The organism is Alkalitalea saponilacus (genome assembly GCF_900168165.1).
GTDB lineage: Bacteria > Bacteroidota > Bacteroidia > Bacteroidales > Marinilabiliaceae > Natronoflexus > Natronoflexus saponilacus.
Window position 1 is genome coordinate 57672 of sequence record NZ_FUYV01000015.1, and the last position, 57671, is coordinate 115342.

A 57671-nucleotide genomic window follows, 5' to 3' on the forward strand; every position below is an offset into this window, starting at 1 on the left:
GAGTTCCCTGTGCGCAAATGAATGTCAAACACCCCGGAGCTGGCGTTGCCATATTCAGCAGGAAAAGCACCGGTATAAAAATCACTGTTGCCCATTATTTGATTGCTGATGGCAGTTAGCATGCCTCCACCGGCTACAGAAAGATTGGCAAAATGATTTGGGTTGGGCACCTCAACACCCTCTATTTGCCACAATAACCCGTTGGGGTTATTGCCACGTACCGAAATGCCGTTGCTGCCTACCGAAGGTGTAGCCACACCGGCAAAAGATGAAGCCAATCGTGCAGGGTCGTTTAATCCTCCCGCATAACGTTCGGTCTCCTCAACTGTAAATTGCCGTCCACTCAAGGTCACCATTGAGTTTTGCGGATTGTCCTTTCTTGTGGAGACTACTACCTCATCCAATTCAGAGGATGAGGGTCTGAGATCTATTTGGAGATTAATCTCCCGGCCTGAACTTACAATTATTTCATTAACAATGTAACTCTCATACCCTACCATACTAACCCTTAATACCCTGCGGCCAACGGGCACATTCAACAGTTCAAAAAATCCACTGTCGTTGGTGGTAGTGCCCAAAACCGGATCGGAATCCTCAATAAAAACAGTGCAAAATGGCAAGGGCTCCTGTGTAGATTGATCAAGCACCTGTCCTCTGATGGTTTGTTTGATGGTTTGAGATAATGTATTCGCAGATACAACTGCGAAGAAAATTAAAAAAAGGGCTTTATTCATGATTGCTTTTAAAAGTTTGCAAACAATTAATTTGTAAAGTCCACAAAGGAATAGCAAAAAACGATTGGCATCGTCCAAACGTGTACGTTTGCACCTGCTTTTCTTAAAAAATTACACCTGCTTTTTACTATTCAGAAACTGCGATGGAGTTAAACCTTTGTGCTTCTTAAAAACAGAATTAAAGGATGATTTGGAATTGAACCCAGAATCCAATGCCAATCCAAATAAGTGAATGCCAATTGCAAACACCCATACTGTCAGCGTTTTATCCGGCAGTGTTTTCCCTTTTTTAGTAAATAGCAACAGAGCTATAAAAAAGGACATAAAAATGCCGATTACAAATATTACATTCATTTAGGAGTATCTATACCATTTTTTTAGTTCTTCTCGCTTTAACTTTCCCTGATGGTAGATAACCGCCGGGAAACAAGCGACCAATCTTCATCTGCAACTTTTCAGGAAAATCGTCAATAGAATTAACACCGGCAAATTCAAATGCTTGAATAACCAATTCGGCTGTGGCGCGGCTATCAGGCCCGGCGCGGTGATGCCGCAAATCGATGTCGTGGTAATTACATAAGGCCTCTAATCCGTATCCAGACAACCCCTGCCAAACATTTTTTGAAAATAAATAGCTGCAACTGTACATTAATTCTGGATATTCCAGACCATAATAATCCAGAGTTGTTCTCAGCACACTTAAATCGAAGGATGCATTGTGTGCAATCAGCAATTGGTTTTCGATCAATGGATGAATTTCAGGCCACAGTTCACAAAAATTTGGTGCATTGGCTACTTCTGATGGCTTAATTTTGTGAACATGTATGTTATATGGGTCAAAAATTGGGTAACATCCCGGTTTTATCAACCACGATTTGGTTTCTGTGATATTAAAATTTTCTACAAAAGTGAGTCCTATTTCGCAAGCACTATCACGAAATCTATCAGCTGTTTCAAAATCGATGGTGATAAAGTCCACTGGTTAATTATAATTTTTATATGAGGCTGTCTAAAAAGTCTGTTAATAATATTCAATACTTACAATTTGTAAAACAACCTTGCTTTCACCCCTACAAACCTCCCCCAAGTGGGAGGCTTAAAGTCCCCCTTGGGGGATTTAGGGGTGAATTATTAACGTGTAATTTACGATTTGAAAGATAAGGAAAATTTAAATTTACTTTTTGGACAGCCTCTAAATATTTTAAGAGACTGTTTAAACTTCGTCCATAATCCATAATAAATATGGCTAAATATTTTAGAGACTATTTAAATTCTTGTCGATCTTTCTAACCCAGGTGCGAAAACTAAACAGTCTTTCAATAATTTTTCTACCTATAATTAATGATGATGATGCCCATGCGCCTCTATGGCCTCTTCATATGTTTTATTGGAAGTTCCCATTGGATGCTCCGGGGGTCCATACAGAGTATAAAGCTTCAAATCCACATCGCCTGTATTTTCAACTTTATGCCAGTAACCGGCCGGAATCATAATTGCCCAATCATCTTCTACCTCTTGTCTGTATGTTAAATCGTTTTCAGATTTTCCCATCCAAACCACAGCCTCACCCTGCTCAATGCGAATAAACTGATCATGATCTTCATGGATTTCCAGGTCAATCACTTCTCCGGGTTTTAACGACATAAACACCAGCTGCATATACTTCCCGGTCCAGTTGGCTGAACGGTAACTATCATTTACCAAAGTGGCAGCCTCTATATCAAAAGCCCATGGCTGTCCTCCAAGGTCAACATCAAAATCAACATCGGAAAGAGGGATTTCAGCTACTACAGGGGTTGTGATTCCTGTTGTTTCCGAACTTCCCGATCCGGAATAACAGGAAAACAACATCACCAACAGCGGTAATGTTAAAAGCAAAATTAATTTCTTTTTCATAACTGTCAGGTATTTGATTTACAAACCGAAAGTTAATGAAAATCAGGTGCCTATCAACATATTACCCAAATAAAAATTATCATCACGTGAATTTACGTGTTATACGATAAAAATAAAAGAAAGATTAAAATGACAAGTTGTTGATTTTTACTATCAAAACTTTTAGTTCAGACTTGTAATTTTAAAAATCCATGATTAAAACTTGCTTTTACATCCCGGTTGATTGCAAATTTTTTGTTTTAACACCATCATTTTCATTCATTATACTCTCACCAGGAATGTGTTTGTAATGATTTGAATCTTAAACACTGCATCTGCAAAATGGTTAAAAAGGAGTCCATTCAGTCTATGATGACCTCTATTTCTTCTCTGCTTAAAACGCAAAATCCCGCAGAATAAATATCTTTGCCGGATGTTTACTGAATTGGGATATCTCGCACTCTTTGCAGCCAGTTTTCTGGCTGCCACTATTTTGCCGTTTAGCTCCGAGGCTGTATTATCAGGGATGTTGGTGGCAGGATTTGATCCATATGTAAGTTTGGTTGTGGCATCCGTTGGAAATTGGTTGGGCGGCATGTCGTCCTATTGGATTGGATGGCTTGGAAAGTGGCATTGGATTGAGAAGTACCTTAAAATTCCTGCTAGTCAAATTGAAAAAGTACACAAAAAAATAAAAGGCAAAGAAGGCTGGGTGGCCTTCTTTACCTGGTTGCCTGGAATTGGTGATCCAATAGCCGTTGTCTTAGGACTTGTAAAAAGTCGCGTCATCCCCACTGCAATCTGGATGTTTATAGGAAAAGCATTGCGCTACGCAGTTTGGGGATATCTCACATTAAAAGCTATGGAACTTTTTTAATCCGGTTACTCTTTTTTCTTGCCGGACACCACTTTGAAAACAATTAAACCTGCTACTACAGCAATTACAATAATACCAATTACCAAACCGGTATTGTTGCTTTTTTCAGCAGCCACATAATCATCATCAGAGTAGAGAATGGGATCCATGTCATCAATTGACAATGTGTCAGGCGCTACAGTTTCATATTCATAGTCATATTGCGCCATTACGTTGTTCACTGTTCCGGCACCCATGGCCAGAATAATTGCCATTGCGATAATCATCCAAAATTTTCTCATAATCGTATCGTTTTATTGTTGCAAATATATTAATATTCAGTTAGTTCAAAAAATATTTTTCTTGCCGGCTGCCAGGAAGGCTGGATATCTAAACACCTTTGAATTTCTGCCAGAGCTTCATTCTTACGGTTTAGGGTAATCAGGTATTCGGCTTTTAATGTATACGCAGGCAGGTACTTCTTATTATAACCAGTTAATCGGTTCAACAAATTTAAAGCCATTTCGGGGTTTCCAAGGGTAAAACTAATCCTTGCGTATTCCATCAAAGCCGGTTCAAAAGTTGGATGAATTTCCAATGCCATGTCCAGAGCATTTATAGCTGAATAGTGATCACCCAACTGATATCTGGATCTCGCCAGATTCAGCCAGGCTCCTTCCAATCCGTAATGAACCGTGGTTGCCAAATTTAATAGTGAGTCAGCCAGAAAATAGTCCCGCTCTCTTAAAGCTTTCCAACCAAGATAATCATACAAAGTTTCTCTTTTCAGTACCACACAAACCGGCTTTCCTTCCACAGATATTGTGTGAATGGTTTCAAGTGGAGGCCATTGTTTGGGATTTAAATTAAAAGCGTGCAAATAAGTTGCTGAAAAAATGGCATAATCCCAATTTTCAAAGCTGCGGTTATGCCAACTGGTTTGACGATGTTCTTTAACTCTGTCGTTATGTCTGAAAAACCAGGCCGTTTCAAAGTTGGATGCAATAATCAGGTCTTCTTCCCCGGTTTCGTTTAAGTAGTCGTTTAGCCATTCTGCAGCCGGTCTGATGGTATGAAAATAATAATCCGCTTCATATTTCCCGAAAGCTCCTTTATAGCCACCCGTAATCTGATTAAAATAAAGGTATTGAAATGGATGATTTATAATCATGAATTTTATGGGATGGATTATTGATATTAATAAAAGAACTGCCAGAACAGCTCTGGCTGTTATGGCTTTCCTAACCTTAAGGAATTGCCACAAGCGGCTTATGCCGATGGCCGATAGAACAACCATAGGGGGGTAGATAAACAATACATGCCTCCAGCCTCCGTAAACATTCGATTCTTTAAAGATGATATACAGAAGGGGGAAGAAGATTGTAAATACAATGAATCCAAAAAACAATCGTTTTTTGGATGATTTCCAAAAACCTGTGAAAAAGAATAATAAAAAACCTACTAAAACCGGCAGAGCGATGGTTATCATCATCATCCATGGAAGATAGAACCAGGGCAGCATATCAGACCACATCAGTTCTCCCATAAAAAGTTGCCGGATGGTAACCGGATAAGCTTCCATCAGCTGATGTGAAATAATCGGGTGCTTAATTGGATTCAGCAAAGCAAAAGGCCAAAAAACTAATCCCAGTAAATACCCTGATATGGCAACCCATAGTGTTTTAAGCCAGATTGGATGGCGAAAGTCAGGCGTTGTTCGGTTTAATAAATAGTCATTGATCAACAACAGCACTGTAATGATAAAAAGCCAACCAATCAGAATCAGGCCGGGAGGTCTGATGCTGATGGTAAATGCAATGACGAGGGTCATTGCGATCATGGTTTTCCTCGAAATTAAAGGCCATTCCCTCATCCATTTTACCAAAAACCAGATGCCGGCTATATAACCCAACGCAAATGGAATATCTTTCAGGTTATTAAAACTGTGCCCAATTAACCTGGGAGATAATATGCAGAGGATGATAGAGAAAAATGCAGCACGCCACCCGCCAAGATTAAAAGCCAAAAGAACTATAAAAAGAAAAATCAGCCAACCAGCCAAAGCGTTCATTAAGTGCCTGAGAGTGAAAATATCTTCAATATTAAATACTCTGGCGATAAGAGATGCCGCATTATCAAATCCCTGCCCGTAGTATTTCAGATTTGTTTGCGGCGTATGAAGGGCAGAGGTGTCGCTCCCAAAAGAGTAATACCAATTTACCACAGCTTCGGCTTGATTGAGATGGAAATATTCATCGCCGGATATGCCCGCATCCATTGCCATAACAAGCATTACAGGCAATGTAATTGCCAGCAATGCTTTGGTAAGGTACTTGAATATTTTATCCTCATTTATCATTCTTTTCTCAATCAGAAATACTTTTTACGGATGAAATATATGGGCCTGTCCTGACTCTCTTTATAGGTTCTGTAAATATATTCGCCTAAAACGCCTAAGAACGTTAGTTGTATGGATCCTAAAAAATAGATGCTTATCATGGTGGAAGACCATCCCAATGGCGCCCATCCGGTTATTTTTGATACCAGAACATGAATTCCTGCCAACAGAAAAATAAAAACACCGGTTAAACCCAACCATAAACAGGCCCTTAATGGAAATTTTGAGAAAGAAAAGACTGCATCAGCTGCCAGTCCGAACAGGTCTGTTAGCGACATTTTTGATTCTCCTGAAGCCCGCTCCTGTCGTTCATAACTGATGCTGGTTTGCCTGAAACCAATGTAGCTTCTGAGACCCGGTATATATCGGGTTTTCTCTTTCATGGTGAGCAGGGCATCTAATGCCTGCCGGTTTATCATTGAAAAATGACCCGTGTTTTCAATTTGGCTTAATCCGCTTGCTTCAGTAAAAATACGGTGGAATAATTTGGTCATCCATCGTCTTCTTTTATCATCTTTTCTGGCATCGCGAAAGCCGTTAACCACATCAAACCGACCATCTTTTAACTTTTCATACATCAAAGGAAGCAACTCGGGAGGATCCTGCAAATCAGAGTCCATCAACGCTATAAACTCACCTGAGGCATGCTCCAGCCCTGCTGTTATGGCTGCCTGATGACCAAAATTACGTGAAAATTCTATGATTTTTATTCTGGTTTCAGCAGTTCTTTGCTCATGAAGTATCTCCAAAGTTCTGTCCCTGCTGCCATCATCCACGAATATAATTTCATATGCCTGATCCATCTCCTGCATAGAAGATTTAATTCTGTCGAGTAGTTTCGGCAGAATCAGTTCTTCATTGTAAACCGGAATAACTATTGAAATCATAGCAGTAAATTATATGTTATACTTTTGCGTTGGTCTTTAACTCTGAATTAATATCAGGATTGAGTATCAGTTTCAGGGTTTTTTAATTCTCAATATTTACCCATGTATTATTGGTTCGGTTCGATTTTATAACAGCATGGATAAACTGCATCCCTCTTACACCATCATGCACAGTTGGGAACTCTCCATGTGCAAATTGCTCTTTTCTTATGCTTTTTGCAATTCCTTTATAAATATTAGCAAGAGCTTCATAAATTCCTTCCGGGTGTCCGGCAGGCATGGTTTGTCCCAGTTCACACAAATCAGAATTATAGCTGTTCCCGGGTTTGTAAATTCTGGCAGGTTCGTTATCTGTCAGCAGATAAAGATGGTTAGGATTTTCCTGACTCCACTTAAGTGAGGCTTTTGAGCCATATATTCCAATATTAAGATCGTTTTCTACTCCGCCTGCTACCTGAGTTGCCCGAATGACACCTTTTAGTTTCTCTGTAAAACGCAGCAAAACGGTACCGTCTAAATCCAGAGAAATATCTTCACGAATTGTATTAAGGTCGGCCAAGACTTCTTGAACATTTAAACCAGTAATATATTCAATCAGGTTAAAGGCATGTACGCCAATATCTCCCATACAGCAACTTGCTCCGGCAACTTCCGGGTTCAGTCGCCACACGCCTTTTATGCGTGTTTCGTTACCATGAATTATGCTGTTTATCCATCCCTGGTAATATTGTGCATCTATTCGTTGTATTTCTCCAAGTAATCCCTTCTCCACCAAAGCTCGCATTTGCCTTACCATGGGGTAACCGGTATAGGTATGTGCGAGTGCAAAGGTTATGTCATTATCTCTAACTAAATCCTCAATAACTTTGGCTTCATCAACGTTAAGAGTCATTGGCTTTTCACACATCACATGAAACTGATGAGCAATGAGTTCTTTGATTATGGGGAAATGTGATGCATTAGGAGTCACCACCGCAATGAGTTGCATTCTTTCCTCCTCGGATAAGGCTGTTTCACCAGCGATTAACTCCTCAACATTTTTATAGCACCTTTTTAAGTCGAACCCTTCTTTTCGGGCAAATTCCAGACTTCTGCTGTTGTCAGAACTGAAAATCCCTCCAATTAACTCAAATTGACCTGACGACAATGCTGATTTTCGGTGAGTATCACCAATAAAGGCTCCTGTACCACCGCCAATCATGCCCATTTTTATCTTTTGATTTGCCATTTTTCAATACGATGAAAGTGAAGTAAATCCGTGTTTATAAAATTGAGATGTCGCCCTGTTTCCTGAATTGTGATAGAACGATATTAACCAATACAAATTATGAATTGTAATAGACCCGGTTAAAACAGGGGCGACATCTCATTTGAAACAGTCCAGGTTTCAAATACTTGTTTATATATTAGCTTTGAAATAGTCCCATTGCTAAAGATCTCTCGATATTTCTCTTAAATGTTCGATGGATTTGGCAACTTTTGGTGCCGGATTTTCCCAGTCCCATTCATGCTCAATGGTAATAACCCCCTTAAAACCGGTCTCTTTAAGCACCTGAAGAGCTTCTCTCATATTAAAAACGCCAGTGCCAAAAGGAACAGTGTATGCTTCCATATCATCAAATGCTGTCATGTCTTTGAGATGCAGATATTTGATACGACCTTCCAACATTTTATATACATCAATTGGATTTAGTCCCGAACGCATCCAGTGTCCGTTGTCTGCACTCACACCAATTCTGGAATCCCTTCCCTCTATAACATCCAGAACTGTTTGAGGATTCCAATAACGAGTGGGAGGGGGGTGATTATGAATCGCCAGTTGAACATCATATTTCTTCACGAGGCTTTCTATTAAATCCATCCAGATTGGATCTGGCTCGCTTCCTATGGTTTTGATTCCCATATCGGCTGCAAAGGCGAACAACTGTTCCCACTCTTCTTCTGAACCTGCAGCCACAATTCCGTAATTGATAATTTTTATATCATGTTTATTTGTCAATTCGCGCATCAGGTTTTTGGTCTCCGCGTTCATGCTGAAATGAGTGGTTGCATCGCTTTCTTCAGTGATTTTCTGTCCGGGATACGCTTCAATATACTTAAGCCCCAGATTGCTTGCTGTTTCCAGCGCTTCTTCAAAGGTGAATCGATTAAAGGTCCACGCTTGTACAGCCAGTTTCCAGCCGTGATCCTCCCAAGGATGGAGATTTTCTTCGGCTTCTTTGCACGAAATGTTCATGAGCATGAGTAGCGCTAAAAACAATGATGTTGGTTTCATAGATGTGATTTAAGGTTATTATTTGTAGTCCTCCGATTGAGCCCTGGATTTTTAATGCTTAAACCTTTGGGAGTTCCCAAGGTTTTCTGTAAACCGGCCAAATAAGATCATTCGCTTTATTATTGTTGACAAACTCCTTCTTATTGTCGTCCCAGTAAAGTTTTTCTCCAACGCGGTGTGCAATGTTCCCCATATGAGAAACAATGGCAATCTCCTTACCAACGTCAATTGAGCCCCTTGGGGTTTTCCTGGTTCTCATGCAGTCCAGAAAATCTCTGACATGATTGGCAGCATCTTTTCCGTCTCCAGTTTGTCTTGGAACCTCAGCAATGGAACCTTCTTGTCCGGGTTTCTCAGGAAGGACTTCCCATCCACCTCGATCAACCACCAAAGTCCCATTGTCGCCAATAAATGCAACTCCATGTCCGCGATTATATGGCCCCCGATCAATTCCAATGGCATGTTCCCATTGTAAAATGAAATCATCAAATTCGTATATGGCAGTTTGCGTGTCCGGAGTTTCCATGGCAGCTTTATCGATGCTGAAATTCCCACCTACAGACATAATGCTATTCGGCATAGAAGCTTTCATTCCATACAGGGCAAAATCAATAAGATGCGCTCCCCAATCGGTCATCAAACCTCCTCCGTAATCCCAGAACCATCTGAAATGGAAATGAAATCTGTTTCCATTAAAAGGGCGTTTTGGTGCGGGACCGAGCCAAAAATCATAATCCACTCCGGCCGGGGGATTTCCGTCAGGTCTTGGAACTGGTTTTAACCATGAAAGATAGGCCCAGGTTTTAACTTTGCGAATGTTTCCAAGTTTACCTGAATGAACGTAGGCCATGGCATCCTGCCAGTGGTCTCCGCTACGCTGCCATTGTCCAACCTGCACCACCCGGTTGTATTGTTTGGCGTACTTTTCCATTATCAGGCATTCGCCAATGGTGTTGGCCAATGGCTTTTCCACATAAATGTCTTTTCCCGCTTTGCAGGCATCAATAAATGGTAAACAGTGCCAATGATCAGGTGTTGCGATAATAACGGCGTCAATATCATCACGTGCAATAAGATCTCGATAGTCGTTATACTCTGCTATTTCGGGTGGCTGAACTTCTCCCTGCCCAGTTTTTTCTCTGGTTTTTAGGTAGTAGTCGCGGGCATCATGTACCCGTCTGGTCAGTATGTTTTGATCTACATCACACATGGCTACCAACTCAGTGTCGGGCTGCTCCATAAAACGCATGATGTTTGTTAGTCCCATTCCGTTAACCCCAATGACTCCATACCTGATTTTTGGCCCTTTACTGGAACAACCTGTCATGCCGGGCAAGGCTGAAGCCAGACTTGCCCCCGCTATTACTGCGGCACTGTTTTTGCAAAATGATCTTCTTGTTTGTGTCATATTCCCCTGATTATTATTCTTTTATTTACGACCTCACTGGGGTTCCCGGTATGGGAACCTCGAATTTCATATCAACATTACCCTTTGTTATGTCTTCCGGCCCCAGTTTTAGATTGGAGTTATATATTTCATCCCACGTTATTCTTCTCCCCGTATAGGCTGATTCTCTTCCCATGATAGCTGCAAGATTGGACAATGCCGTACGCTCTCCTTCATTGATGTAATAACCGGTTCTGATGGCTGTTACCAGATGGATATGTTCCTGTATATAGGGTGAAATTTTTGGTGTATTCATTGGATTACCCTGTTCATCATTTGGGTATTGATATTGCCATTTGATGCTGCCATCTAAGTTGTAAATGGTATTGAGACAGTTGGTGTATCCTTTTGTTCCCATTACAATTTCGCCAACCCCGTTGGCGCAATTGTCAATCTGTCGGCACATACTGTGAGAAGAAACCCCGTTTCCAAAAGAAAAGTCAATGCTGAAAAAGTCAAACTGATCACCCGTTACTCTTCGATGACGACCTCCGTAACCAATTGCTGCCACCGGATACTTTTCCATAAACCAGTTAACCACATCAATATTATGAATGTGTGTGTCCAGAATGTGGTCACCACTGAGCCATGTGTAGTTATTCCAGTTTCGCAACATGTATTCCATGTCAGTCCAGCCTTCCTGGCGGCGTCTGAACCATACGTGTTCCTGATTCCAGAAAGCTTTGGCAGCCACAGGTTGCCCAATGGCGCCGTTGGCTACTCGTTCGAATGTTGCCAGATAGTCGTGCTGGTGTCTTCTCTGTGTCCCTGTTACTACATTTAATCCCAAGGTTTTTGCCATTCGTGAGGTGGCAATAACCGAACGAATCCCTACCGGATCAACGGCAACAGGTTTCTCCATGAAAACATGTTTTTTTGCTTCAATAGCAGTTCTGAAATGATCAGGCCTGAAGAATGGTGGAGTAACAAGTAGAACCACATCAACATCTGTCTGCATTACTTTTTTGTAAGCATCAAGCCCTGAGAAGCATCTGTCGTCAGGTACTTCGATGTTAAATCTGCCCAAACGTTCTCTAACTTCTGTTATTTTATCGGGAAATACATCTGCTAATGCTCCCACTTCAACCCCCGGGCCTGTACTCAAAAAGTTAAGCAAAGCTCCAGTACCTCTGTGTCCGCAGCCAATCAGTCCGGCCTTCAATCTTTTTCCGGCAGGAGCCCTCTCATTTAAAGGCGGGATTCCCAGCTCTTCAGATCTTCTTTTTTTTGAACAACCTGCCAGCATTGATACTCCCATTATTCCAATGGTGCCAGCCAATGCGGTGTTTTCAAGAAATTTTCGCCTGTTCATATTTTTGTTTTTCTGCATCTTGTTTCTCATTAATTGTTTGTATCTGACTGAGGCACGTGAACAACTCTGAAGCCCACATGGTTTGCATCGGAATACCACCATCTGCTTTTGGGTATTTGCGGGTCTGTTCTCAGCCATAAATCGGTGCGTGTATGGTCTCGTGCAGCCACGCGCAAATCTGCTGCGTCGCTCCTGAAAGAACCTCCTCGAATGACTCTTTCCTGTCCGGTTGCAGGGCCTCTGGGATTTCGGACAACTCCTTCCGGATAGGATGAATATGTGTTTGGTGCGTACCAGTCAAGACAGAATTCAGCCACATTCCCCAGCATGTTAACCAATCCAAAAGGATTTTCAAATACATTACCCGGTTCGGAAGTCCTGTTGCTGCTGTTTTGATTGTAAATTGCATAATTTGAAATGACATCAGTGGATGGGCCAAAGATTCTGTTCCACCATGTTTGTGACGAGAACCTTCTGGGGTTGCCTTCAAAAAAATATGGTGTTTGCGTGTCGCCACGGGCAGCATATTCCCATTCGGCTTCGGTTGGTAGCCGATAATGTTTTCCGGTTACAGCAGATAACCATCTGCAATACTCCATGGCTGCATGATGTGTCATGGTAATGGCCGGTCTCTGTCCTGTTCCCCATCCCTGGTCGGGTGCTCCCCAGGGTGGTGTGGCTCCTGAAAAGCCGTCCACTTGTGCTTGTTCTTCAGCAGTGAGCCGGCCTTCTGAGGATGTGGCATTAAACCAGGCAAGGAATTCATTCCATGTAACCTCTATTTTGGCCATGAAAAAGTCATCTAAATACACTTCTCTCTGAGGTCCTTCATCTTCCCGGCGGAATGGCTCATTTTTTGGACTTCCCATTAGGAATGTACCACCGGGTATTGCTACCATTTCAAACGAAACGGTCGTCCCGGGTATGAATTCAGTATAGTTTTCAAATGCTTTTATTTTTGCAGGTGCGGTAAATGTCTCACCCTCCTCCTCTTCTTTTTGTCCAAATGCCAAATTTTGTGCATGCACATAATCCGGGTTGTAGTGGCCTGTATGTATGTGGCAGTTTAGGCAACTCAGATCATCTTTGTTTCTTTCGTAGTGAAGATGACTGTCAACACCTTCTGTACTTAATCCTACAGGAAAAAGATTGTCGTGACATCTGATGCAAGATGATTCGTAAGTGAAATTAATAGCAACCTCCGGCGAGCGCTTTGCTTCCCAGTTATAATCGGCGGAGTCTTTGAACAAAAAACCGTAAATATCATTGGCTCCATGTTTTATTTTGGACCACAAACGGTTCTCTCCATGAGGGGGGAGGTGACAATCGACACAATTTACTGTAATTCCTGCTTTATTGTTAACGTGAGGCGATAAGCGCCAGGCATCTTCTGCATGGCCATGCACATGACATGAAAAACAATATTCGTTCGTTTCTGTGAAACGAACAGCCTTGTTGAATGGATAGATCAAAAGAAGAACGGTCACTACTCCGGCTGCAAACAACAGAAAGTTTTTTCGTCGATAAATAAAATTCCGGAAGGAATTTTTTATTTGACCCAAATTCATAATACTAACGTGTTAATCAAATTATTTTACACTGCCAGTTACAAATTTATTTTTGTTCGCATGCTTTTTTGTTAAAAAATGCTTACAGATCCCTTATGGTGATATTAATGAGATATTAATATTAGAAAGTCACACACTATAACAATCAGGTATTCAGCCAAAAACACACAGACAACCTTGCTGTTTAGATTTTATCTAAATTAAGTAGTTAAAATGATTAGTATTATGAATAGATGAACTGTTCCGCTTTCAAACAAGGGATGCTGGTTTTATCTTTTGCCTCAAACTAAGCTCTAAACATATAAATTGATTTGAATTATTTATAGTTGGTCTTTTTTCTCAACAAATGATTCAAATGTATGACAAAATGGTTCCCCAAAGCTTTTTTCATAATTATCAGAAAACCATTGATAGGTATACTTCGCCTGATTAAAATGACGCTGTTTAATCAGTGCATTAATCTTAAGTTTAAGGGCTTCCTCACTATACGGATCTCCAATAAACACACGGTCGCAAATCTTAATAATCATGTCATGGTTTCCGGTGAGGAATGGTTGTTGAGCACATTTTAAAAGAGTATCTACTATTTCTGATGCTGTATGACCTTTGAATTCATCCAGCCACTCTTCTTCCATGTCAATTAGCAGAGCGCCAGTTTCCACAGTTGAAAAGAATTCGATAAATCCTTCAGGGTTATCAATCAGGGATCGATTGCGCAACATGGCCTGAACCTCAACATAATCGCAAAACAACTGTTCTCTGTTAATATTTATCATCCAGTTTTCCATCTGGCTATCAATGCGAATACCATCAAGGAACGTCAAAACCTGGCGCAGTTTACTCATATTAACACCCCTGTTGTTGGTCGCATTCTTTCGGCTTAGTCCATACCATAAAATTTGGTTGATGTCATCAGAAGAGATTCCTCTTCGTGGCTTTTGACTGTATAGCAGAAGTAGCACAAGTAATTGCCTTATTTTTGGTGTGAATTGCAAGGAGATATCGTTGCCTTCACGATCTATTACCTGAAATTCACCAAATAAACATATTGAATTTGGTCTGGATTTCTCCAATGCAGGCATATTGATAACCGGAACATCCTGCGCTTCACCATTCAGAGATGTTTTTTGACGATTCCTTCGCGTATAGAGTAGAATAATTAGATAAACCACCAGTAAAATTCCTGCAGCAAGGAAAACAATCAGATTCCAGTTTGTTTTTTTAGATTGGTAAAGAGGAACCACATCCTGATAGAGCTTCCATATCTCCTCGTTACCTAGCGGTCTGTCCCAGATTGCCAAATCGTCGATATAACCATTCATGTAATTATACATTTGTATGGCACGGCCAATATTTACCGTTCCGCGCCCCATAAAGGAGGGGTGCTTTTGAGATATTCCATCAGGTCGTCCATTAACAAAAATGGCTTGTTCTCCAGTTCGTTTCGTGTATCTCCAAACAACATGCACCCATTCATTGGGTCGTATTTCGCTGTTCCCTGTGATGTCATTTGCAAAAAAGCCAAAATAGGGTCGCGCATTTCGGAGTTGAAGATGAAGTCCCTGGCGGTAAGTCGCCTCTTCAGTTCCAAGTATTGTGATATCCCTTCTCTCCTCTTGCAATGGAGATATCCTTAACCATGCACTAACGGTGAAATCATTGTTGTGCAACCCCAAAGTTTCGGCATCGGGTAGTTCTATAAAGGTGTCATCGGTTAAATATGCAACAGAACCTCGTATGGGATCTTCCGCAAAACGAACACCGTGATTTTTACCATGATTTCTATTTGCCGAGGCGTCACGTGTGCTGTTCTCAAAAGGGAAATATGCCTTTAACCGATGATGCAGGTCAAGCGGACTGGCTAAAAAGTTTTGTGTTATATCTTCCCGCACATTGCTCAGATTTACTCTCTCAGGAGTAAAGCTGTAACCGGGCCTAAATGGTTGTAAAAAAACATCCTCACCGGCAAGAAATGGAAAGGAGTAGTGACCGCTGGTAAGCGCCTGAGTTGAACCTTCCCAACTGACATCCGTGAGTGGCTGGAGGTTGTAGGTTATATTTCCGCTTATGGTGTTATGTGAATTTAAATTTTCAATAACGCCCAAAATGACATAATGATACCTGTTACGAACAATAAAATTAGGCCTTTTGCCGGTTTTCTTCCATAAATTTATTAAATGGGAAATGAGAAAAGGATTCTCGTTAATGTTCATCATAAGAAAGGGGATCTCAATTCCTGTTGTATCCCGGGGAAGATTGTAGCCGGTGAAAAACATGAATGGATTACTGGGTCTTCCCCTTGCAAAACTACCATGAAACTCAGGCTCCAAAACGGTAGAAAAATTAGGCTCAACAGCGTAGTCCCATAGATGATAAAATCCGGGAGGCGTATCTTGATTCCGTTGAAGGGTAAAACAGACCAACTGATGCCCCCTCTCTGCCATTATTTTGGTTGAAGGCCATAAATCATCAGTCTCTGATACAAATATTTTATTGTATAGATGATGTGATTTTAAAGCTGTTTCGAGATAGAAAAACGGAAAATTATAATCAATAAAAAGAGTTAGAACTTCACCGGGGTTCTGATTTAAAAAGATGCTTATTTCATCAAGAAAATATGAAAAAGGTTCCTCATTCTTCTGAGGAGTTATCATTCGGATGATGGCCGAATCGGCATCTACTTCAAGGCGGATTTGAAAACCTCTCACATTTGCCTGAAGCAATTCCCTGATGGTCATTGTTTCAGGCTCCAGATGGTTGTTTAAATCAGAATAATTTGAAACAAGAAAAAACTGATCAACAAAAGCGTTTGAGGCAGCACGTCGTCTTTGTGCATCGGAATGATGCACAAAGAGGAACAGAAAGAAGATCATGAGCACAAATTGCAACGATGAATGCCCAACACTATTGATTTTACAGTAATTCATACCCTGAATGTAGTGATTCGTGCTTTATTTTCCAACCCCACTAAAAAGAAAACAAATTACGTTGTTAAGCTTTCCTTTTCAATGTCTTTAAAATATTTATAAGTCCCAACCCGCAATTCGCTGGTTGCATCTTCGTCACACACAATGATCCCTTTCGGATGAAGTTGCAATGCACTAATGGTCCACATATGATTTACCCCCTCCTCAACCGCATGTCGTAAGGCTCTGGCTTTATTATGTCCATTTACAATAATCACAACTTCCCTGGCATCCATAACTGTTCCCACGCCAACGGTGATAGCTGTTTTTGGAACTTTGGACAAGTTGTTCCCAAAAAATCTGGAGTTCGCAATGATGGTATCTTGTGTTAGAGTTTTCACACGCGTGCGCGAATGCAAGGATGATCCGGGTTCATTAAAAGCAATGTGTCCATCAGGCCCGATTCCTCCCAAAAAAAGATCGATGCCGCCTGCCTCTTTAATGCGCTCCTCATAATTCGAGCACTCTGCATCGATATCTTGTGCTGAGCCGTTTGGAATATTTACATTCTCAGGGTTTACATCAATATGTTTAAAGAAATTGTCCCACATAAAAGAATGATAACTCTGGGAATTTTCTTTTGGAATACCTATATACTCATCCATATTAAATGTAATCACATTTTTAAATGAGACCTCTCCATTTCGGCACATTTCAATCAGAGCCTTATAAGTACCCAAAGGTGAAGATCCTGTTGGTAACCCTAACACAAATGGGCGTTTGCTTTGATGTTCTTTAATTTTTGAAGCAATATATCTGGCAGTCCAGATTGAAGCTGCCTCATAATCTGAATGAATCAATAATCGCATAGTTTACCTGGTTTTTAAAAAATTGAATAAATATACTTAAACAATTTATTTTAACAATCAATTTTTCGAATGCGATTAGGTAGAAACAGCACTAAAATTTGCCTCCGGTAAATTTTAGCAATTTGGAGCAATTAACATGAATGTGATTTATATTGACCTTAAACAAAATCATGTCAAACAAAAAGGGCAAAAGCATTCTTGTAAAAATGCTTGTGCCCTTTAAACTTTTCGTTACTTAATGACTGTCCCTATAGCAATGCTCTTGTTTAGCAGATCAATAACCAATAACGGTTATTTATATTTTATATATCGAACTTTCATTTGCGGTGCAAACTCATCATGCTGATTGAATAGAACCGTTCTTCTGAAATTGAATTGTGGAGATGGGATTGTGAGAAATAATGACTCCAATTCTGCATCGCCTCTTGCCACATCCATAAAGAAATCAGGATGCATTCTGAACCTGAAATGATTCTGGGTGCTGTTATAATCTGACACACTCCTGGTAAAAGCCTCTACGGTTTGCCCTCGTTTATCTGTAAATAATAAAGGGACAAACCTTCCATTGGCATCTTTCGCAACCAATGAAACAAGTTGATTCATGGGCATATACAAATTATCCCAACCATTCATCAGCGCAGTATCGGGATAAAAGAAGAAATCCACACCACTGATGCTGTAATTGACATCTCTCATTGAACTAACAGAAAGAGAGTCGCTCCATTGCTTGATGATATCTGAAAACGAAACTTCGGGATATAATCCGGCCATTCCTTGCAGATACAAATGATCTGTTCCTATATCATTCTTTATTACATCCTCATTATAATCATGCTGATACCTGTTGAAAAATCTTGTCTCCGTTGTAATCGGAAAAATATAGTTTTTCCTGTCGATCTGAAGTATTTCATCGTTATTCTCTGCATCATATATGATATGCCTGTACAACATTTCAAGATTTGTTTTCTCGTTCCAGATGTCAAATTTCATGAGGGAACCAATGGCCTCCGGGTTATCTGGCTGCTTTACTGTGACATATAACCCATTTAACACCTCTTTGAAAGCATCTCGGTTCTCCATCTCAGCAGCAGTCAAATTAATCAATCGGTTAGCCAGCTCATCGCTCAACCTGATACTGATCTGATGTACGTAATTTTGTTGCTGCCAAACAGAGTCAGAAACATTACCTTTAATTGTAAACGTAGCTTCTCCAATCGGATCGGGATAGATAATACTTTCAATATCCTCATCGTTATAATAGACTTGCAAAGGCGCCGGTAAAAGGGTTTCACTCAATTCATACACCTGTATTGTGAATGGCTCATTCACATTTCCATACCAGTTTTGATATCTGTAGGCAATATTTAAAACAACAGAATCGACAAAAACATCTCCAACCAGCATATAAAAACTGTCCATTTGAGTCGAATAAGTAACCTCAGTCACTACATCAGCCCTTGTGACTCCCAGAACAGGATCGTTAAAATAACCTAATATTCCGGCTGCATTGGCAAAACTTGACTGCCCATCTGTTCTGATTCTTTCAGGCTGAATATTTTTCCCACTAAAACTTTGGGCAACTGTCCCGGCATTCAATAAGTCAGACTCGGGTAAAGTTTCAACACCAATTGTCAGGGGATCATTGTCACAACTTAACAAAAGTCCGGAAAGTAAAACCGCTGCTGTAAAAAAAAGTGATGCTTTCGTTTTAAATAAATGCATATTGCAATATTGATTGAATGATTGATTTCTTAATATTTATGGCATGACTCGCTGCAAAAACCCTGCCGCCTTTTAATTTTCCCATCTGGTATTACAACGATTCATAAAACTCGTTATAAGCATCAATGTATTCATCCTCGTTTTTGTAGTCAAGGAAAGGTTTTCCTGAATCCTGCGAATATTTCTTAACCTCATCATTAATGGTTGGACTTCCTTGAATAACGGCATCAGACATGTTTATTGCCAATTTGGTTAGGCTTACCCATGTTGGATCTTCAAGAATTTTTATTTCCTTCTCACTTACACCCAATGCCTTTATTTTTTGTATTACTTTCGGATCAAGTGGGTTCTGAAACTCGTCATCGTATATGGTATATACGACCTTTGCATTGGCGAAAAATGGATCATCGTTCATGATTTTTTTAATCAGCAATGGAGCCAAAGCTGTAAACCATCCCTGACAATGAACCACATCCGGAGCCCATCGCAGTTTTTTTGTGGTTTCTAAAACACCTCTTGCAAAGAAAATGGCACGCTCATCATTATCCGGGAATTCTGTTCCATCATCATCGGCAACAGTCGCTTTCCTTGAAAAATAATCCTCGTTGTCAATAAAATAAACCTGCATACGAGCAGCCTGGATAGAAGCCACTTTAATGATTAACGGGTGATCGGTATCATTAATGATTAAATTCATCCCTGATAAACGAATGACTTCGTGCAACTGATTACGACGTTCGTTTATGGTTCCAAACCTCGGCATAAAAGTTCTGATTTCCCTGCCACGTTCCTGAATTCCCTGGGGTAAGTTCCGGGCAATTACCGACATTTCACTTTCGGGAAGATAAGGTGTTATTTCCTGAGAGATAAACAAGACTTTGGTATTTTCCATTTTTCTTGAAAAATTTGAAATTAATTTACAACCAAGCGATGATATACGCTTGGCTGAAATGTACGTGAGCCTATTGCTCACAAAATTGAATATATTCTTAGCTCATTCAAATCACATCCTGCCAAAGGCTTAATATGTATAAAGATGAATATGAAGAGTAGTTTATTTTGATATATCCTGATTGCTTTAGTGTGATACATTTCCTGACATTGCAAATCAGGACTTGTAAACGCCATGCAAAATTACAAAAAATATGGTTCTAAAGCAAAGTTACTTAACAGTCAAAAACCAAGAAGCATGGGATAATGATCGTAAACATCATAACTTCTTAACAAGGAACCCGTAATAAATTAAAAACATTGACACAATTTGCATTTAACGTGTCAATAAGTTTTTTTATGAAATTCTTTTTTATTGTTTGATTTTATTTCCTTTAATTTGCCGCGTTTTTTATTTTTAAACAATGATGGAAATTGTTGAATCGTCGGAGCAGCTGTCCGGAATTATTAACAATGTGAAAGCTCAGGGTAAAACTGTAGGCTTTGTGCCAACTATGGGAGCCTTGCATCAGGGACACATATCGTTGGTGAATAAAGCCGCTGAAACTTGCGACTTTGTATTGGTGAGCGTATTTGTTAATCCAACGCAGTTCAATAATCCGGATGATTTGGAACGCTATCCGCGTGATTTGGCAAAGGATTTGCACTTACTTAAAGATACTGGTTGTGAACTTGTTTTCGCACCAACTGTTAAAGAGATATATCCCAAACCCGATACCAGGATTTTTGATTTTGGGAATCTTGATAAAGTCATGGAAGGGGAACATCGACCCGGCCATTTTAACGGAGTGGCCCAGGTTGTAAGCCGATTGTTTGATATTACGCAACCGGATTATGCATTTTTTGGAGAAAAAGATTTTCAACAACTGGCGGTAATAAGAGCAATGGTTCGTCAGGAGAATTTTGATGTAAAAATTGTGCCATGCCCCACCATCCGTGAGGAAGACGGACTTGCAATGAGCTCAAGAAACCTGCTGTTAACCCCGCAACAACGAAAAAAAGCACCAATTATAGCACGTACATTGTTTGAATCTTGTAATTTTGTCAACGCAAAGAGTATTGACAAAACCATAGAATATGTCATAAATTCCATTAACAGAGAAGAAGAGCTGAAGGTGGAATATTTCGAAATAGCCGATGCAGATACGCTGCTACCCATAAAAAACTGGAAGGAGAGTGAACACATCGTTGGATGCATTGCAGTTTTTGCCGGTGAAATACGATTGATTGATAATGTGATTTACAAAAAAGGTATATCATGAACATTCATGTTGTGAAGTCGAAGTTACACAACGTAACGGTTACAGAAGCCAACCTGAACTATGTGGGAAGCATCACCATTGACGAAGAGTTAATGGAAGCGGCCAATATAATGGAGAACGAGAAAGTTCAGGTGGTTAACAACAACAACGGAGAGCGAATTGAAACCTATGTTATTACTGGTGAAAGAGGCTCCGGTGTTATTTGTCTGAATGGCGCAGCTGCCCGAAAAGTAGCCGTTGGTGATGTGGTTATCATCATCACTTACGCCATCATGTCCCAGGAAGAGGCAAAAAGTTTTAAACCGATTTTTATTTTTCCGGATACCGAAACAAACAAGTTGGTATAGGAAATTTAAAATCATAAACCGAAACAAAACCAGACTTTGTGATTACAAAGTCTGGTTTTTTCTTATCCATTTTCCCATTTTTGTATTCTCAGCAGTTAATTTCGAAATATGGCCAAAACCAAATCAGTTTTTGTTTGCCAGAATTGTGGCAGCGAATCACCCAAGTGGATTGGGAAATGCTATTCGTGTGGCGAATGGAACACTTTCGTGGAAGAGAAAGTGATGACTGGCAAACCCAAAGGGGAATCGGCTGTTTTCGTTTCCGAAAACAGCATGAGACAAAAACCTCAGCCGGTAAATTCGGTAAACGTAGAACAACTTCCCCGCATCAATACAAATATTGATGAGTTTAACCGTGTGCTGGGAGGTGGCATGGTTCCGGGCTCCATTGTTCTCCTGGGAGGCGAGCCGGGAATTGGAAAATCCACCTTGGTGCTTCAAATGGCTTTAAAGCTCACAAGTCAAAAAATACTTTATGTTTCGGGTGAAGAGAGTCCCCAACAGATAAAACTCCGTGCCGACCGTCTTGCCCCGGGTGAGGGTGAGCATTGCCTGGTGGTAAACGAAACGGCACTGGAAAGAATCGTAAACCACATTGATAACACTGCACCCGAGTTGGTGATTATTGATTCGGTACAAACCATGGAACGCGAAGATATAGAATCTGCCCCGGGGAGTGTTTCGCAAATTCGGGAATGTACCGCGACCATACTGCGTATTGCCAAGGAACGTTCATTGCCTGTTCTATTAATTGGGCACATTAACAAAGAGGGCAGTCTGGCCGGGCCAAAAGTACTGGAACACATGGTGGATGTAGTTCTTCAGTTTGAAGGTGATCGCCATTATATGTATCGGATTCTTCGCTCCATAAAAAACCGGTTTGGTTCTACTTCCGAAATCGGGATTTTTGAAATGCTTTCAAACGGTCTTCGGGAGGTTTCCAACCCCAGCGAATTGCTTCTTTCTCACCAAAACGAAGAGATGAGTGGCATTTCCATTGCCGCTGCCATTGAAGGAATGCGACCATTTCTGATTGAAGTGCAGGCACTGGCCAGCACGGCAGCCTACGGCACACCTCAACGCTCATCCACAGGATTCGATTTGCGAAGACTTAACATGTTACTGGCCGTTTTGGAAAAACGAGCCGGTTTCAAACTGGCCGCAAAAGATGTCTTTCTCAACATTGCAGGAGGACTCAAAGTGAGTGATCCGGCCATTGATTTGGCTGTGGTGAGTGCAGTTTTGTCATCCAATACCGATCTGGCCATTCCAAAAACCATCTGCTTAACCGGTGAAGTAGGGTTGTCAGGCGAAATTCGTCCGGTAACAAGAATCGAGCAACGCATCAGCGAAGCAGAAAAGCTGGGGTTTAAAACCATTGTAGTACCCCGGTACAACAAAGGCATTGACTTTTCAAAATTTAACATTAATGTATTCCAGGCAGGGAAAATCGAAGAGGCTTTCAGGCAACTGTTTTCATGACACTAAAACAATTCATCCCGTTGCCATCTTCCCCAGCCCACTTCAATTTCATCGGCCGAATCAGGAGTAACCTCATCGGGACATGTCAGATCCAAATCAAAATTCAATGGCTTCTCAAACACATCCTCTTCAGTAACACCTGTCTCTGGGTGATCATAAACACCTTGCATATAGAGTGCCCAGATGGGCAATCCAGTATTTGCCCCCTGACCGTGATACAGATTATCAAAGTGAATATCCCTCACTTCTCCTCCAACCCAAACACCAGAAACCAAATTTGGAGTCACTCCAATATACCACCCATCAGAATTATTCTGGGTTGTTCCAGTTTTGCCTCCCATTTGTCCTTTAAACCCATACCTAAAACGCAACCGGTATCCACTTCCGGTATTTACGACTCCCTCCAGTAGGTTCAACATTAAATATGCACTCTCTTCATTGATGGCTTCATTGCGTCGTGGACTAAAGGTAGATATAACGTTACCATACCTGTCTTCAATTCTTGTGACAAATAAAGGCTTTGTATGCACACCCTTATTGGCATAAGTTGAATATGCAGCAACCATCTCACTGAGCGAAAAATCCGGAGTCCCCAATGACAAAGCCGGAACCGGATCCATGGGACTTCGGATACCCAGGGTGCGAATCATTCTTGCAACTGCTTCCGGATTGAACTGTCGCATAATCCACGCGGTTATGTTGTTGTTTGATTGTGCCAGGCCCCACTTTAATGAGACCATTTCTCCTGCTCTTCTTTCACTTGTGGTACGAGGTGTCCAGGTTTGTCCAGTTGGCAGGTAAAATGTTTGTGGGATATTGGGCACCATATCACAGGGAGTGAGCCCTTCCTGCATGGCAAGAGTATAGACAAATGGTTTTATAGTTGATCCCACCTGACGTTTTCCTTGCACAGCCATGTCATATTTAAAGTGGCGGTAACTCGGTCCCCCAACGTAGGCCTTAACATGGCCTGATTGCGGATCCATTGAAAAGAGACTGGCTCGTAAAATCGATTTATAATAATGGATAGAATCCATTGGTGTCATAATGGTATCCACATCACCCTGATAAGTGAAAACCCTCATTGAAACGGGCTGATTAAATATTTGTCTGATGCTGTCTGCAGAAACACCAGCAGAGCTTAAGGTGCGGTATCTTTCCGTTTGACGCATAGCTCGATGGATAATCGACTCATACTGTTCCTGGGTAATGTTTCTTGAGAATGGCGACCTCGGACGACCTCTTTTTTCTCTCCAGAATTGAGGTTGCAGGGTTTCTCCAAGATGCTTTGTTAAAGCAGCTTCAGCCGAGCGTTGCATTCGTGAATCGATGGTTGTATATATTTTTAATCCATCGTTGTAAATGCTGTAGCGACTTCCATCTGCCTTCAGGTTTTTATGTACCCATCCATACAATGGATTGGTATTCCATTCAATGCTATCTTCAATAAATCGCGGAGTATCCCAGGAGGCATAATTCTCCCTTAGAGGCTGGCGTGCTGTTAATGTTGTTCTTAAATACTCTCTGAAATATGGAGCCAGTCCACCAATGTGATCAGTCCTATTGAATTCCAAATATAACGGCAAATGACGTAAAGAGTCAAATTCCTCCCTGGTAATGTATTTTGCTTTTAGCATCTGCCCCAATACCACGTTCCGGCGAGACGTTACCAATTCCGGACGACGAACCGGATTAAATAATGAGGGATTCTTAAGCATACCAACAAGAACGGCTGCCTCTTCAACTTTTAAAGAATCCTGAGTCGTACTAAAAAAAGTAGCGGCAGCAGATCTGATTCCATAAGCATCGTAAATAAACGGTGCTTTATTCAAGTACATGGTTAGAATTTCTTCTTTTGTATAGCTTCTCTCAAGCTTTACGGCAATGATCCACTCCTTTAATTTCTGTGCACTTCTGTCCCAGATATTTCTTGCAGGATCATGAAAAAGAAGTTTGGCCAACTGTTGGGTAATGGTACTTCCCCCACCTGCTCCCTGATCGCGCATCAGGATGGTGCGCACTAAAACCCGGGCCAAACCCCGCGCATCAATTCCGGAGTGATCATAAAAACGGACATCTTCGGTTGCTACCAAAGCGTTTATTACATTTGGAGATATCTCATGAAATTCAACAGGTGTTCGGTTCTCAAGAAAGAAAGTGCTTAACAATACATTGTCTGCTGAATATATTTCTGTAGCAAGGTTGCTGTGTGGATTCTCCAACTCCTCGAACCCGGGCATAAACCCAAGAGCTCCGGAAGAAAGCAAAGAAAACAAAAGTACTATAAGCAATATTGCTCCGGCGAAGATGCCGTACATCCACAATACAATTTTTTTTATCGTTGTTTTTTGTTCCATTTCTTAAAATATCAAGATCTCATTACCGGGTAAAATTAGAAAAAAAATACCGCTCTACCTTCAAAATAGACACAATATCAAAAAACATTCCATTAAATAGAAAACTTCAATTATTCTAAACTCCATGATTACCCTATAATGTTGATTATTTATAGCATAGATACAGATATTAATCACCAGAAAACTTTATCAAAATTAAATCTGATTGATGCAATATAGTCCATCCTATTCGTAAAAGGAGAATTCTATAGTTTAGCTAATTCATGAATAATAAACAAAACAGGAAATCCTGTTTTGTTTATCCTACTGCGAATGTGTTTTATCAACTTTTTTAATCATATCATCAAAAAAACGCAACATTGATTAATGCTCTCATCCAAAGAATTACTAATTTTAAACTTTAGACAAAACAGATATAGTCGTTAAACCCTTAAAATGTTGCCTATTACATCAATAACAAATCAAGGTTAATGTAAACCTAAAGAGCTTATAACCACCCAAAACAGCCTAATGAATTTAAAGGAGATAGTAAATAGATTCCTTCCCGGTCAAACTTCTGCAATCAGTGGAAATTTGTCAGAAACAACGAATACTGTATGTGCCTACAAAACTGCTCATTCTGCAATATCGGGCAATTCAGTACCAGGTCACCTACCTCTTACCATCTCAAATATTCTCTCTTCTTCAGGCTCTTTTGATGCAAAATTACAGAAGGTTGTTAATTATCTTGGGTTATACACAAACGTATGCCGGGTGTATATATTTGAGAATTCATCCGATGGTGAAACCTGTAGCAACCGTTATGAATGGTGCAACGAAGATGTGATTTCGCAAAAGGAGAACTTACAAAACATCTCATTCAAATCCGTTCCTTCATGGATGAAGTTACTTAAAGAAGAAGGTCAGATTGAAGCGGTAAGCGTTGAAAGAGAGTTGCCAGCAGACATTTCGTCTGTTTTAACTCAACAGGATATTAAATCGATATTGGTTTTCCCAATTCAAATTGGGAAAAAAATCACTGGCTTTGCTGGTTACGATGAGTGCAAACAACATCGCCATTGGAGCGATTTAGACAAATCACTCTTAGCAACCGTTTCAAAACTTCTGAGTAACGCCTACCAACAAGAGCACTCCATCAGATTCATCAGAAAGAGTCTACAGAAACAGCAATTCCTTTTTGATATTGCGTCTTTGATAAATCAAGCTAAAACCCTTGATGAACCTCTTGGAAAAATTGCTGAGAAAATTTCTACAACATGGGGGCTTTCCGGCTTTGCTTTATATTCAGTTAATGAGCAGTATTCTAAACAATTTCGACTGGCTACCGCGTACTCTGATACAAGCCAGGATGTCAGTTTTCCGGAACAGGTATTGCTTCCTGACTCAGGTTCTATTATCACAATCCCGAGCCACAGGGATGAATCACAAAACAAACAGGAATACTCCACAATAACGAAGGAATTAGGGTTTACCACTTCTCTGAACACATTTATTCGGGGCATCAGAACTTTTAATGGGGCAAATGGACTTATCTTTTTATGCTGGACTGAAGCTAACAAGGAATGCCCTATTGAGTACTCAGTACTTGAAACTCTTGCAGGGATGCTGGCAAGGCAAATTGATCATATTAAAACAGAAGAAAAGATTCTTCAAAATCATCAACACATCATCCGGATAAACGAACGGTTGCAAGAAAAGGAGTCGTTTTTGAACAACATCATTTTGGCAGCACCTGTTGGCGTAATCATTGTTAAAGATTATCTTATAAAATATGTAAATCAGCAGGTTTGCGAATCGTTGGGATACAGTAGAGAGGAATTGCTGGAAAAATCAATTGCCGACTTCTACACAAACAATGAAGAGGTTGAAAAATTAACCAAAAAATTCTTCCGGGAAATTGAGGTTAAGGGAATTTCTTCAATGGATTTGCATTTAAGAAAGAAAGACGGAACTCCACTTTTCTATCAAATTACAGGAACACCTGGCCCTGAAACCAAAAACGAAGATCTTTTCCTGTTAATAGGGCAAGACCTTACAGAGATAAAAACCATCGAAAACAGCCTAATCGAAAGCGAACAACGCAACAGTAGAATTATTGAGGCTAATATTGATGGCATTTTTATAATGAGTGAACCCGGAAAACTCGTATATGTCAACAAATCTGCGTGCGATCAAACTGGATATAACAAGGAAGAACTGACAAAACTAAGTCTTAGCGAATTGTTCCCAGATAAAAACGGAATCAGGGATTATCTTAAAATCATCAATCAGTTACGCCAAGGTTTTGACTACCGTGGAGACAGTCAAATCAGACATAAAAATGGCTCAACTCTATACGTAGAAATACATGGCACCAGTATCATCCTTGCAGGAGAACCACATTTCTATTTTAGCATACACGATATTACCAAACGAAAACAAAACGAGGCAGCTTTAAGACTGAGCGAGAAAAAATTTCGGAGCCTCTCTGAAAACATTCCTGATTGTGTTGTAAGAATTAACAAAAACGGCCTAATTCTTTTTGGAAACACCTTATTTCTTGATTTATATAAATTGTCGGAGAAATTTACAAAGGAGTCCTTATTCCTTTCGGAAGCCCTTCCTGAAGATTTTTCTGACTATTTTACGCCTGCTGTTAATTATGTTTTCAAACAAAAAAAGATCGTTCAACTGGAAATTGATCTTTCACGAAATGGAGAGAAGCAAACATTTGAATGGTCATTGTCTCCCGAGATGGATGATCATGGAAATTGCATTTCTGTATTAGGGATTGGCCGGAATATTACCCCCCGAAAGAAAGTAGAAAAGGAACTACTTCTGGCAAAAGAGAAAGCGGAAGCAGCAGACAAATTAAAATCGGCATTTTTGGCAAATATGAGCCATGAAATACGCACCCCGTTAAATGCCATTGTCGGGTTTTCCAATTTGCTTGAACAAACAGACCCTGAAAGCAGTGACAGAGACGAGTTCATTAAATTAATAAATGATAATGCAGACCAACTCATGTCTCTGATCACAGATATTGTTGACATTTCCAAACTGGAAAGTGGTCATCTGGAGATAAAACGCGAACCGGTTGAAGTTGATCAATATCTTGAATCAATTTATCGTACTTATTTAAAACGAATTTCACTTCAGTTTAAAGAAAAGGTGAATCTGAAATATTCACCTCCTGTTCAACCAAAAGTTAAAACTGCTATAATAGCCGATCCAAACCGGTTTATTCAAACCGTTAATAATCTGCTTGACAATGCCATAAAATTCACTCACCAAGGGACTATTGAGTTTGGATACAACATAGAAGATAAAAAAGTTCGTTTTTTTATCAGAGATACCGGAATAGGCATATCCAAAGAGCACCAACATGTTGTTTTCGATGCTTTTAGGCAAGAGGACGAAACCAATGCCCGAAAATATGGGGGAACGGGTCTAGGCCTAACGTTATGCCGAAAATTAATTGAGGCCATGAATGGACAAATAGGGCTCATCTCTGAGAAAGGAAAAGGATCTGAATTCTATTTCTACCTCGACAGATTTAAAGAGGAAAAGCAAAAAGCAAAAAGCATAAATGATTTCCAAATAGAACAATTTAGAAACGAGCCACCTTATTGGGAAGGCAAAATAGTGCTTTTGGTTAGCTTTAACAGCAATACACACATCCGAGCCAAGAACATCCTGAATAAAACGGGAATAACAATCCTTTCAGCCCGTTCGCTAGCTGCACTCTACAAACTTATGGATATAAGAGAGGATATAGACCTTGTTCTTATTGATGAAGAGTTTGAACGAAATAAGGACATTGTGAAGCCACATGATGATTTCAGTCTCCTCCTGCTAAGACATGGTAACAAACACCACTCCAGCCCTGTTCCTGAGAAGTTTGATGGGAGTGTTATTTTAAACGGAAATGAAGCAGAATTTATTAATCGCTTGAAGATTTTTCTTAACCCGGTAATTACTCCCTGATACAACGTAAAGTACACTGTTCATTCAGCAAATCAGCTTGTCTGCGCATATTATCCATATCGAGTCCAATCTCACGATACAGTTCCATTTGCGAGCCATGTTCGACAAATCGATCTGGCACACCAAGTCGCTTAACAAGGATGTTATCATAACCTTTCTCTGCCATAAACTCCAAAACAGCACTCCCTAATCCTCCAATTATGGTACCGTCCTCTACTGTTATTAAACCTTTATATTTTTGACAGACGGATTTCAACAGTTCTTCATCAATTGGTTTTATGAAGCGCATATCGTAATGCCCTACTAACAGCCCTTCTTTTTCAAGCTGATTGCAAACTCGTGCCACTTTAGCTCCAATGGGACCGACAGAAATAAATGCGATCTGGTTGCCTTCTTTCAGTTTACGACCACTTCCAATCTTTATCTCTTCAAATGGTTTTTGCCACTCAACAATAGAACCAATCCCCCTTGGATAGCGGATGGCAAATGGCCCCTGATTTGGCAACTGAGCTGTATACATCAGATTTCTTAATTCCAATTCATCCATGGGTGATGCGAGGATAAGGTTTGGTACAGACCTTAGAAAGGACAAATCATAAACACCATGATGAGTCGCTCCGTCGGCACCCACAAGACCTCCTCTATCCAGGCAAAATACCACATTCAGATTTTGAAGTGCTACATCATGAATCACCTGATCAAATGCCCTTTGCATGAATGATGAGTAGATATTACAAAATGGTACCATACCGGAAATGGCCAGGCCTGCAGAGAAAGTAACGGCGTGCTGTTCGGCAATTCCCACATCGAAAGCGCGGTCGGGCATCTCTTCCATCATGATATTCAGACTGCAACCGGTTGGCATTGCAGGTGTGATACCAACAATTTTTTCATTGAGGCGTGCAAGTTCCACGATGGTATGCCCAAACACATCCTGAAACCTGGGCGGTTTTGGATGAAGTGAAGGAATGTCGATCATCTGACCTGTAGTTTTGTCAAACTTGCCTCCAGGAGCATGCCAGGCTGTTTGATTTTCTTCAGCCAACTTAAAACCTTTACCCTTTTTTGTGATCACATGAAGCACTTTTGGTCCCGGCAGTGCTTTAAGGTCCGACAGAATTGAAGTGAGGTGCATCACATCATGTCCATCCACCGGACCAAAATAACGTACATTAAGACCTTCAAAAATATTGGTTTGTCGTGTAAGGAGTGCTTTAATGCTGTTGTTAATCTTAACAATCATCTCCCGCGAGCGGGGGCCGGTAATCTTGAGTTTACCTAATCCTTTAAGCAATTCCCGACGCACTCTATTGTATGTTTTGCTCGTGGCAATATCCACCAGATATTCACTTAATCCACCCACATTTGGATCGATGGCCATGTTGTTATCGTTAAGAATGACCAACACATTGGCCTGCGAAGCTGCCAGATTATTTAATCCTTCAAAAGCCAGACCGGCTGTCATAGCGCCGTCACCAATTACAGCAACCGCGTGACGATTCGTAAAACCTTGCTTTTTAAAAGCAATGGCCATTCCTAAAGCTGCGGAAATAGAAGTGGATGAGTGCCCTACAGTAAAGGCATCGTATTCACTTTCAAAAATATTGGGAAACCCACTGATGCCTTTGTATTTTCGATTGGTATGAAAACTGTCCCTGCGTCCGGTCAATATTTTGTGCCCATAGGCCTGATGGCCTACATCCCACACCAGTTTGTCATCAGGTGTATTAAAGATATAATGAAGAGCTACGGTAAGTTCAACAACCCCCAAACTGGCACCAAAATGCGCAGGATTACATGACACTGCGTCAATAATAAAATCACGCAACTCCTGACATACCTGCGTCAGTTCGTTTTCACTTAACCGGCGCAAATCATGCGGTGAATTTATTTTACTCAAAAGGGGGTATGCGGCCTCTTCCATTCCTGATTGTTAACTTATGCTGCAAAGATAACACTTTGTTAATATTTATCTTAACTTTCAGTGCAATTGAGAATGATTTTAACTTTATTAGAATGTGGCTGAATATCAATCGTAAAATATCACACGGGTTATATTTTTTGAATCTGCTTTCCATTAAACGAATTGTTAACTTATTAAAGCTAACAACCTCATTTTTTCTGTCAAGATTAATTAGGAAACCTATGGTTAAAGGAAAACCATGGACGATTTCTGTGGAACCTTCGGGACAATGTAATCTACAATGTCCCGAATGTCCGGTAGGAGCAGCTGTCTTAAACCGAAAAGGAGGATTTATGACTACTGAACTGTTTCAAAAAACAGTTCAGCAAGCCGGAAAATCTTTGTTCTATATCAATTTTTTCTTTCAGGGCGAACCAACTCTAAATCCACATATAGCACAGATGTTAACGATAGCCACAGAAAACCGAATCTATTCAAACATGAGTACCAATGGGCATTTACTTACCCCGGAAAGGAGTCGTGCATTGGTTCAATCCGGTCTGAGTCGGGTTATTGTTTCCGTTGATGGATTAACAAGTGAAACCTACGCCATATACAGGCGAGGGGGCTCCCTTTTTAAAACAGACACAGGTATTCGCAACCTGATTTCTGCCCGAAACAGCTTGAAATCAAAAACACCATTTATTACCGTTCAGTTTTTGGTCTTCAGACACAATGAACATGAAATACCTTTGCTTAAAAATTGGTGCAAAACCGTTGGTGCCGACCAGCTGGAAATTAAAACAGCTCAGTTTAACGATTATGGTGATGGCAGTGTAAAACCTCCGGTGAACTCAAAATACTCTCGCTACAATTTAGCCAAAGATGGCTCCTTGCAACATAAAGGACGTATCTATAACCACTGTTTTAAACAGTGGGGAGGAATGGTGGTTTCCTGGGACGGACAAAGTGCTCCCTGCTGTTATGATAAAAACCTGGATTTTTCGGCGGGAAACATCAAGGATATTTCATTTAACGGAATATGGGACAGCGATAAAATGAAAGATTTCCGCAACCAAATACTAAACAACAAGAAAGCGATTGATATGTGCAGAAACTGCCCCGAAGGAAGAAACCCATTGCTTTAATTAGGCTCAGTAGATGGAAAAGGACAAACCAGCTCCAATGCCTTGGAAAGGCTGTCAGAAGTCTCGGCCAACACCATGAGTTTATCTCCGGGGTAGATAAACGTGTTTCCGTTGGGCGTTAGAAACTTATTGTGTCTTTTAATCATCACAATAAGTGCTGTCTTAGGAAATCCAAGGTCAACAATCTTTTTACCGGCTGCCGGACTGTCTTCTTCTATATCCACTTCGATTAATTCTGATTTAACCGTGTCGGATAATTCAATATCGGCAGGCGTTCTGCGTCTGAGTTTGTGCGGCAATGCCACACGAAGTAGTTTTGAGACCAATGGTAAGGAGGTTCCCTGAACTATAACCGATATAATGGTAATGAAGAATACCAGATTAAAAATAATTTGTGCCTTTTCCAACCCGATAAGGGTTGGATAGGTGGCAAATACAATGGGAACAGCTCCACGTAATCCAACCCATGAGATAAAAAGACGGTCACGCATGTGCATTTTAAACACACTGAGAGATAACATGACGGCCACAGGTCTTGCAAAAAAGATTAAGAACAACGAGATTAAAACACCTGGAATTATCAATGGTATCATTTGCGATGGATAAACCAATAATCCCAAGGTGAGAAATAGAATTATCTGCATAAGCCAAGCAATTCCATCGAAGAACTTGATGAGTGACTTTTTGTGTATCAGTTCCCGGTTTCCTAAAAATACACCACAAATATAAACAGCCAGAAATCCGTTTCCGTTAAGAAACTGTGTGGCCGAAAATGTCAGAATGACCAAAGCCAAAGCCAATACAGGATAGAGTCCTTCGTAGTCGAGTTTTATTCGGTTTATGACGAGTTGCCCTAACTTCCCCAATCCAAATCCCATCACTGCACCAATGGAAAACTGTAGAAAAAATAGAGGGATAATACTCAATAAAGTTTTATCAGGTGCCTGAATAATAGAAATAAGAGATACGGTGAGGAAATATGCCATGGGGTCGTTACTCCCACTTTCGAGTTCCAGGGTAGGACGTAATTGGCCTTTTAAACTCACGCTTTTAGAACGCAAGATGGAGAATACCGCGGCGGCATCGGTTGAGGAGACTATTGCCCCCAATAATAGTGACTCCAGGAATGAGAATGAAGTAAAATGCCATACAGGCAAAGCCACCAACAAAGCTGTAAATACAACGCCAAAAGTTGAAAGCATCACTCCTTTTCCGATTACCGGCCGAATACTTTTCCAACTTGTATCAAAACCTCCGGAAAAAAGAATATAATTCAGTGCTATAATTCCGATGGCCTTTGCTGTTCCCGGGTCGTCAAATGGGATTCTTCCGAGCCCCTCTGACCCTGCCAGCATTCCTATCAATAAAAACAACAAAAGTGTGGGTATTCCTAATCGGTAAGATGTTTTACCGGCCAGAATACTGATAAATAGAAGTAACGATATTACCAATAAAAGTTGTTCAATGGGAATGCTCATAGGTACAAGATGGCATGAATCTAAGAAACAAATATAATGATAATACTTGTGAGAGGAACAATCAAATTTGACAGTGGTTCAAAAAAATTGCCGGCCTTCGGCCGGCAATAAATATGCTACAAATTCTTAAAGAGTTCGGTCATACTAACTTTCTCGGAAATTATTCCTTTTAATTCGGAAATGCTGACCCGCTCTTGTTTCATGGTATCGCGATGACGGATGGTCACTGTTTTGTCCTCCAACGACTGATGGTCGATGGTGATACAGAACGGTGTTCCAATGGCATCTTGTCGACGGTAACGTTTTCCAATGGAGTCTTTCTCATCGTACTGGCAATTGAAATGGAATTTGAGGTCGTTTACAATTTCTTTGGCCATTTCAGGAAGCCCGTCTTTTTTCACCAGTGGTAAAACGGCCAGTTTTACCGGTGCAATGACCGGTGGCAGTTTTAATACCACGCGAGACTCTTTTTTCCCGTCTTTTCCTTCTACCTCTTCCTCGCAATAAGCTCCTGCCAGCATACTCAGGAACATTCTGTCAACACCTATTGAAGTCTCTACCACATAAGGTACGTAACTTTCACCTTTTTCAGGATCATAATAAGTTATTTTTCGACCGGAATACTCCTGGTGCTGCGTTAGGTCAAAATCTGTGCGGGAGTGAATTCCTTCCACCTCTTTGAAACCGAAAGGCATTTCAAACTCAATATCGGTGGCGGCGTTGGCATAGTGAGCCAGTTTGTCGTGGTCGTGGAAGCGATATTTATGCTCACCCATGCCGAGCGACTGGTGCCATTTCATTCGTACTTCCTTCCACTTTTCAAACCACTTTAGTTCTTCGCCAGGCGCAACAAAGAATTGCATCTCCATCTGCTCAAATTCACGCATGCGGAAAATGAATTGGCGAGCCACGATCTCATTTCGGAAGGCTTTTCCGATTTGAGCTATCCCGAATGGGATTTTCATACGTCCGGTTTTCTGAACATTCAGGAAATTAACAAAAATCCCCTGAGCAGTTTCCGGACGCAGAAAAACTTTTAAAGCGCCATCTGCAGTAGAGCCCATTTCGGTAGAAAACATCAGGTTGAACTGACGAACATCGGTCCAGTTTTTTGTGCCTGAAATGGGGCAAACCACATCGTAATCTTCTATGATTTTTTTCAGCTCAGCAAGGTCATTGTCGTGAAGAGCTTTTACAAAACGGCTGTGTATTTCTTCTTTCTTTTTGAGGTTTTCCTGCACCCGTGGGTTGGTTTCACGAAACATGGCCTCGTCGAAACTATCGCCAAACCTTTTGGCAGCTTTTTCAACCTCTTTATCCATTTTCGCGTCAAATTTGGCCATTAAATCCTCAATCAACACATCGGCACGGTAACGCTTTTTGCTGTCTTTATTATCAATCAGCGGATCGTTAAATGCATCCACATGGCCTGATGCTTTCCAGACTGTGGGGTGCATGAAAATGGCAGAATCCAGTCCTACCACGTTGTCGTTCAACAACACCATGGAGTCCCACCAATATTTTTTTATATTGTTCTTTAGTTCAACTCCGTACTGCCCGTAATCATAAACCGCAGCCAATCCATCGTATATTTCGCTGCTTTGAAATACAAATCCATACTCTTTACAGTGTGCAACCAGTTTCTTAAACACATCTTCCTGAGCCATAATAAAAACTTTAAGCTGTTATTTTTATAATTTATTGTTTGCAAAACATAGAAAATTCCGCGTGACGGAATTTTAAGGCTATAGCCTGCCATTTTAAACCACAAAAATAACTCAAAATTTGAGTTTTACAGCATTTTAGGGAGAATTAACTAATTGGGTCTATTAATAAAACATCAATTTATAAGTATTTTATTGAATTGAAAAAACAATATAACTCACAAAGCCTTTCAGACAGTTTTGCTTAAATGAATTCAGGCAAATTAAAATAAATTACAAACACACCTTCCAGATTACCTTCTGATATTGTTAACTTAAACTAAATGACTGTTTCGTCCTTTTAAAACAAGTAACTTTGCATAATCATGAATAAAGTTAGTTTCAACATCATAAATCCTTCGCGATTTCCGTTTTTCTATGGCTATGTGGTAATGGTGATGGGCACACTTGGCGTTTGGGCAAGTTTGCCGGGGCAAACGGTGGGGGTTTCAATTTTTACCGATCCGGGAAAGGAGGCCGTTGGCTTAAGTCGCGACCAGTTCAGCACAGCTTATATGATTGGGACGCTTATGAGTTCATTCTTCATAAGCGCAGCTGGAAGGTGGTTCGACAGATACGGGGCACGAATTGTGGCTGCGGCATCGGCATTGGTGCTTGCTGCATCCCTTTTACTGGCATCCATCGCGCATAAGTTGACTGCAGGAATAGAGTCCCTTTTTTCTTTTAACCATTGGGTTATTCCCTTTGTTGTAATGGTTTTGCTTTTTTTTATGTTTCGATTCTCGGGGCAAGGTGTTCTTACCATGTCATCCAGAAACATGGTAATGAAGTGGTTTGAGCGTTACCGTGGAAGAGTTAACGCGTTTAGCGCGTTGAGTATTTCACTGGGTTTTTCAATAGCTCCTGTAATACTGGATCGATTAATTACAACCTTCCAATGGGATGGAGCCTGGCGTGTAATGGGCTTTTCCTTGTTGCTGATGACCATCCTTATAATTCTCACTTTTCGGGATAATCCCGAAAAATATGGACTTATTCCCGATGGGAGAAAGGCCAAAAAAGGTAGCAAGGCCATTGAGAGCAAACCACTACGCAGTTTTGAGCCGAAAGAAGCATTCCAAACAAGGGCATTCTGGATGTATGCATTGATGCTCTCCTTCAACTCTTTTTTTATTACCGGTTTTACATTTCACGTCATCTCAATTTTTGAAACTTCGGGCTACGCGCGAAGTGAAGCCGTTGCTATTTTTATTCCCATAGCCGTGGTTTCGGTGGCAATATCTCTCATATTTAACTTTATTTCGGACTGGATACGATTAAAAGTTCTGTTATACATTATGATTGGCGGAGGACTGCTGGCTTCTCTGGGCATGGGGATGATTTCATCAACAACAGGAGTTTATCTGATTGTTGCAGGTCAGGGCATTATGGGCGGAATGTTTTCTGTATTGAATGCGGTAACATGGCCGCGACTTTTTGGGAGGAAATACATCGGTACCATTTCAGGAAAAGCTATGGCTATGATTGTTTTTGCCAGTGCATTGGCTCCGGTTCTATTCAGCCTCTCGCATACTCGGTTGGGAAATTACGAGTACATTGCCATTCCCTCAGTTCTGTTCGTTATTTTTGTCGCTCTGGCATCAATAAAAGCGAATAACCCAAGATTGCCTGCCTAATTTTTGGCACTGAAATTGATTAAAAAAATCAAACGCAGAGACACAAAGACGCAAAGCAATTTATTATTATGCATAGGAGACCAACGTCCTTTATGCCAACTCAATTTCACATTATCCCAATTTACCCCCCCCTGGCCACCAAGGTTAACGAGTCTTTGCATGGCTAGCCTGACAGCAAGCTTTAAAAACAATTTATTTTCAAACATTAAACAACATATCGAAAAATTATACATGATGACGAGGATACTATTTTTAGTGGGGTTCGCGATGATGGGATTATCCGTGACTGCCCAAGGAAGAATGGATAGTGAAGAGATGTTGAAACACGTAAATGAAGCAAGAGCGAATGACTGTTTATGTGGTGATGAAGAAATGAGTGCTGTTGGACCACTCCAATGGGATGATAAACTGGCAAGAGCGGCACAAAGACATGCAAACGATATGGCTCGTCGTAATTTTTTCAGCCACACCGGATCTGACAGGTCGTCGGTAAGTGACCGTGTGGAACGTCAAAGGTTTGACTGGCAAAGGGTGGGTGAAAATCTGGCAGAGGGTTTTCATGATGTAGCAACTGTTGTTCAAGGTTGGATCAATAGTCCGGGTCATTGTAAAAATATTATGAACGGAAATTTCACCCATATAGGAGCCGCTGTTAGCCGTGATGGTAAATACTGGGTACAGGTGTTTGCTACACCAATGCCGGGGACAGAATAATAAAACCCCTGAATTAAACCATATGGTTTAATTCAGGGGTTTTTTATAAAGATTATGATTTCTTACGGCAATATAACACCGTCAATCACATGAATTACTCCATTTGACGTTTGAACATCCGCCAAAACTACATTTATACTACCATCAATAGTTACTGCTCCATCCACAACAATCTCAAGTGACTTTTCCTCGTTTAAAGTTGGAACGCTACCACTTGACAGGTCGCCGGAACCTACGTTTCCACTAACCACATGAGCCAGGAGAACAGAAGTGAGCAACTCAACATCCAAATCATCAATTCCATCAACTTCAAGAACTTCAAACAGGGCTTCAAACGCGGCATTGGTAGGGGCAAAAACAGTCAGTGGCCCATCACCGGATAATGCTTCAACCAATTCTGCTTTTACAACTGCTTCAACTAAAATAGAAAAGAGTGGATTGCCCAAAGCTGCATCAACAATGTTTGGTTGAGTTAGCACCTCGTCAATGGCATGAATGACACCGTTGGTGGCAACAACATCAACCACCACCACATTGGATGAACCATTCAACACAACGCCGTTATCAACAGAAATTCCAAGTGAAACATTATTGTCAAAAGCAGTGGCCAGAGTTGGGAAATAACCACTCGTTACAGCACTTGAAGGTACTACGCCATCAAGAACATGATATAAGAGAATTGGGGTTAAATCTTCGGCAGTTAAATCATCCAGAGTAACGCCTAAATCACTTAGCAATTGACCAAAAGCTGCATTTACAGGAGCAAAAACAGTTAATGAAACATCATCAGAATCCAGTGTTCCGGCCAGTTCTGCCTTTTCTACGGCCGCGACCAATGAGCTAAATGCATCATTCGCCACAGCATGTCCTGTAATGGAAAGGGGCAAAATCACCTTATTAATTACATGAATGATCCCATTATCGGCCATAACATCTGTAGCAGTGATATTTGCGCGGTTATTTAATTTTGTCCCACTCTTATAAAGAGAAAGATTCAGATTCTCAGCCGGGCCGGCAGAAAGAGTGCTGTAATAACCATCGGTTAATTGAGCTGCTGTCTTTTGTTCACCTAACACATGGTATAGCAGAACCGAAGTAAGTAAGTCATTAGGAATATCTTCAAGAGAGGAAGCACCAAGTTCCTCTAAAAGAGATGCAAAAGCTGCATTTGTAGGGGCAAATACTGTTAGTGAGGCATTTCTATCTGCTAATGCATTAGCCAGGCCTGCTTTGGTAACAGCGTCCACCAAAATAGAAAAATCATCGTTTTCTAAGGCAACATCAACAATGGTTTTTGATGTGGCCATTTTTTCATCTTTGTCGTCATCACTACAGGCATAAAATAAAAAGCCTGACAACAGAATTGCAAGAACCGGAAATCTCAAATACTTTTTCATAATTGTAAGTTTTAAATAAATTTTTAGTTAATTCTTTTTTAATTTTAGTAATACATTATTTTTTATAAATTTCTCATAAACATATACTATCAATGTATTCAATATTTACAGGTTAAACAGACGACAATCTTTTTTGTTTAATCTTTATCATTTTTTGTTGCACACTAATTTATTCCTAATTCGTCACAATTAGTCTTTACAACTGTTCTCACAATTAGAAAAAAGAGATTTTTTAACAGCTAATCAATTGAGAAATTTTTCAACTTATTATCATAAGCGAACATGACTTGCTTGCTTTAAGCAATAGTAAAAAGGATACGGGTCTTCATAATTTTAAAGAGAGCTAATAATGAAAACCAGCACAAAGGAGAATTTTGATAGAGTTTTTAAAACGAAAAGGGGGGAATGCAAAAAAGCCCGGGAGCTATGCTTCCGGGCTTCTATCTTTTTAGGCAATTACCACTTTTACAGGGGTTATATTCTGGATATTATCACTTACCGGACAACGAGCCTCTACTTCGTGGAGCCATTTATCAAGAGTATCTTTATCTGCATCGCAATCGGGTTGCATTGAAACCGTAATTTCTTTATATCCGGCACGTTCGGCATTGCTTTTTCCAAAAAGCTTATCTGGATTCAGCGTACCTTCAATATCAATTTTGAGTCCTCGCAATTCAAAACCCATCTCTTTTGCAATCAGATGACCCATTACATTCAGACATCCGGAAAAAGCAGCCAAGACATACTCTACAGGATTTGCTGCCTGATTGCTTCCCCCAAGCTCCTGAGGTTCATCAACTATAATCTCAAAATTTCTGGCTTGAACTTTTGTTCTGGCCGCAGTTTCACTTTGCGCGCTAATCTTAAATTTTAAGTCTGCCATTTCTATATAATTTTTAAATGTTTAAAATCATATAGTAACACTCAAAAAGCAGGCCACAAAGAGATATCTGGACAAAACCAAGAGAAGAGAAACTACGAACAGGAAAAGTTTCCAATCCAAACATCAAAATAATGGATTCAAACGTTATGCTTCTTTTAAAGCCATCATCTTGCTGATATACTTTCCAATAATATCAAACTCCAAATTGACTATGGTTCCCGGCTTTATCTGGTGAAAATTGGTATATTCGTATGTATAAGGTATAATGGCCACTGAAAATCGGTCGTCACGGCTGTTCACTACTGTCAGACTTACTCCGTTGACACAAACTGAGCCTTTTTCCACAGTCATATATCCCTGTGCCGCCATTTTTTTGTCAATGTCGTAACGGAATGTAAAATACCAGCTGCCATCGGACTCTTTCACCTCAACACATTCTGCTGTCTGGTCAACATGTCCCTGCACAATGTGGCCGTCCAAACGGCCATTCATCAACATGCTGCGCTCCAGGTTGACCTTGTCGCCAACCTTTAGCAAACCCAAGTTTGATTTTTCAAGCGTTTCCTGAATGGCAGTTACTGTGTAGGTGTCGCCATCTTTTTTCACCACAGTAAGACAAACCCCGTTGTGTGAAATGCTTTGGTCAACCTTCAATTCATTGGTGAATGAGCACTTCATGGTGATGTGCACATTGCTTTTTTCCTTTTCAACAGCCACTACCGTGGCGGCTTCTTCTACAATACCTGAAAACATATATTTTATATTAAGATTATCGGATAATTTAATTATTCCTCTCCTACAGTTTTGAGAACTTCTCGTTTTAATTTCTCACTAATCCAAACAACTGACATCTCAATAAGCCATCTATCATCGCCCCAATATTTAAAATATCAGTTACAATTCTGCGTTATTTCTACGAATGTGCTAATTTAGTAACATTTTCTATTCAATAAAACCAGATTATGATTTTAGTTACAGGCGGCACGGGGCTGGTCGGTTCACATTTGCTTTATCACCTTACCAATGAAGGGTTGCAGGTTAAAGCCATTTACCGGAAACAAAGCAATCTTGAGGAGGTAAAACAAATTTTCGCATTCTATAACCAGAACTGGGAACAACTCTTCAATCGCATCCAGTGGGTTGAGGCCGACCTTTCGGATTACTATGCTCTGGAAGACGCACTGCAGGGTGTTAAACAGGTTTATCATGCGGCTGCCAAAGTTTCTTTCAACCCGGGCGAGTCTGATAAAATGCTTAAAACAAATACAGAAGGTACTGCCAATCTTATGAATGCCTGTTTGAAACAAAATGTGGAAAAAGTGTGCTATGTCAGTTCCATATCGTCTCTGGGCAAGCAAATAGACGGTGGCCTTATTACCGAAGAAGTTGAGTGGCAGCCGGATGATTACCGTTCTGCCTATTCGTACAGTAAGTTTAGGGCCGAAATGGAAGTGTGGCGTGCATCAAAAGAAGGATTGAACGTGGTCATTGTAAACCCATCGGTCATCATTGGGCCGGTTAACTGGTTACGCAGCAGTGGTCGCCTATTCTATTCGGTAAAAAGAGGCATGCCGTTTTATACATACGGGGCAACCGGATTTGTGGATGTTAGAGATGTTGCAAAAGCCATATATTTGCTCATGAACAGCGATGCGGTGAATGAACGCTTTATTCTGAATGGTGAAAATTTACCTTTTAGCGATTTCTTTAAAATGGTGGCCAAAGTGATGAACAAAAAGCCTCCATTTATTAAGGTATCAAAATGCATTACAGAAATCGGTTGGAGAGTAAATCTTATGCTCTGTTTTCTTGTCGGAAAATCACCTGCCATTACCAAGGATTCAGCACGTGCAGCTCAATCGGTTTCCAAATATTCTGCCGACAAATTCTCCAAAAGGTATGATTTTACGTTCATGTCCATCGATGAGTCGGTCAAAAATGCGGCCAAATGGTTTAAAATAATTGAAGCAAACAATGGTAAAATCCCAAAAATCTGCTAAAAGAAACACGTCTGAACCAACATACGGGAAAAAGATTTTTCTATGGGGACTAAGAATTTCCGGCTTTATTCTGAGCTTTGTCCTGATATTTATTATGCTAATTTATGCCGGACTTTTTGGCAGACTTCCTTCAAAAACAGATATCGGCAACATAAAAAACCATACTGCATCGGTGGTGTACTCTGCCGATGGGCAGATGATTGGAACATACTTTCTGCAAAACCGATTAACCATCGATAACGATATCATTTCAGAGCATGTTAAAAATGCTCTGATTTCAACCGAAGACAGTCGCTTCTTTGAACACAAGGGACTTGATTTAAAAAGCATGGGGCGTGTTTTGTTCAAAAACATCATTCTTGGCGACAGAAGTCAGGGTGGCGGAAGCACCATCAGCCAACAATTGGCAAAAAACCTCTACCCTCGCTCTTCAAAAGGAGTATTTGGACTGTTCATTGACAAAACACGGGAGATGATTATTGCACATCGCCTGGAGTCGGTTTTTTCGAAAAATGAAATTCTAAATCTGTATCTCAACACCGTTCCTTTTGGCGAAGAGGTTTTTGGAATTGAAGTGGCGGCACGCCGCTTTTTTGGCAAATCGTCATCGTCACTGACATTGCCTGAGTCGGCTACTTTAGTGGGGATGTTGGCGGCTAACACCGCTTTCAATCCACGTCGAAACCCCGACAGGTCGGTGGCCCGACGGAACATCGTAATTGACAGGATGGCCGCTAACGGATACATTTCGGCCGAAGAGGCAGAAAAACAAAAAACCGTTCCTTTAAGAACATCCTATTCGCGCATTGACTATAACCATGGCCCTGCGCCCTGGTTTATTGAACATGTAAGAACAGAGGCGGCCAATATTCTGAAGCAGGAATATGGAAATCAGTACAATATTTTCACCGACGGTCTGAAAATCCATACCACACTGGATGCTTCACTTCAAATTCATGCTGTGGCAGCAGTAAAAAGTCATATGGCATACCTCCAAAGGACATTCGACAACCATTGGGGGAACCGCGATCCATGGCATGAAAATCCCGGAGTTTTTGAGAATGCTCTAAGACGAACCGAACGCTACAGAGATCTGGAAAGAAAAGGGCTGGATAGAGCCTCCATTATAAAAGAGTTAGAAAAGCCGTTTAACATGACCATTTTCACCCATGAAGGAGAGAAAAATGCCCAAATGTCGCCCATCGACTCTGTGAAACACTCACTTCGGACTCTGCATACTGGTTTTTTGGCGATGAATCCCACCACAGGGCATGTTTTGGCCTGGGTTGGAGGTGTGGATTTTAAATTCTATAGATACGACCATGTGAAAGCACGCCGTCAGGCAGGCTCAACATTCAAACCCTTTGTTTATGCTTCAGCCATTCACAAGGGGTTTAACCCTTGTGAATTCATCTCCAACGAGCAAAAAACCTACGCGAGATATAACGACTGGACTCCGGCCAACGCCGATGGAAAACACGAAGGATATTACTCCATGAAAGGTGGCCTGATTCACTCTGCAAACACCATTGCAGCCGATGTTATTCACCGCAGTGGCATTAATGAAACCATCCAAATGGCCAGAAAGCTCGGGATTGAGTCTGATATTCCAAATGTGCCATCTATTGCACTGGGAACAGCCGAAATTTCTCTTCTGGAAATGGTTTCGGCATATACCGCCTTCCCAAATTACGGACGAGCCATAAAACCCCTATCTGTATTGCGCATTGAAAACAACCGGGGTGAAATATTATACGAAGCCCCTCGTCAATTCATGCTTGATGAAGCATTTAATGAAGAAACTGCCCGAATCATGATTCAGGTGATGAAAGAGGTGATTGAAAAAGGAACCGGGCGTGCCCTATATAGCCGTTACCAGTTAAGAGGAGAGTATGGCGGTAAAACCGGAACAACTCAAAACAATGCCGATGGTTGGTTTATTGGTTATACACCTACAATGGTTGCAGGAGCATGGGTTGGAGCCGAAAATCCGGCCATCAGTTTCAGGACTCTCGCTTTGGGACAGGGAGCGCATACGGCGCTTCCCATTTTTGGGCGATTCATGCAACAGGCAGAGCAGCATCCTGACTATGCTCATGTCCGAACTTCCAGATTCTATCCGCTTCCGGAAGATTTAATGGCTTATCTCGATTGCGATGATTTCGTAGAGCATCTGCATCAGGACGATGACAGGAATTTTTTCCAGAGACTATTTGGCGGATCATCATCTCGTGAACAGGATGACGAAAAAGAACCGGACGAAGAGGTAAAAGACAAAAACCTGATTAACCGGATGCGGGGCATTTTCAGAAGAGATGATTAATGATGGTCTATCTGACCAAAACTTTTCCGGAAACATTAACAGTGTCACCTATAACATTTACGATATAAAGACCTTTCGAAATATTTTCTGGAAGTTGAATGGTTGTCTCCAGCGCAGAAATTTTCTTTTGAAAAACAATTTGTCCATCTATTCCAACGACAGAAACAACTGCACTGTTAAAAGCTCGTTCTGCCAGTTGCAATTCAAAAGCTCCATCACGAACAGGGTTTGGCGAGATTATTAATTTTGCTGTATAAAAATCGTTACTATTAATCATAGAAGCCTCAAGAGGGGTAAGCTTGATCCAATCAAGATAATAACTACCTGAGGCCGAATTAAACCCAAAATAATAGGTTGCAGCGTTTAGATCAATTTCGCTGCTGATGATGGTCCATTCACCGATTCCTCCCGTGGAAGGCACATCCAGTATGTCAAAAAGGATATTACCCGAATTGGCTTCCAACCTGATTTGGCCTCCTTCCTGTTCTGCAGCCATCCGAAGTTCCATGAGGTATTTGCCGGCCTGGGTGATGTTGGACGGCGGATACGCCGCCCAACTTCCACTACTATTAAATCTTATATATTGGCCATCAGTATCCTGAAAATTAAAAACTGAAGTGTTATTTTCATAGCTGTGGTCTTCTGCCTCAATGATAAAAGATTCCATCGGGACTTCAGGATCCTCCTGCTCATCATAACCCGGAATTTGATAAACCCTTACATAATCCACATACATCTTAGCGGGCAAGGCAGAGTCATCGACTTCAAAGCCGGGCCAATTACCGCCAATTGCCATATTGAGAATGATGAAATGAGGTTTATGAAATGCATGGGTGTTGTTTATTCCATTTGTGATATTAATGGAGTAGAATTCCTGATCGTTTACAAACCACCTGATTGAATTTCTGTCCCACTCAATGGCGTAAACATTGAAATCAGTAACATCAACTTCAAAGCCTGTGGCACTACCCTGATAGTGGTGACCGTTGCCCGCATTCCAGTGTAAAGTGCCATGGGTATCCATGTCGGTATTAACCTGCTCCATAATATCAATTTCACCACACTGGGGCCATCCAACCGATGTAATGTTTTCTCCCAGCATCCAGAATGCAGGCCATGATCCTTGAAAAGCTGGAAGTTTTATTCGCGCCTCAACCCGGCCGTAACGAAAAAAAGCATTTCCTCTTGTAATCATACGAGCAGATGTATACTCACGATTGTCGTAATTCTCCTTTTTCGCAGTAATCACCAGCAGACCATCTTCAACTGTGGCATTTTCTCTTTTATAGGATTGTAATTCATTGTTCCCCCATCCACAAAGGTTGGGGCATCCATTTCCAATTTCAAATATCCAGTCCTGACTGACTTCAGTATCAAATTCATCAGACCAGACCAACTCCCATTGTGGCTCCTCTTGAGAAAAAACACTCATCGAGAACATGATGACAATGATCAATGTAACTATCTTCATTTTATATCAATTTTAATGAAACCATCTTCTATGTGATACAAAGATACTTGATAACAAAAGGGAGCAAAATAAAACACCTCACAATTAACTCACTCCTTAGAAGGGAGTTAATTGTGAGGTGTTTGCCAGGTATGTAATTTTGTGTCGTTTGGTTTTATTCATTCCAGAGATCAGGGATACGTTCGTATCCTCTTGCTCTCTCAACGATCGTGTTAAAAGGAGCTTTCTCACCTTTATGAACCTGGTATAGTCGTTTTGATGTTTCTGAAATGGCATTCACCAGATGTTGATATGGACGATCAGTTACATCTATAATTCCGCAGTTAAGATTTTCTCCGTCGTACCCACGACCGGTTAAATCCTGATCACCCCATTGAAAATATCCCGTTCCAATAAGTGCAGGATGAGAAAAAGCTTGTTCAGTGTAGTAGCGATATGCTATTCCACGCTCCTCTTGTGTATCAACCTGCCATAACGATTGTGACATGCCTCTGTCAACTGTCCCAAAATGATATTCTCCAATCAGAAGAGGCATCCCCGTTCCATTTACAAGTGAATCCATCATCGCATGTTCTGGTGTTAAGGTATAGGAGTTGAAACTGAACACATCAAAAATTCCTTTACATAAATCCAAGATCTCTGTCCTGAAATTCCCTCCTCCAAACCTGATTCCTAGATTTAAATGGCCAGGGCTATGGCGTTTTAGTGATTTGTCGACAGTCTTAATGAAGGTTCTGAATGTCTCATGTACAAACTTCACTCTTCGCTCAGGAGAATCTTTTTCAGATAAATATTCAACCAACGCCTTCTTAATTGGACGATCGTCTTCCAGTTCATGAATTATATCAACCACTCTTAATTCCAAGCCTTGCCATGAAGGCTCATTTCCGGTAAAATATCCAATCAGCCAGGGATTTCCGGCAAACGGCGCAGTAGAGCGTTTTACTGCTTCATCAATCTTTTGATTGAAGTCCGGATCATAAACATCAACCAACCCCATTAAAGTTCCATCTATGCCTAATCCGCCAAGTTGAGTCATGAACGGAACTCTATTTTGCATCATCACTTCACGATCAGACCAGTTGGCAATTGTGTTAAGCCCCCACCTGTTCATCCTTTTAAAAATGTTCTCTATGGCTGGTTCCCGAAAGTCTTTTCCATATCGCCGAACCAGATTCCAGGTTCCAAATGATGCATAATCTGGTTGATCCGGACTATATCCTTTCCCTTCGGGGGGAAGCTCTTTATATAAATTGGGTCTGTGGTTTATTCTTACAGCATTCCCTCCAGCACCAGGAGTTACACAATCCACTCCATGCGAAAGGAATAAATAACCTTCAGGGTCTACAAACCACCAACGTCCATCTGTCTCTACAACCCTGAAAAAACCTGTTCCATTGTCATATCGTGCATTTAAATACCCTCCAAATTTGGAGTAGTTGAATTCTTCAACATTTGTTGCAAGGAGGGCCTCTGCTTCCCACTCCTCACGAAGCTGTTCCAAAGAGTATATTTTATCATCCCAGTCTCCCAGATTCCATTGTCCAAACTGGTCAACGACTGGTGTCTCGCCTAAATAAACATCTCCCGGATCATCAACAGACAATGAAACTGAACGAATTTTAAATACCGGATCTCCAATTGGTACTCTCATTCTGATCCCAATAGAATCTACACCCTGTAACGAACCACGATCACCCTCCCCAAGATTAATCCATCCTGTATATCTGGGTTGATTATACATCCCGGCTAGATCATGCCAAGCTCCGGGCAGTTCCCTGTAAAATTTTAAAGGGATCGCAAGTCTGTTCCAGCCGTTGGGGGTATAACTCATAACCCGCAACTCGTTATACCCGCTATTAGTTGTGAACCCCACATTAAATCGCTGCGGTGTGGTAATCATAAATTCCAGAATGACATAATTGTACTCATCCCAATTCTCAGGTAAACCGGGAGAGATATCCTTTAACGCAAACATCTTTCCGGAAACCTCTTTACTGCTATCGAATCTGATTTCATGATAGCCTTTTTCACAACAGGAAAAAAGGAGGAGTCCTCCTCCACAAACAGAAAACAGCAAACTTCTCAATTTCATAAAAAAGGAATTTTGATAAAAAAAGGTTGTAATCAAATTTCTACAAAAAAATGATTACAACCTAAATATGTTCTAAAAAGTCTATGTATAATAGGGCTTATTTAATCAACCCTGCCTTAATCATATATTCAGCAATTTGAACCGCATTAAGGGCTGCTCCTTTTTTAATCTGATCCGAAACTGTCCAGAATGTCAACCCGTTGGGGTTTGACAAATCCTTGCGGATACGACCCACAAACACCTCATCCTTACCGGCTAAGAACAGTGGCATGGGATACTCATTGGCCGATGGATTATCAATCACCTTAATACCTTGAGCTTTCTCAAACGCTTCCCTTGCCTGCTCCACACTGATTGGCGATTCAGTTTCCACCCAAATGGTTTCAGAATGCGCTCTCATCACGGGGATACGCACACAAGTTGCACTTACTTCAATGTCGGTTCCCATGATTTTCCGGCTCTCGTTGTACATTTTCATCTCCTCTTTAGTGTATCCGTTGTCGGTAAACACATCTACGTGAGGAATGATGTTCATGGCCAACTGGTGCTGAAATTTTTTCACAGTGGGCTGTTCACCATTTACCACCTGTTTCACCTGTACTTCTAGTTCTTCCATGCCGCTGGCTCCGGCACCGCTAGCAGCCTGGTATGTAGAAACATGCACACGTTTAATATGTGAAACATCCTCAATGGCTTTTAAAGCAACTACCATTTGGATGGTAGTACAGTTGGGATTGGCAATGATGTTACGTGGCAAATTTGCACACGCTTTGGCATTCACTTCAGGCACCACCAATGGGACATCGTCGTCCATTCTGAATGCACTGGAGTTATCAATCATTACGGCACCATATTTTGTTATGGTTTCGGCATATTCCTTTGATGTGGATGCACCTGCCGATGTAAATGCTATATCAATGTTCTTAAAATCGTCGTTGTGCTGAAGTTCCTTAACAGTTAGCTCTTTTCCCTTAAACTGATATTTTTGACCGGCACTTCTTGACGAGCCAAAAAGAACCAATTCATCCATCGGGAAATCTCTCTCTTCTAAAATACGCAGGAACTCCTGGCCTACAGCGCCACTGGTTCCAACAATTGCTACTTTCATTTTCTCGGTTTATTAATTCTACAATCGAACAATGGTGTCAACTCTCATTTTTCCGAAAAAAAATTTCGGCACTTTACTTTTTTTAAAATTCTGTGTAATTTGAGAACCAAATCCTATTATTTATCTGAAAACTGTTTGTTTATCAGATAAAAAACAAAAATAACCATTTAATCCTAACATCACAATGGCGCGCCTGTTTATTTTATTACTGCTCCCCCTGCAAGTTTTAAATGCACAGTTTGTTGATGATTTTTCCGATGGAGATTTTACTTCCAACCCCGAATGGACGGGTTTAATACCCTGGTTCAGAATTGACCCACAAAGGGAATCACTCCAACTCAACGCTCCTGCCGAACCCGGTTCGGCATGGCTTTTCACCCGCTCTGCTGCCATGGAAGAAGCTTCCTGGCAATTCAATTTTCGATTGGGGTTTAATCCTTCATCTGCCAACTTTGCGGAAGTTTTTCTGGCTTCCGACTCCAACAATCCTGAAAACATCAGTACTGCCTACTACCTTGTCATTGGCACCACAGCCGACAACATTTCACTTTGGGAAAGGCGCGGAGGCAAAAACACCCGACTGATAGAGGGACAACACAAACGCATTGATTTTAATCTGGTTGAGGCAGACATTAGGGTTACACGCAAAAAAGGCGGGGAGTTCATTCTTGAAGTAAAATTAGAGGATGATTGGATTGAGGAAGGACGAGCTTCTGAATCGCGCGGATTCAGTTCAGAATGGTTTGGTGTTGCTTGCCACTATACAGCCACGCGCAGCACACTCTTTTGGTTCGACGATTTTGTTGTTACCGGAGACCCTTTCAGAGACACCATCCCTTTAATTGTGGAGGATTTTAAAGCCATTAACAGATATTTATTTGAAATCTCTTTTAATAAACCTATAGAGAACCTCAATTATTCGCTGCAAAATTTTGTTGCCCGCCCGGGCAACAAAACCCCTGAAAAGGTTACACCGGGAGCTCTCCCGAATGCTCTCAATCTTCATTTCCCAAGCGGGATTCCGGTTAATGCGGAATCAAGCCTGCAAATCACATCCATTTCAGACATGAATGATAACATCCTCAGCGACACCACCATATTTTACGATTACAAACCAGCCGCGATTCAGTCGTTTATGATGCTGAGTCCAAAACAGGCAAAACTTTGCGTCAGCAAACCTCTTCAATCTGATTTACAGGCGATTTATTTTGACTGGCTAAACTCCGGCCCGGCATTGCAGAGTATGGTTCCGGATGGCAACAATTGCCTGTTGCTTACTTTTTCAGAAGCTCTCCCCGATGGCGATGCATTGGAAATTTACGTGAATAATCTGCTATCGGTAAATGGTGATACCGTGGATTCCGGCCCGTTCACCTTAGTCTATTATCTCACCAAACGTAACGACATTGTCGTTACCGAAATAATGAACAACCCCTCCCCGGTTGTTCATTTACCCGATTCAGAGTACATTGAACTGTTTAACAGGGGGGATTTTCCCATAGAACTTAATGATTTCAGGCTCACTGTTGGTTCTCGAATAGCCAGACTTTCTTCAAGGCTCATTTTTCCCGGTGAATATCTGCTGCTTGTTCCTTCAACACGAGTGCAACTTTGGGAGAACATCTCAAACAAAATGGCGGTTACAAGCTGGCCTCTTTTACCCGTAACAGGGGGACAAATTATCCTTACCGACAAATACAACCGTGTTATTACGTCGGTTGAATACAGCAGAGATATGGGAGAGGCGGGATTTAAACAAAACGGGGGTTGGTCGCTGGAAGTCAAAGACCCCGATAACCTCTCATTTGGCTACGGAAATTGGGCTTTCTCTGTCAACCCGGACGGAGGGACACCGGGCGTAGAGAATTCCATCAACCAAAAACTGGCTGATGACGCCATACCGGAAATTACAGGCCTTTATCTCTTGTCCGATTCCTGTATAGCCATAGAGTATTCAAAACCCATGGAGCCGAACCATCTCATTACACCAGAGAACCTGCTGTTTACCCCATCCATGTTGCCGGATTTTGATTCTGTTTATCAGGAGCCGCTGTTTTTGAGGGAAACACACATCTGTTTAACAGATAAAATTCCTGCACAGCAGGAATTTGAAGCCGTTTTCTATGATGCGCCATTCGATTTATCAGGTAACCCATTGCATTCATCTTCCAAAGTTCGATTTGGGTTACCGGTTGGTGCCACTGAACAGGACATTGTCATCAACGAATTGCTATACGACCCGCCTACAGGTGGCGAAGACTTTGTAGAACTTTACAATCGCTCAGATAAGATCATTGACATCAGCTCTTTGTACTTAGCAAGGGATAATGCCGATGGCATTCCCGACAGGCTAATAAGACTTGTGAGTCAGCGGAGGCCATTTTTTCCGGATGAATACCTGGTCTTCACATCTGATAAACAGTGGCTGGTAAATTACTACCAGGTAAAGAACCCTTTAAATATCCGGGAGGTCAGTAATCTTCCAAACTATGTGAACGATGGCGGCATTGTTTTTCTGACCAATGTACAAGGCGAATCCATTGACCGGTTTGATTATCACCCGCGACTCCATTTCGCGCTTCTCTCTTCAACCAAAGGCGTATCATTGGAAAGAATTAACACGGAACTACCAACCAACGACGCATCCAACTGGCATTCGGCGTCGGCAAATGAAGACTATGCCACTCCAGGGCGAAAGAACTCTCAGGCTGTCACTCAAATGGGAAATGCTCCAAAAAGCCGCATTACCCTTGAACCGGAAATATTCATCCCCAATCAAAATGGGATGGATGATTATCTGCTGATTCATTATGCTTTCGCTGAACCGGGTTACACCTGCAACGTAACCATTTATAACCGTGCAGGACAACCCGTGCGCCATCTGATTAACAACCAACTTGCAGGCACCAACGGGTTTTACAAATGGGATGGAACCAATGACAATGGCCGTTTATGCAACACCGGGATTTACATTGTTGCCATTCGTTACTTTAACCTGCAAGGCAAGGTTAGAGAGGAGAAAAAAGTGGTGGTTTTAGGAGCGGGGAGATAGCAGCACTAAAAAACCACCAGGTTTTTTAGAACTATTGGTGTACAAAAAAAGTTCGTTCCCCGAACAATATGGATAATCAATCAAAACTTCAACAACAAAATATTTTTTATGTAGGATATTTTTAAAAAAAAATGTAAAATTTGCTATCAAGACAGAAGCACCACAAAATGTCCAACTAGACCAAAACAAATCCAGAACGCTATGAATTTTTTTTTAAGTAATTTCATTAGTATTACTCTTGCATGTATTGTTGCAACAATATTAATTAAAAAGTTTTTCAAGAAAACTGCCTTTATAAAAGTTGGGCTTATTTGGCTTTTCAACTTGCTTTTTTTAATGTTTACCGTTGGTTTAAGATATAAGTTTTTTGAATACAACACCCCGATAAACTTAAGTATAACCGCCATTAACATTATTGTTAGCTCGCTTTGTTTTTACTATGCAGCAATAGCCTTAGTTCGCCCATTGGCTGATGCAATAAATAAATTGAACCAGTTGGTGGAGGGAAATCTTGATGTTGATACTAATTTCAAAAACATGACCGACAAAAACGATCTTGGAGTTTTATTAATCTCAATAAACAAACTTAAGATTAGCCTAACAGAAATTATTGCAAATGTTAACCTCAAGTCTGATCATCTGGCAATTTCGGGAAAAGCTTTAAACTCTATATCACAGCAGATGTCGCACGGAGCCAATGAACAAGCTTCCAGCGCAGAGGAAGCAAGCAGCTCTATGCAAGAGATGGTAGCTAACATACACCAGAATACAGAAAATGCACAACACACACACTCCATTTCAGAAAAAGTTCAAAACGGCATTAAGGAGGTAAACACTGCATCGCGAAGAAACCTTGAATTAATACGCGCCATTAACGATAAAATAAGAGTTGTTAATGACATTGCTTTTCAAACAAACATTCTCGCACTTAATGCATCTGTAGAAGCTGCTCGAGCCGGTGAACATGGAAAAGGATTTTCTGTGGTTGCGCAGGAGGTACGAAAACTCGCCGAGTTGAGTAAAACTGCCGCCGACCAAATTGTTAGTATGACCACAGAAACACTGAAATCAACTGAGGGTTCTGCTAAAGAGATGGAAACTTTATTTTCAGAAATTGAAAAAACCGGTGTTTTAGTACAAGAAATTGCCGCTGCCAGTATGGAACAGCAAATTGGAGCCGATCAAATAAACACATCCTTTCAACATTTTAATCACGTTACTCAGCAAAATGCTGCTGCCAGTGAAGAGATGGCCTCTAGCGCCGAAGAACTAAGCAACCACGCCCGAGAGCTAAAAGAGATAATATCTTTCTTTAGGCTAGAGACAAATTTAAAGCCTCAGCAAAGTATTAACCCGAAATCCGTTACTCTTTCTCCCAAAAAAACAAAAATAAATGAGGTTCAACCTTTGAAGCATGAGATTTCTATTGAAGACTTTAAAGTAAACGATTTAGTTGATGTTAGAGAATACGAGAAATTCTAAAAAAATATTGAAGCATATAGCAACAAAGGGCAATGCCCTTTGTTGTTGATTGCGCCTCTTTGGAGCGATACAGAATTCACTTTTGAGCGAATGGATATTTCCTATGCAATCCTTAAATCTTTTGAATCATATCTATCTTAATCAGTCAAAGCAGAATTAGATATCCTTAATAAGTTCAGTTATCAGTTTGGTCATTTTAGGTTCAGCTTCTGCTGCAACTTGCTGAACTTCCTCGTGACTGATTTCAACAATTTTACCGGGAACTCCCAGGTCTGTGATGATAGAGAAACCAAAACAGGTCATTCCCATGTGCCGGGCAACAATCACTTCAGGCACAGTAGACATCCCAACGGTATCACCTCCAATGGCTCTGAAATATTTATACTCCGCAGGCGTTTCGAATGTGGGGCCTGAAGTTCCTACGTAAACTCCCTGCTTTACCCGGATGCCGGCATCTGCGGCAATTTTTTTTGCTTTTTCTATCAACTCAAGACTGTAAGGCTGGCTCATATCGGGGAAACGGGGGCCAAGCTCATCTATGTTTTTACCCAGCAGCGGATTAACTCCAAACAGGTTGATGTGGTCGTCAATAATCATGATTTCACCCAGTTCAAACTCCGGATTCATACCACCGCTTGCATTTGATACTATCAGGTGAGTTATGCCAATGAGTTTCATCACTCTGATGGGGAAAGTTACCTCCTGCATGGAGTATCCTTCGTAGTAATGAAAACGTCCCTGCATAGCCAGAACGGGAACGTCTTTAATGGTTCCAAAAATCAAGCGACCCTGATGCCCTTCCACCGTGGAAACCGGAAAATTAGGTATTTCTGCATAGGGGATGCTCTTTTCCACCTTGATTTCCTTAACCAGGCCACCCAATCCTGTTCCTAAAATAATCGCAATGCGAGGGTTTAGGGATTGTAAGTTACTGAGGTATTCTGCCGTCTCTTTAATTTTTTCCAACATAATCTTTAATTTTTTTATCGAATATAACTTGTTCACCAAATAAAAACTCTAATTCAATAGGAATGTACCATATTCTGGATTTCATCTGCTCACTTACATGTTTATTTGAGTCCAGCCTGATGGCATCCTTTTCGGTGGTTAATATCAGAGGTTCGGGCATCCCTTCTTTCCTCCCCTTTTCTTCAATATTCAGAATGTCCTGTTTTGAAAAATCATGGTGGTCGGGAAATCTGATGGTCGAAACAGAAACCCCGAACTCGCGAGCCATTTTAAAAAATGGCTCAGGATTTCCAATTCCCGCAATGGCTATCAAAGGCATGTTTGTCTCATCTAAAATCTTCTGAAAAGATTTATCCTGTGCATTGTTCTTCAGCAAAGGTTCCGGATTCTTATAAACAACAGAGGTGAAAAAAACCTGTTGCGAATCACTTTTTTTAAGCTTTTTGCGAATGGCGTCTGCTTCATCTAAAGAGAGATTGCTTGGTACTTTGTTAACCACAATCAAATTGGCTCTTTTAATTCCGCTTAACGGCTCCCTGAGATTCCCTGCCGGAAAACAAAAATCCTTCCACATGGGGCGATGATAATCCATAACCAGTATGGAAAATCCGGGTTTTACGTAACGATGCTGATAGGCATCGTCCAATACCACTACCTCAGGAGGTTCTTTTTTACTGAGCAACAATTCCATTCCTGCCTGACGCTTTTCTGCCACCACCACAGTAAGGTCTTTAAATTTACTTTGCATTTGCATGGGCTCATCTCCAATGGTCATATAATCTGAAGAATCATCAGCAAGAAAAACCCCACGGGTTTTTCTTCCGTAACCTCTGCTCAGCATGGCACAACGCTGGTTGGGCAACAGCAAACGGATTACATGTTCGGTTAATGGCGTTTTTCCGGTTCCTCCCACTGTAATATTTCCAACGGAAATAACCGGCAACTTGTAACTTTTGGATGATAAAATTCCTTTGTCGAACATGAAATTGCGTGTATGCATTACAAATGCATACAACCACGAAAAGGGAAGCAACAATTTTCGCAAAGACTTCATGCCACAATTCTAAATTAAAAAAAGGCACAAAAACCAGAACTGAATCATGGCTTTTGTGCCAAATTATGTTTTCCTTTTCAGGATTTTTTTAGTTTACGCTTATCTCATAAGGAATACGTGCCTGCACCGGATAGGCCGTTTTCAAATCCTGAATGGTTTGAAATATCTGGTATTCCTCACCAAAAAAGATTCTTCCAACACGGGCTCTGGCATCTCCGCCTAATCCCTTCATAATTTGTTCAATTGGCGATAAAACTTCGGGTAGTTCAACCACACGATAGGTTTCTATTTCGGCCATACGGGCAGCCACTGCCACGGCATCACTCACGCCTCCAAGCTTGTCCACCAAATCCAGCCCCAATGCATTTTCACCACTCCAAACCCGACCTTCTCCAACTATGTTGATGGCATCGGTTGTGGTGTCGCGACCATCGGCGCACCGTTGTAAAAACACGTTATAAAAACGTTCGATATATGCCTGCATCAGTTCTTTTTCTTCTCGTGTAAAAGGACGGTCGAGAGAAGGCATGTCGGCAAATGTGTTGGTTTTAACACGGTCGGTAGTAATTCCCATTTTGCGTAACAACTCCTGGGTGTTTGGAATCAGACCAAAGACGCCGATGCTTCCGGTCAGCGTTGTAGGATGTGCAATAATGGTATCGGCGGCACATGCGATGTAGTAACCTCCTGATGCTGCCAAATCTCCCATGGATACCACCACCGGTTTTACCTCCTGAGCCAGTTTAACTTCCCTCCAGATGATTTCAGAACCAAGTCCTGAACCACCGGGTGAATTAATTCTAAGTACAATGGCTTTGATGGTGCTGTCGCGCCGTGCCTGACGAATGGTTCGTGAAAGTTTCTCTGAATTAATGCCGCCTGATGTCCCATCAATTTCACCTATGGCGTAGACAACCGCAATTTTATTTTTCTCCAAGCCCTTACGTTTTCCCGGAAGATAAACGTCTGCGTATTTCATTACACCAATGGCGTTCAGATCTTTCTCTTCTTCTATTCCGGTTAATTTTTTAAGCTCACTAAGCACCTCATCCTTGTATTTGAATCCGTCAATTAATCCGGAGGATATCAGCAAAGTATCCTCTCTAAAAGTCGGAAAAAGCTCCGCTGTTGCGCGAACCGATTCAACGTCCAGATTGCGGGATTGTGCTATCTGAGATGTGATGTGACCCCACATGGAATTAAGATAAGTCTCAGTCTGAAGCCTTGCCTCATCGCTCATTGACTCCAATATGAATGGCTCCACGGCCGATTTGAACTCTCCATGTTTAAACACCTGCATTTCAACTCCCAGCTTTTCTAAAGTACCTTTAAAAAAGGTGTATGCAGAACTTAGTCCTTTAAACTCAAGCATTCCTGTTGGGTTGAGATAAACCCGATCTGCAGCGGATGCAAGGTAATATGCTCTTTGTGAATAAATAGGCGCATAGCTGTGAACGAATTTTCCCGATTCACGAAAATCAATCAAGGCATTACGAATCTCCTCAATAGAAGCGTATCCGGTAGATATCATTCCGGCTTCCATATAAATACCCCTGATGCGATCATCCTCTTTGGCCTTCTTTATAGAAGCCAATATTTGGTTGAGGCCTTTGGGCGATTTTTGTCCGGACAACTGAGAAAGCATCATTTCAAACGGATCACTGGTTGTTCTCTCCACAACGGGTCCATTTAAATCGAGCACCAAAATGGAATCATCTTTAACGGTGACGTCCTTGGATGCCGTTGATGCAAGAATTGTGATAAACATGACAATTCCAACAATAAAGAAAAAGGCTGAAACCATGGATCCCAGCACTACGGCGAGAAAATACTTAAAAAACTTGTTCATAATTTACTTTTTGTCAGAGTTAATACCTTAAGTAATGACAGTATTTTAATAATATCAAATATTCAGGCTCCATTTGCTAAAAAGGCCAAAACTATAGACTTCGGTACGATTCCATGCAATTATTTGAAAACTCAGAAGCGCATGATACATATTAAATAATAATGTTTGGCTAATTTATAAAAATTAATGAT

At 41.0% G+C, this 57671-nt stretch carries 41 protein-coding genes (1 of these 41 only partly in view); 12 read left to right on the top strand and 29 right to left on the bottom strand.

What is annotated here, in order from left to right; translation table 11 throughout:
• The 4 genes from B5X70_RS12310 to B5X70_RS12325 form a co-directional block, all read right to left on the bottom strand.
• Positions 1-734, bottom strand: partial view of a TonB-dependent receptor gene (locus tag B5X70_RS12310; protein WP_079558207.1) — the 5' portion only. It extends 1603 nt beyond the left edge of the window; the window shows 734 of its 2337 coding nt (coding positions 1-734); the start codon lies at positions 732-734; the stop codon falls past the left edge of the window.
• Between the two features lie 111 nt (positions 735-845).
• Positions 846-1058, bottom strand: coding sequence for a helix-turn-helix domain-containing protein (locus B5X70_RS12315; protein WP_232468276.1), 213 nt, complete (start codon positions 1056-1058; stop codon positions 846-848).
• 40 nt (positions 1059-1098) lie between these two features.
• Positions 1099-1713, bottom strand: a complete 615-nt coding sequence (locus B5X70_RS12320) for a 3'-5' exonuclease (protein ID WP_079558209.1) — start codon at positions 1711-1713, stop codon at positions 1099-1101.
• Between the two features lie 359 nt (positions 1714-2072).
• A complete protein-coding gene (locus B5X70_RS12325) occupies positions 2073-2630 on the bottom strand; it encodes a cupin domain-containing protein (RefSeq protein ID WP_198314154.1) in 558 nt (185 codons plus the stop codon).
• A gap of 412 nt (positions 2631-3042) precedes the next feature.
• On the opposite strand from B5X70_RS12325, the gene B5X70_RS12330 reads away from it, so the two are divergent.
• Positions 3043-3486, top strand: a complete 444-nt coding sequence (locus B5X70_RS12330; RefSeq protein ID WP_079558210.1) for a YqaA family protein — start codon at positions 3043-3045, stop codon at positions 3484-3486.
• A gap of 5 nt (positions 3487-3491) precedes the next feature.
• Here B5X70_RS12330 and B5X70_RS12335 read toward each other — a convergent pair whose 3' ends face one another.
• The 12 genes from B5X70_RS12335 to B5X70_RS12390 form a co-directional block, all read right to left on the bottom strand.
• Positions 3492-3767: a hypothetical protein gene (locus B5X70_RS12335; RefSeq protein ID WP_079558211.1), complete on the bottom strand. Its 276-nt coding sequence runs from the start codon at positions 3765-3767 to the stop codon at positions 3492-3494.
• A gap of 29 nt (positions 3768-3796) precedes the next feature.
• A complete protein-coding gene (locus B5X70_RS12340) occupies positions 3797-5824 on the bottom strand; it encodes a tetratricopeptide repeat protein (RefSeq protein ID WP_079558212.1) in 2028 nt (675 codons plus the stop codon).
• A gap of 11 nt (positions 5825-5835) precedes the next feature.
• A complete protein-coding gene (locus B5X70_RS12345; protein ID WP_079558213.1) occupies positions 5836-6750 on the bottom strand; it encodes a glycosyltransferase family 2 protein in 915 nt (304 codons plus the stop codon).
• An 82-nt stretch (positions 6751-6832) separates the two neighbouring features.
• On the bottom strand, positions 6833-7978 hold the full coding sequence (locus tag B5X70_RS12350; RefSeq protein WP_079558214.1) for a Gfo/Idh/MocA family protein: 1146 nt from the start codon (positions 7976-7978) through the stop codon (positions 6833-6835).
• 201 nt (positions 7979-8179) lie between these two features.
• Positions 8180-9025 (bottom strand): sugar phosphate isomerase/epimerase family protein, encoded by an 846-nt coding sequence (locus B5X70_RS12355; protein ID WP_079558215.1) that lies wholly within the window; start codon positions 9023-9025, stop codon positions 8180-8182.
• Between the two features lie 58 nt (positions 9026-9083).
• A complete protein-coding gene (locus tag B5X70_RS12360) occupies positions 9084-10433 on the bottom strand; it encodes a Gfo/Idh/MocA family protein (protein WP_079558216.1) in 1350 nt (449 codons plus the stop codon).
• Positions 10434-10458: 25 nt separating this feature from the next.
• Positions 10459-11802 (bottom strand): Gfo/Idh/MocA family protein, encoded by a 1344-nt coding sequence (locus B5X70_RS12365; protein ID WP_200812615.1) that lies wholly within the window; start codon positions 11800-11802, stop codon positions 10459-10461.
• Positions 11803-11813: 11 nt separating this feature from the next.
• Positions 11814-13352, bottom strand: a complete 1539-nt coding sequence (locus tag B5X70_RS12370) for an SUMF1/EgtB/PvdO family nonheme iron enzyme (protein ID WP_079558217.1) — start codon at positions 13350-13352, stop codon at positions 11814-11816.
• 320 nt (positions 13353-13672) lie between these two features.
• The gene (locus B5X70_RS12375) at positions 13673-16279 is read right to left on the bottom strand and encodes a LamG-like jellyroll fold domain-containing protein (protein ID WP_079558218.1); all 2607 of its coding nucleotides are present in this window, start codon (positions 16277-16279) and stop codon (positions 13673-13675) included.
• A gap of 56 nt (positions 16280-16335) precedes the next feature.
• On the bottom strand, positions 16336-17127 hold the full coding sequence (gene nagB, locus B5X70_RS12380) for a glucosamine-6-phosphate deaminase (RefSeq protein ID WP_079558219.1): 792 nt from the start codon (positions 17125-17127) through the stop codon (positions 16336-16338).
• Positions 17128-17418: 291 nt separating this feature from the next.
• Positions 17419-18849, bottom strand: a complete 1431-nt coding sequence (locus B5X70_RS12385) for a DUF4270 family protein (protein WP_079558220.1) — start codon at positions 18847-18849, stop codon at positions 17419-17421.
• A 91-nt stretch (positions 18850-18940) separates the two neighbouring features.
• Positions 18941-19741, bottom strand: a complete 801-nt coding sequence (locus B5X70_RS12390; RefSeq protein WP_079558221.1) for a glycogen/starch synthase — start codon at positions 19739-19741, stop codon at positions 18941-18943.
• A gap of 463 nt (positions 19742-20204) precedes the next feature.
• Between B5X70_RS12390 and panC the strand changes: the two genes are divergently transcribed.
• From panC to radA, 3 genes are all read left to right on the top strand, one after another.
• Positions 20205-21062, top strand: a complete 858-nt coding sequence (gene panC / locus B5X70_RS12395; RefSeq protein ID WP_232468275.1) for a pantoate--beta-alanine ligase — start codon at positions 20205-20207, stop codon at positions 21060-21062.
• Positions 21059-21409, top strand: a complete 351-nt coding sequence (gene panD / locus B5X70_RS12400; RefSeq protein WP_079558222.1) for an aspartate 1-decarboxylase — start codon at positions 21059-21061, stop codon at positions 21407-21409. Before panC ends, panD begins: the two co-directional genes overlap by 4 nt.
• Positions 21410-21517: 108 nt before the next feature.
• The gene (radA, locus tag B5X70_RS12405) at positions 21518-22891 is read left to right on the top strand and encodes a DNA repair protein RadA (protein ID WP_079558223.1); all 1374 of its coding nucleotides are present in this window, start codon (positions 21518-21520) and stop codon (positions 22889-22891) included.
• Between the two features lie 2 nt (positions 22892-22893).
• Here radA and B5X70_RS12410 read toward each other — a convergent pair whose 3' ends face one another.
• Positions 22894-25248: a transglycosylase domain-containing protein gene (locus tag B5X70_RS12410; protein WP_079558224.1), complete on the bottom strand. Its 2355-nt coding sequence runs from the start codon at positions 25246-25248 to the stop codon at positions 22894-22896.
• A 510-nt stretch (positions 25249-25758) separates the two neighbouring features.
• On the opposite strand from B5X70_RS12410, the gene B5X70_RS12415 reads away from it, so the two are divergent.
• A complete protein-coding gene (locus B5X70_RS12415; RefSeq protein ID WP_079558225.1) occupies positions 25759-29214 on the top strand; it encodes a PAS domain S-box protein in 3456 nt (1151 codons plus the stop codon).
• Here B5X70_RS12415 and dxs read toward each other — a convergent pair.
• Positions 29204-31138 carry a 1-deoxy-D-xylulose-5-phosphate synthase gene (gene dxs / locus B5X70_RS12420; protein ID WP_079558226.1) on the bottom strand — a complete coding sequence of 645 codons (1935 nt, stop codon included), beginning with the start codon at positions 31136-31138 and terminating at the stop codon, positions 29204-29206. The genes B5X70_RS12415 and dxs overlap by 11 nt on opposite strands.
• A gap of 221 nt (positions 31139-31359) precedes the next feature.
• Between dxs and B5X70_RS12425 the strand changes: the two genes are divergently transcribed.
• A complete protein-coding gene (locus B5X70_RS12425; RefSeq protein WP_159450006.1) occupies positions 31360-32265 on the top strand; it encodes a radical SAM/SPASM domain-containing protein in 906 nt (301 codons plus the stop codon).
• Here the strand turns inward: B5X70_RS12425 and B5X70_RS12430 are convergent.
• Entirely contained in the window at positions 32262-33743 is a 1482-nt protein-coding gene (locus B5X70_RS12430) for a potassium/proton antiporter (protein WP_079558228.1), read from the bottom strand. The genes B5X70_RS12425 and B5X70_RS12430 overlap by 4 nt on opposite strands.
• Positions 33744-33859: 116 nt before the next feature.
• Complete coding sequence (locus tag B5X70_RS12435; RefSeq protein ID WP_079558229.1) at positions 33860-35410, bottom strand: glycine--tRNA ligase; 1551 nt, start codon at positions 35408-35410, stop codon at positions 33860-33862.
• 362 nt (positions 35411-35772) lie between these two features.
• Here B5X70_RS12435 and B5X70_RS12440 point away from each other — a divergent pair, with 362 nt between their 5' ends.
• Positions 35773-37083 carry an MFS transporter gene (locus B5X70_RS12440; RefSeq protein ID WP_079558230.1) on the top strand — a complete coding sequence of 437 codons (1311 nt, stop codon included), beginning with the start codon at positions 35773-35775 and terminating at the stop codon, positions 37081-37083.
• Positions 37084-37350: 267 nt separating this feature from the next.
• The gene (locus B5X70_RS12445; protein WP_232468441.1) at positions 37351-37797 is read left to right on the top strand and encodes a CAP domain-containing protein; all 447 of its coding nucleotides are present in this window, start codon (positions 37351-37353) and stop codon (positions 37795-37797) included.
• Between the two features lie 62 nt (positions 37798-37859).
• On the opposite strand, the gene B5X70_RS12450 is transcribed toward B5X70_RS12445, so the two are convergent.
• From B5X70_RS12450 to B5X70_RS12460, 3 genes are all read right to left on the bottom strand, one after another.
• Positions 37860-39194 (bottom strand): fasciclin domain-containing protein, encoded by a 1335-nt coding sequence (locus B5X70_RS12450; protein ID WP_079558232.1) that lies wholly within the window; start codon positions 39192-39194, stop codon positions 37860-37862.
• 448 nt (positions 39195-39642) lie between these two features.
• Positions 39643-40077 (bottom strand): OsmC family protein, encoded by a 435-nt coding sequence (locus B5X70_RS12455; RefSeq protein ID WP_079558233.1) that lies wholly within the window; start codon positions 40075-40077, stop codon positions 39643-39645.
• 144 nt (positions 40078-40221) lie between these two features.
• Complete coding sequence (locus B5X70_RS12460; RefSeq protein ID WP_079558234.1) at positions 40222-40830, bottom strand: riboflavin synthase; 609 nt, start codon at positions 40828-40830, stop codon at positions 40222-40224.
• Between the two features lie 209 nt (positions 40831-41039).
• Here B5X70_RS12460 and B5X70_RS12465 point away from each other — a divergent pair, with 209 nt between their 5' ends.
• Both B5X70_RS12465 and B5X70_RS12470 read left to right on the top strand, forming a co-directional pair.
• Positions 41040-42077 (top strand): NAD-dependent epimerase/dehydratase family protein, encoded by a 1038-nt coding sequence (locus B5X70_RS12465; protein ID WP_079558235.1) that lies wholly within the window; start codon positions 41040-41042, stop codon positions 42075-42077.
• Positions 42052-44400 carry a penicillin-binding protein 1A gene (locus tag B5X70_RS12470; protein ID WP_079558236.1) on the top strand — a complete coding sequence of 783 codons (2349 nt, stop codon included), beginning with the start codon at positions 42052-42054 and terminating at the stop codon, positions 44398-44400. Before B5X70_RS12465 ends, B5X70_RS12470 begins: the two co-directional genes overlap by 26 nt.
• Positions 44401-44407: 7 nt before the next feature.
• On the opposite strand, the gene B5X70_RS12475 is transcribed toward B5X70_RS12470, so the two are convergent.
• From B5X70_RS12475 to B5X70_RS12485, 3 genes are all read right to left on the bottom strand, one after another.
• On the bottom strand, positions 44408-45871 hold the full coding sequence (locus tag B5X70_RS12475; protein ID WP_079558237.1) for a family 16 glycosylhydrolase: 1464 nt from the start codon (positions 45869-45871) through the stop codon (positions 44408-44410).
• 154 nt (positions 45872-46025) lie between these two features.
• Complete coding sequence (locus tag B5X70_RS12480; protein ID WP_079558238.1) at positions 46026-47966, bottom strand: hypothetical protein; 1941 nt, start codon at positions 47964-47966, stop codon at positions 46026-46028.
• Positions 47967-48063: 97 nt separating this feature from the next.
• A complete protein-coding gene (locus B5X70_RS12485) occupies positions 48064-49074 on the bottom strand; it encodes an aspartate-semialdehyde dehydrogenase (RefSeq protein ID WP_079558239.1) in 1011 nt (336 codons plus the stop codon).
• Positions 49075-49258: 184 nt separating this feature from the next.
• Between B5X70_RS12485 and B5X70_RS12490 the strand changes: the two genes are divergently transcribed.
• Positions 49259-52126: a lamin tail domain-containing protein gene (locus B5X70_RS12490; RefSeq protein WP_079558240.1), complete on the top strand. Its 2868-nt coding sequence runs from the start codon at positions 49259-49261 to the stop codon at positions 52124-52126.
• Positions 52127-52327: 201 nt separating this feature from the next.
• A complete protein-coding gene (locus B5X70_RS12495; RefSeq protein ID WP_079558241.1) occupies positions 52328-53608 on the top strand; it encodes a methyl-accepting chemotaxis protein in 1281 nt (426 codons plus the stop codon).
• Between the two features lie 156 nt (positions 53609-53764).
• On the opposite strand, the gene B5X70_RS12500 is transcribed toward B5X70_RS12495, so the two are convergent.
• The 3 genes from B5X70_RS12500 to sppA form a co-directional block, all read right to left on the bottom strand.
• A complete protein-coding gene (locus tag B5X70_RS12500) occupies positions 53765-54577 on the bottom strand; it encodes a purine-nucleoside phosphorylase (RefSeq protein ID WP_079558242.1) in 813 nt (270 codons plus the stop codon).
• Positions 54561-55631: a tetraacyldisaccharide 4'-kinase gene (gene lpxK, locus B5X70_RS12505; protein WP_079558243.1), complete on the bottom strand. Its 1071-nt coding sequence runs from the start codon at positions 55629-55631 to the stop codon at positions 54561-54563. Before lpxK ends, B5X70_RS12500 begins: the two co-directional genes overlap by 17 nt.
• An 88-nt stretch (positions 55632-55719) precedes the next feature.
• A complete protein-coding gene (sppA, locus tag B5X70_RS12510) occupies positions 55720-57480 on the bottom strand; it encodes a signal peptide peptidase SppA (protein ID WP_079558244.1) in 1761 nt (586 codons plus the stop codon).
• Positions 57481-57671: the final 191 nt, after the last annotated feature.

Excerpts from the sequence above, each read along its gene's own strand:
- radA (WP_079558223.1), top strand. The coding sequence starts at position 21,518 with ATGGCCAAAACCAAATCAGTTTTTGTTTGCCAGAATTGTGGCAGCGAA.
- B5X70_RS12475 (WP_079558237.1), bottom strand. The coding sequence starts at position 45,871 with ATGAAGATAGTTACATTGATCATTGTCATCATGTTCTCGATGAGTGTT.
- B5X70_RS12440 (WP_079558230.1), top strand. The coding sequence starts at position 35,773 with ATGAATAAAGTTAGTTTCAACATCATAAATCCTTCGCGATTTCCGTTT.
- B5X70_RS12495 (WP_079558241.1), top strand. The coding sequence starts at position 52,328 with ATGAATTTTTTTTTAAGTAATTTCATTAGTATTACTCTTGCATGTATT.
- B5X70_RS12415 (WP_079558225.1), top strand. The coding sequence starts at position 25,759 with ATGAATTTAAAGGAGATAGTAAATAGATTCCTTCCCGGTCAAACTTCT.
- B5X70_RS12470 (WP_079558236.1), top strand. The coding sequence starts at position 42,052 with ATGGTAAAATCCCAAAAATCTGCTAAAAGAAACACGTCTGAACCAACA.
- B5X70_RS12330 (WP_079558210.1), top strand. The coding sequence starts at position 3,043 with ATGTTTACTGAATTGGGATATCTCGCACTCTTTGCAGCCAGTTTTCTG.
- B5X70_RS12360 (WP_079558216.1), bottom strand. The coding sequence starts at position 10,433 with ATGACACAAACAAGAAGATCATTTTGCAAAAACAGTGCCGCAGTAATA.
- panC (WP_232468275.1), top strand. The coding sequence starts at position 20,205 with ATGATGGAAATTGTTGAATCGTCGGAGCAGCTGTCCGGAATTATTAAC.
- B5X70_RS12445 (WP_232468441.1), top strand. The coding sequence starts at position 37,351 with ATGATGGGATTATCCGTGACTGCCCAAGGAAGAATGGATAGTGAAGAG.
- dxs (WP_079558226.1), bottom strand. The coding sequence starts at position 31,138 with ATGGAAGAGGCCGCATACCCCCTTTTGAGTAAAATAAATTCACCGCAT.
- B5X70_RS12500 (WP_079558242.1), bottom strand. The coding sequence starts at position 54,577 with ATGTTGGAAAAAATTAAAGAGACGGCAGAATACCTCAGTAACTTACAA.
- sppA (WP_079558244.1), bottom strand. The coding sequence starts at position 57,480 with ATGAACAAGTTTTTTAAGTATTTTCTCGCCGTAGTGCTGGGATCCATG.
- B5X70_RS12325 (WP_198314154.1), bottom strand. The coding sequence starts at position 2,630 with ATGAAAAAGAAATTAATTTTGCTTTTAACATTACCGCTGTTGGTGATG.
- B5X70_RS12425 (WP_159450006.1), top strand. The coding sequence starts at position 31,360 with ATGGTTAAAGGAAAACCATGGACGATTTCTGTGGAACCTTCGGGACAA.
- B5X70_RS12375 (WP_079558218.1), bottom strand. The coding sequence starts at position 16,279 with ATGAATTACTGTAAAATCAATAGTGTTGGGCATTCATCGTTGCAATTT.
- B5X70_RS12460 (WP_079558234.1), bottom strand. The coding sequence starts at position 40,830 with ATGTTTTCAGGTATTGTAGAAGAAGCCGCCACGGTAGTGGCTGTTGAA.
- B5X70_RS12315 (WP_232468276.1), bottom strand. The coding sequence starts at position 1,058 with ATGTCCTTTTTTATAGCTCTGTTGCTATTTACTAAAAAAGGGAAAACA.
- B5X70_RS12450 (WP_079558232.1), bottom strand. The coding sequence starts at position 39,194 with ATGAAAAAGTATTTGAGATTTCCGGTTCTTGCAATTCTGTTGTCAGGC.
- nagB (WP_079558219.1), bottom strand. The coding sequence starts at position 17,127 with ATGCGATTATTGATTCATTCAGATTATGAGGCAGCTTCAATCTGGACT.
- B5X70_RS12430 (WP_079558228.1), bottom strand. The coding sequence starts at position 33,743 with ATGAGCATTCCCATTGAACAACTTTTATTGGTAATATCGTTACTTCTA.
- B5X70_RS12340 (WP_079558212.1), bottom strand. The coding sequence starts at position 5,824 with ATGATAAATGAGGATAAAATATTCAAGTACCTTACCAAAGCATTGCTG.
- B5X70_RS12480 (WP_079558238.1), bottom strand. The coding sequence starts at position 47,966 with ATGAAATTGAGAAGTTTGCTGTTTTCTGTTTGTGGAGGAGGACTCCTC.
- B5X70_RS12390 (WP_079558221.1), bottom strand. The coding sequence starts at position 19,741 with ATGGAAAATACCAAAGTCTTGTTTATCTCTCAGGAAATAACACCTTAT.
- B5X70_RS12365 (WP_200812615.1), bottom strand. The coding sequence starts at position 11,802 with ATGCAGAAAAACAAAAATATGAACAGGCGAAAATTTCTTGAAAACACC.
- lpxK (WP_079558243.1), bottom strand. The coding sequence starts at position 55,631 with ATGAAGTCTTTGCGAAAATTGTTGCTTCCCTTTTCGTGGTTGTATGCA.
- B5X70_RS12385 (WP_079558220.1), bottom strand. The coding sequence starts at position 18,849 with ATGCATTTATTTAAAACGAAAGCATCACTTTTTTTTACAGCAGCGGTT.
- B5X70_RS12465 (WP_079558235.1), top strand. The coding sequence starts at position 41,040 with ATGATTTTAGTTACAGGCGGCACGGGGCTGGTCGGTTCACATTTGCTT.
- B5X70_RS12370 (WP_079558217.1), bottom strand. The coding sequence starts at position 13,352 with ATGAATTTGGGTCAAATAAAAAATTCCTTCCGGAATTTTATTTATCGA.
- B5X70_RS12435 (WP_079558229.1), bottom strand. The coding sequence starts at position 35,410 with ATGGCTCAGGAAGATGTGTTTAAGAAACTGGTTGCACACTGTAAAGAG.
- B5X70_RS12350 (WP_079558214.1), bottom strand. The coding sequence starts at position 7,978 with ATGGCAAATCAAAAGATAAAAATGGGCATGATTGGCGGTGGTACAGGA.
- B5X70_RS12490 (WP_079558240.1), top strand. The coding sequence starts at position 49,259 with ATGGCGCGCCTGTTTATTTTATTACTGCTCCCCCTGCAAGTTTTAAAT.
- B5X70_RS12335 (WP_079558211.1), bottom strand. The coding sequence starts at position 3,767 with ATGAGAAAATTTTGGATGATTATCGCAATGGCAATTATTCTGGCCATG.
- B5X70_RS12355 (WP_079558215.1), bottom strand. The coding sequence starts at position 9,025 with ATGAAACCAACATCATTGTTTTTAGCGCTACTCATGCTCATGAACATT.
- B5X70_RS12345 (WP_079558213.1), bottom strand. The coding sequence starts at position 6,750 with ATGATTTCAATAGTTATTCCGGTTTACAATGAAGAACTGATTCTGCCG.
- B5X70_RS12455 (WP_079558233.1), bottom strand. The coding sequence starts at position 40,077 with ATGGCAGACTTAAAATTTAAGATTAGCGCGCAAAGTGAAACTGCGGCC.
- B5X70_RS12485 (WP_079558239.1), bottom strand. The coding sequence starts at position 49,074 with ATGAAAGTAGCAATTGTTGGAACCAGTGGCGCTGTAGGCCAGGAGTTC.
- panD (WP_079558222.1), top strand. The coding sequence starts at position 21,059 with ATGAACATTCATGTTGTGAAGTCGAAGTTACACAACGTAACGGTTACA.
- B5X70_RS12410 (WP_079558224.1), bottom strand. The coding sequence starts at position 25,248 with ATGGAACAAAAAACAACGATAAAAAAAATTGTATTGTGGATGTACGGC.